General features: G+C 44.6%; 49 protein-coding genes, 2 tRNA genes and 2 rRNA genes (2 of these 53 cut by a window edge). 36 read left to right on the plus strand and 17 right to left on the minus strand.

Going from position 1 to position 57,671, the window contains the following annotated elements:
- Positions 1-809, minus strand: partial view of an L-aspartate oxidase gene (gene nadB / locus ACYX4N_RS08320; protein WP_476056229.1) — the beginning only. 877 nt of this gene lie to the left of the window's left edge; the window shows 809 of its 1,686 coding nt (coding positions 1-809); it begins with the start codon at positions 807-809; its stop codon lies beyond the left edge, outside the window.
- 197 nt (positions 810-1,006) lie between these two features.
- On the opposite strand from nadB, the gene rpoE reads away from it, so the two are divergent.
- The 10 genes from rpoE (at position 1,007) to ACYX4N_RS08370 (ending at position 10,402) form a co-directional block, all read left to right on the plus strand.
- On the plus strand, positions 1,007-1,585 hold the full coding sequence (gene rpoE / locus ACYX4N_RS08325; RefSeq protein ID WP_012518957.1) for an RNA polymerase sigma factor RpoE: 579 nt from the start codon (positions 1,007-1,009) through the stop codon (positions 1,583-1,585).
- Positions 1,586-1,684: 99 nt separating this feature from the next.
- The gene (locus ACYX4N_RS08330) at positions 1,685-2,266 is read left to right on the plus strand and encodes a sigma-E factor negative regulatory protein (protein WP_474855521.1); all 582 of its coding nucleotides are present in this window, start codon (positions 1,685-1,687) and stop codon (positions 2,264-2,266) included.
- 124 nt (positions 2,267-2,390) lie between these two features.
- Positions 2,391-3,560 carry a MucB/RseB C-terminal domain-containing protein gene (locus tag ACYX4N_RS08335; protein WP_476056230.1) on the plus strand — a complete coding sequence of 390 codons (1,170 nt, stop codon included), beginning with the start codon at positions 2,391-2,393 and terminating at the stop codon, positions 3,558-3,560.
- Positions 3,561-3,606: 46 nt separating this feature from the next.
- On the plus strand, positions 3,607-4,044 hold the full coding sequence (locus tag ACYX4N_RS08340) for a SoxR reducing system RseC family protein (protein ID WP_474805809.1): 438 nt from the start codon (positions 3,607-3,609) through the stop codon (positions 4,042-4,044).
- Positions 4,045-4,347: 303 nt separating this feature from the next.
- Positions 4,348-6,144 carry a translation elongation factor 4 gene (gene lepA / locus ACYX4N_RS08345; protein ID WP_179984001.1) on the plus strand — a complete coding sequence of 599 codons (1,797 nt, stop codon included), beginning with the start codon at positions 4,348-4,350 and terminating at the stop codon, positions 6,142-6,144.
- The gene (gene lepB / locus ACYX4N_RS08350) at positions 6,144-7,046 is read left to right on the plus strand and encodes a signal peptidase I (protein WP_179984000.1); all 903 of its coding nucleotides are present in this window, start codon (positions 6,144-6,146) and stop codon (positions 7,044-7,046) included. The genes lepA and lepB overlap by 1 nt, the downstream gene beginning before the upstream one ends.
- Positions 7,046-7,732: a ribonuclease III gene (gene rnc / locus ACYX4N_RS08355; protein ID WP_474805810.1), complete on the plus strand. Its 687-nt coding sequence runs from the start codon at positions 7,046-7,048 to the stop codon at positions 7,730-7,732. Before lepB ends, rnc begins: the two co-directional genes overlap by 1 nt.
- Positions 7,733-7,760: 28 nt before the next feature.
- The gene (gene era, locus ACYX4N_RS08360) at positions 7,761-8,672 is read left to right on the plus strand and encodes a GTPase Era (RefSeq protein ID WP_269917495.1); all 912 of its coding nucleotides are present in this window, start codon (positions 7,761-7,763) and stop codon (positions 8,670-8,672) included.
- Positions 8,673-8,841: 169 nt separating this feature from the next.
- Complete coding sequence (gene pdxH, locus ACYX4N_RS08365) at positions 8,842-9,480, plus strand: pyridoxamine 5'-phosphate oxidase (protein ID WP_476056231.1); 639 nt, start codon at positions 8,842-8,844, stop codon at positions 9,478-9,480.
- A gap of 94 nt (positions 9,481-9,574) precedes the next feature.
- Entirely contained in the window at positions 9,575-10,402 is an 828-nt protein-coding gene (locus ACYX4N_RS08370) for a TatD family hydrolase (protein ID WP_476056232.1), read from the plus strand.
- Positions 10,403-10,439: 37 nt separating this feature from the next.
- Here ACYX4N_RS08370 and ACYX4N_RS08375 read toward each other — a convergent pair whose 3' ends face one another.
- Positions 10,440-11,021 (minus strand): hypothetical protein, encoded by a 582-nt coding sequence (locus ACYX4N_RS08375; protein WP_476056233.1) that lies wholly within the window; start codon positions 11,019-11,021, stop codon positions 10,440-10,442.
- Positions 11,022-11,273: 252 nt separating this feature from the next.
- Here ACYX4N_RS08375 and serB point away from each other — a divergent pair, with 252 nt between their 5' ends.
- A complete protein-coding gene (gene serB / locus ACYX4N_RS08380; RefSeq protein WP_476056234.1) occupies positions 11,274-12,257 on the plus strand; it encodes a phosphoserine phosphatase SerB in 984 nt (327 codons plus the stop codon).
- Positions 12,258-12,469: 212 nt separating this feature from the next.
- Here serB and ACYX4N_RS08385 read toward each other — a convergent pair whose 3' ends face one another.
- On the minus strand, positions 12,470-14,995 hold the full coding sequence (locus ACYX4N_RS08385; protein WP_476056235.1) for a PilZ domain-containing protein: 2,526 nt from the start codon (positions 14,993-14,995) through the stop codon (positions 12,470-12,472).
- 189 nt (positions 14,996-15,184) lie between these two features.
- Between ACYX4N_RS08385 and radA the strand changes: the two genes are divergently transcribed.
- Positions 15,185-16,552, plus strand: coding sequence for a DNA repair protein RadA (radA, locus tag ACYX4N_RS08390; RefSeq protein ID WP_476056236.1), 1,368 nt, complete (start codon positions 15,185-15,187; stop codon positions 16,550-16,552).
- A gap of 124 nt (positions 16,553-16,676) precedes the next feature.
- On the opposite strand, the gene ACYX4N_RS08395 is transcribed toward radA, so the two are convergent.
- Complete coding sequence (locus tag ACYX4N_RS08395) at positions 16,677-17,084, minus strand: PilZ domain-containing protein (protein WP_476056237.1); 408 nt, start codon at positions 17,082-17,084, stop codon at positions 16,677-16,679.
- Positions 17,085-17,236: 152 nt separating this feature from the next.
- The gene (gene ettA, locus ACYX4N_RS08400) at positions 17,237-18,904 is read right to left on the minus strand and encodes an energy-dependent translational throttle protein EttA (protein ID WP_179983992.1); all 1,668 of its coding nucleotides are present in this window, start codon (positions 18,902-18,904) and stop codon (positions 17,237-17,239) included.
- A 292-nt stretch (positions 18,905-19,196) separates the two neighbouring features.
- Here ettA and lpxD point away from each other — a divergent pair, with 292 nt between their 5' ends.
- The 10 genes from lpxD to ACYX4N_RS08450 all read left to right on the plus strand — a co-directional run bounded on the left by lpxD (position 19,197) and on the right by ACYX4N_RS08450 (position 27,924).
- Positions 19,197-20,225 (plus strand): UDP-3-O-(3-hydroxymyristoyl)glucosamine N-acyltransferase, encoded by a 1,029-nt coding sequence (lpxD, locus tag ACYX4N_RS08405; protein WP_476056238.1) that lies wholly within the window; start codon positions 19,197-19,199, stop codon positions 20,223-20,225.
- Between the two features lie 154 nt (positions 20,226-20,379).
- Complete coding sequence (glyA, locus tag ACYX4N_RS08410) at positions 20,380-21,636, plus strand: serine hydroxymethyltransferase (protein WP_476056239.1); 1,257 nt, start codon at positions 20,380-20,382, stop codon at positions 21,634-21,636.
- Positions 21,637-21,734: 98 nt separating this feature from the next.
- A complete protein-coding gene (gene nrdR / locus ACYX4N_RS08415) occupies positions 21,735-22,184 on the plus strand; it encodes a transcriptional regulator NrdR (protein ID WP_012517538.1) in 450 nt (149 codons plus the stop codon).
- 50 nt (positions 22,185-22,234) lie between these two features.
- Entirely contained in the window at positions 22,235-23,374 is a 1,140-nt protein-coding gene (gene ribD, locus ACYX4N_RS08420; RefSeq protein WP_476056240.1) for a bifunctional diaminohydroxyphosphoribosylaminopyrimidine deaminase/5-amino-6-(5-phosphoribosylamino)uracil reductase RibD, read from the plus strand.
- 20 nt (positions 23,375-23,394) lie between these two features.
- Positions 23,395-24,057, plus strand: a complete 663-nt coding sequence (locus ACYX4N_RS08425; protein ID WP_476056241.1) for a riboflavin synthase — start codon at positions 23,395-23,397, stop codon at positions 24,055-24,057.
- A gap of 20 nt (positions 24,058-24,077) precedes the next feature.
- The gene (ribBA, locus tag ACYX4N_RS08430; RefSeq protein WP_474833105.1) at positions 24,078-25,178 is read left to right on the plus strand and encodes a bifunctional 3,4-dihydroxy-2-butanone-4-phosphate synthase/GTP cyclohydrolase II; all 1,101 of its coding nucleotides are present in this window, start codon (positions 24,078-24,080) and stop codon (positions 25,176-25,178) included.
- Between the two features lie 284 nt (positions 25,179-25,462).
- Positions 25,463-25,936: a 6,7-dimethyl-8-ribityllumazine synthase gene (gene ribH / locus ACYX4N_RS08435; RefSeq protein WP_025255832.1), complete on the plus strand. Its 474-nt coding sequence runs from the start codon at positions 25,463-25,465 to the stop codon at positions 25,934-25,936.
- 12 nt (positions 25,937-25,948) lie between these two features.
- Positions 25,949-26,371: a transcription antitermination factor NusB gene (nusB, locus tag ACYX4N_RS08440; RefSeq protein WP_014979773.1), complete on the plus strand. Its 423-nt coding sequence runs from the start codon at positions 25,949-25,951 to the stop codon at positions 26,369-26,371.
- Between the two features lie 48 nt (positions 26,372-26,419).
- Positions 26,420-27,385 carry a thiamine-phosphate kinase gene (thiL, locus tag ACYX4N_RS08445; protein WP_474805829.1) on the plus strand — a complete coding sequence of 322 codons (966 nt, stop codon included), beginning with the start codon at positions 26,420-26,422 and terminating at the stop codon, positions 27,383-27,385.
- 38 nt (positions 27,386-27,423) lie between these two features.
- Positions 27,424-27,924: a phosphatidylglycerophosphatase A family protein gene (locus tag ACYX4N_RS08450; protein WP_269917340.1), complete on the plus strand. Its 501-nt coding sequence runs from the start codon at positions 27,424-27,426 to the stop codon at positions 27,922-27,924.
- Positions 27,925-28,114: 190 nt separating this feature from the next.
- Here the strand turns inward: ACYX4N_RS08450 and dxs are convergent, their stop codons facing one another.
- The 3 genes from dxs to xseB are packed head-to-tail and all read right to left on the minus strand — an operon-like array spanning position 28,115 to position 31,193.
- Positions 28,115-29,998: a 1-deoxy-D-xylulose-5-phosphate synthase gene (gene dxs / locus ACYX4N_RS08455; protein WP_476056242.1), complete on the minus strand. Its 1,884-nt coding sequence runs from the start codon at positions 29,996-29,998 to the stop codon at positions 28,115-28,117.
- Positions 29,999-30,030: 32 nt separating this feature from the next.
- Positions 30,031-30,921 (minus strand): farnesyl diphosphate synthase, encoded by an 891-nt coding sequence (locus ACYX4N_RS08460; RefSeq protein WP_476056243.1) that lies wholly within the window; start codon positions 30,919-30,921, stop codon positions 30,031-30,033.
- A gap of 29 nt (positions 30,922-30,950) precedes the next feature.
- The gene (xseB, locus tag ACYX4N_RS08465; RefSeq protein ID WP_136782332.1) at positions 30,951-31,193 is read right to left on the minus strand and encodes an exodeoxyribonuclease VII small subunit; all 243 of its coding nucleotides are present in this window, start codon (positions 31,191-31,193) and stop codon (positions 30,951-30,953) included.
- 400 nt (positions 31,194-31,593) lie between these two features.
- Here xseB and pomA point away from each other — a divergent pair, with 400 nt between their 5' ends.
- Positions 31,594-32,355, plus strand: a complete 762-nt coding sequence (gene pomA, locus ACYX4N_RS08470; protein ID WP_012518934.1) for a flagellar motor protein PomA — start codon at positions 31,594-31,596, stop codon at positions 32,353-32,355.
- A complete protein-coding gene (locus ACYX4N_RS08475) occupies positions 32,355-33,284 on the plus strand; it encodes a flagellar motor protein MotB (RefSeq protein ID WP_118493432.1) in 930 nt (309 codons plus the stop codon). The genes pomA and ACYX4N_RS08475 overlap by 1 nt, the downstream gene beginning before the upstream one ends.
- A gap of 127 nt (positions 33,285-33,411) precedes the next feature.
- Here ACYX4N_RS08475 and ACYX4N_RS08480 read toward each other — a convergent pair whose 3' ends face one another.
- From ACYX4N_RS08480 to ACYX4N_RS08500, 5 genes are read right to left on the minus strand one after another with little or no spacing between them, the layout of a single operon-like run.
- A complete protein-coding gene (locus ACYX4N_RS08480; protein ID WP_476056244.1) occupies positions 33,412-34,668 on the minus strand; it encodes a class I SAM-dependent methyltransferase in 1,257 nt (418 codons plus the stop codon).
- A 2-nt stretch (positions 34,669-34,670) separates the two neighbouring features.
- Complete coding sequence (locus ACYX4N_RS08485; RefSeq protein WP_476056245.1) at positions 34,671-35,414, minus strand: DUF1365 domain-containing protein; 744 nt, start codon at positions 35,412-35,414, stop codon at positions 34,671-34,673.
- Positions 35,411-36,676, minus strand: coding sequence for an NAD(P)/FAD-dependent oxidoreductase (locus tag ACYX4N_RS08490; protein WP_476056246.1), 1,266 nt, complete (start codon positions 36,674-36,676; stop codon positions 35,411-35,413). The genes ACYX4N_RS08485 and ACYX4N_RS08490 overlap by 4 nt, the downstream gene beginning before the upstream one ends.
- Before the next feature lie 11 nt (positions 36,677-36,687).
- Entirely contained in the window at positions 36,688-37,407 is a 720-nt protein-coding gene (locus ACYX4N_RS08495) for an SDR family NAD(P)-dependent oxidoreductase (protein WP_476056247.1), read from the minus strand.
- The gene (locus ACYX4N_RS08500; RefSeq protein WP_476056248.1) at positions 37,404-37,847 is read right to left on the minus strand and encodes a nuclear transport factor 2 family protein; all 444 of its coding nucleotides are present in this window, start codon (positions 37,845-37,847) and stop codon (positions 37,404-37,406) included. Before ACYX4N_RS08500 ends, ACYX4N_RS08495 begins: the two co-directional genes overlap by 4 nt.
- A 258-nt stretch (positions 37,848-38,105) precedes the next feature.
- On the opposite strand from ACYX4N_RS08500, the gene ACYX4N_RS08505 reads away from it, so the two are divergent.
- The 3 genes from ACYX4N_RS08505 to ACYX4N_RS08515 all read left to right on the plus strand — a co-directional run bounded on the left by ACYX4N_RS08505 (position 38,106) and on the right by ACYX4N_RS08515 (position 40,147).
- Positions 38,106-38,681, plus strand: a complete 576-nt coding sequence (locus tag ACYX4N_RS08505; protein WP_474805845.1) for an LON peptidase substrate-binding domain-containing protein — start codon at positions 38,106-38,108, stop codon at positions 38,679-38,681.
- Positions 38,682-38,799: 118 nt separating this feature from the next.
- Entirely contained in the window at positions 38,800-39,411 is a 612-nt protein-coding gene (locus ACYX4N_RS08510) for a sigma-70 family RNA polymerase sigma factor (RefSeq protein WP_179983974.1), read from the plus strand.
- Positions 39,404-40,147 (plus strand): ChrR family anti-sigma-E factor, encoded by a 744-nt coding sequence (locus ACYX4N_RS08515; RefSeq protein WP_476056249.1) that lies wholly within the window; start codon positions 39,404-39,406, stop codon positions 40,145-40,147. The genes ACYX4N_RS08510 and ACYX4N_RS08515 overlap by 8 nt, the downstream gene beginning before the upstream one ends.
- Before the next feature lie 127 nt (positions 40,148-40,274).
- On the opposite strand, the gene ACYX4N_RS08520 is transcribed toward ACYX4N_RS08515, so the two are convergent.
- Positions 40,275-41,039 carry an outer membrane protein assembly factor BamD gene (locus ACYX4N_RS08520; protein ID WP_461851800.1) on the minus strand — a complete coding sequence of 255 codons (765 nt, stop codon included), beginning with the start codon at positions 41,037-41,039 and terminating at the stop codon, positions 40,275-40,277.
- A gap of 185 nt (positions 41,040-41,224) precedes the next feature.
- Here ACYX4N_RS08520 and rluD point away from each other — a divergent pair, with 185 nt between their 5' ends.
- From rluD to dld, 4 genes are all read left to right on the plus strand, one after another.
- Complete coding sequence (rluD, locus tag ACYX4N_RS08525) at positions 41,225-42,208, plus strand: 23S rRNA pseudouridine(1911/1915/1917) synthase RluD (RefSeq protein WP_334059725.1); 984 nt, start codon at positions 41,225-41,227, stop codon at positions 42,206-42,208.
- A gap of 16 nt (positions 42,209-42,224) precedes the next feature.
- A complete protein-coding gene (gene pgeF, locus ACYX4N_RS08530; protein ID WP_476056250.1) occupies positions 42,225-42,980 on the plus strand; it encodes a peptidoglycan editing factor PgeF in 756 nt (251 codons plus the stop codon).
- A gap of 250 nt (positions 42,981-43,230) precedes the next feature.
- The gene (clpB, locus tag ACYX4N_RS08535) at positions 43,231-45,807 is read left to right on the plus strand and encodes an ATP-dependent chaperone ClpB (protein ID WP_476056251.1); all 2,577 of its coding nucleotides are present in this window, start codon (positions 43,231-43,233) and stop codon (positions 45,805-45,807) included.
- A 123-nt stretch (positions 45,808-45,930) separates the two neighbouring features.
- Positions 45,931-47,634: a D-lactate dehydrogenase gene (gene dld, locus ACYX4N_RS08540; RefSeq protein ID WP_476056252.1), complete on the plus strand. Its 1,704-nt coding sequence runs from the start codon at positions 45,931-45,933 to the stop codon at positions 47,632-47,634.
- An 18-nt stretch (positions 47,635-47,652) separates the two neighbouring features.
- On the opposite strand, the gene prsT is transcribed toward dld, so the two are convergent.
- The 3 genes from prsT to xdp1 (ACYX4N_RS08555) form a co-directional block, all read right to left on the minus strand.
- Complete coding sequence (prsT, locus tag ACYX4N_RS08545; protein WP_476056253.1) at positions 47,653-50,466, minus strand: XrtA/PEP-CTERM system TPR-repeat protein PrsT; 2,814 nt, start codon at positions 50,464-50,466, stop codon at positions 47,653-47,655.
- Positions 50,467-50,571: 105 nt separating this feature from the next.
- Positions 50,572-51,471 carry an exosortase-dependent surface protein XDP1 gene (gene xdp1 / locus ACYX4N_RS08550; protein WP_474805857.1) on the minus strand — a complete coding sequence of 300 codons (900 nt, stop codon included), beginning with the start codon at positions 51,469-51,471 and terminating at the stop codon, positions 50,572-50,574.
- A 166-nt stretch (positions 51,472-51,637) separates the two neighbouring features.
- The gene (gene xdp1, locus ACYX4N_RS08555) at positions 51,638-52,573 is read right to left on the minus strand and encodes an exosortase-dependent surface protein XDP1 (RefSeq protein WP_474805859.1); all 936 of its coding nucleotides are present in this window, start codon (positions 52,571-52,573) and stop codon (positions 51,638-51,640) included.
- Positions 52,574-52,960: 387 nt separating this feature from the next.
- On the opposite strand from xdp1 (ACYX4N_RS08555), the gene pssA reads away from it, so the two are divergent.
- The 5 genes from pssA to ACYX4N_RS08580 form a co-directional block, all read left to right on the plus strand.
- A complete protein-coding gene (gene pssA, locus ACYX4N_RS08560) occupies positions 52,961-53,761 on the plus strand; it encodes a CDP-diacylglycerol--serine O-phosphatidyltransferase (protein ID WP_474805861.1) in 801 nt (266 codons plus the stop codon).
- Between the two features lie 484 nt (positions 53,762-54,245).
- Positions 54,246-55,778 (plus strand): 16S ribosomal RNA (locus ACYX4N_RS08565).
- Positions 55,779-55,856: 78 nt separating this feature from the next.
- Positions 55,857-55,932 (plus strand) — tRNA-Ala (locus ACYX4N_RS08570).
- Between the two features lie 39 nt (positions 55,933-55,971).
- Positions 55,972-56,048, plus strand: a tRNA-Ile gene (locus tag ACYX4N_RS08575).
- Positions 56,049-56,481: 433 nt separating this feature from the next.
- Positions 56,482-57,671, plus strand: a 23S ribosomal RNA gene (locus ACYX4N_RS08580); it runs 1,686 nt beyond the window's last position.
- The 16S and 23S rRNA genes sit together here with 2 tRNA genes alongside, the layout of an rRNA operon.

Genomic DNA, 57,671 nt, shown 5'->3' on the forward strand with positions numbered 1-57,671 from the left:
CCGCGCAGCGCTTCAGTAATTAAGAAATTACGAGCCTGCGGGTGGAATAAGCAGGTAGGGTGGAATTGGTTAAATTCCATATTCGCTACACGGCAGCCTGCGCGCCATGCCATGGCGATCCCGTCACCACTTGATACATCAGGGTTAGAGGTATATTGATAAACTTTGCTGCCACCACCAGTGGCCAAGGCCACGAAAGGCGCGCGTATCACTTCCACGTGTTCTTGTTGTCTATTCCAAACGTAGGCACCTACAACACTGTTTTTCTTCTCTTTTGAAGGGATAAGGTCAATAGCATTGTAACGCTCGAATACATGGATATTCGGATGTGTCGATACTGCGTCATTCAATGTAATTTGAAGTGCTTCACCTGTGGCGTCAGCGGCATGAAGAATTCGGCGATGACTGTGCCCACCTTCTCGGGTAAGGTGAAAGCGTTCCTCGCCAGACTCGCTTTTTTCTGTATCGAAGGGTACGCCATAGCCTATAAGCCATTCAAGAGATGCTTTTGCTCGCTCCGCAGTAAACCTAACGGCTGGCTCTTCACAAAGCCCTGCGCCTGCTGCTAACGTATCGGTTACGTGAGCGTCTATGGAGTCTTGTTCATCGAATACGGCTGCAATACCACCTTGTGCATAGCGGGTGGAGCCTTCATTGCGATCACTTTTACTAAGTACAATAACCTGACAATGGTCGGCAAGCTTTAGCGCCAAGCTTAATCCAGCCGCGCCACTCCCAATAATCAATACGTCACAACGGTGTTCTATTGCATTTGAAGTGGAAGTTAGTGAAGACGATACAGATTTCATGTATTTTTATATCAATTCAAACGAGCAAAGGTTCGGCAAGTCTAAAGGATGAGTAGCAAAACACAATCATTCTTGCCTGCTGACCTAAGCATTTTTTAAAAAATTTAATGCTTTTACAGAACTTTTGTAAAAAGAGCGCGTCTATACACATGCTTGTTAGAGCTATTGTGTAGTTGAAGTAGGGAGTAATGGCTCGAATGAGCGAGCAGATAACCGACCAACAACTGGTCGAAAAAGTACAGCGTGGCGATAAAAATGCATTTAACTTATTGGTAACTCGTTACCAGCATAAAGTGATGCATCTCGTTTCTCGCTATGTAAAAAATACCGGTGACGTTGCTGATGTAACGCAAGAGGCGTTCATTAAAGCATACCGTGCCTTACCTAATTTTCGTGGCGACAGTGCATTTTATACTTGGCTTTATCGCATTGCGGTTAATAGTGCCAAGAACTATCTTGTATCTCAAGGTCGCAAGCCGCCTGCAAGCGATGTCGATGCTGACGAAGCAGATTTTTACGAAGGTAGTGATGCATTAAAAGAGCAATCTACACCCGAGCGAAGCCTGTTATCCGAGGAAATTGAAGAAACTCTGTTTAAGGTAGTTGAGAAGCTGCCGGACGATTTGCGCATGGCGATTACGTTGCGTGAAATTGAAGGGTTGAGCTACGAAGAAATCGCGAACGTAATGTCGTGTCCTGTTGGTACGGTAAGATCCCGTATTTTTAGGGCTCGAGAGGCGATTGATAAAGTTATTCAACCGTTGTTAGAAAATTAAAAAGAAATAAAATCAAAAAAAGATGAACTTTCTTTTTTCCACGATGACTAACAGCTGTGTTAGGGTAGTTAACGATCACTTTGATCTGGAAATGAATATATGACGCAACAGCAAGAAAAATTGTCCGCATTCATGGATGGTGAGATAGAAGGCAATGAAATCATCGACGCTATCAAGCAAGATGAAGCACTTCAAGCCAAATGGCAACGTTACCACGTGTATCGCGGTGCAATGCGAAAAGAGGCAAGCGTAGCCCCTCAGTTGGACATCACAGCCAGTGTAGCAGCTGCGCTTGAAAATGAACCGGCGATTGTCGCACCTAAACGCTCGCGTTGGCAGTCAATTCCACTAATTGGCAGTGTCGTTCCTTTTGCGAAGCAGTCAGGTCAGTTTGCAGTGGCTGCGTCTGTGGCAGTGGCAGTTATTTTTGGTGTTCAATATACCAACCAGGAAGCGCCAACCGAGCCATTTATGACAGCACCAACAATTGCACCCCAAGGCGGATTGTCTCCAGTGAGTTTGGAGCAAACCCGAACCTTACCGCGCAATGATATGAACGAAATGCTTGAGAAAAAGCGCAAAATAAATGCGCTAATTGCTGACCATGAGCAGCAAATAAAACTCAAGCAAGCGCAAGAAGAAGAGAGTGAAAACGAAACAAGTGGACCAGAGCGACCATAGATTTTTGTTGAGCTAGTCAAAATGAGGTGAAATGTGCCTTCGCTCTTAAGTGCGATGAAGATGCATTTCATATTTTAATCATACCAGCATATACTGCTGGTATGTTTGTTTTAAGGCGGGAATAATGCGCTGTAGTTCTATCCTTGCATTTTTTTTCATTTCGGGCGGGGCTATCAATCCCACGTTTTCTCATGCAACGGCACCCAGCGAAGTGGCGAGTTCTTCTGGTGCAAGAGTTCAAGCGAATAGCGATATTGATGCTAAATCAGGGGATAACGCTGGTAATGGCACAAACGCTCCAAAAGAGGAAGGTGCTGGAAAGGGAAATGGCTTTCAAATACAAGCTGAAGAAAGTCGTAACGAGGAAAACACGTCAGCTTCACCCACGCCTCAGCTTCAGTCGGCAAGTCAGTGGCTGGCTGAACTTAAAAATATTATTACCAATGCCAATTTCCAGGTGTCTTTTGTACAGACTGTTGCAGGAAAGGAAACGGTTCCTTACCTGTGGCGTCATGGGATAATGGAGGATGGTTCTGAACTAGAGCAATTAAACCTTCAAAATGGGCCTGGTCGCGAGCTTATTCGCGTTAATGACGTAGTGAGCGTATTTGAACCCGACGTTCAACCTTACAGCCTGCGGTCAAAGCATATAAATGGTCCAATACCTAGTGCATTGCTCTACCATCCAGAACAACTCAGTTCAGCCTATGAGTTTGTCGCTGTTGGAAGAGCGCGGGTGGCAGGGCGTTCAGCACAGCAAGTTCGTATTGTCAGCCGAGATAACACACGGTTTGGCTATCAACTATGGCTCGATGAGTCCTCTGGTATGTTGCTGAAACTTAATATGCTTGATTTGCAAGGGGCGTTATTAGAGCAAATTCAAGTTACCGCCTTTGCCATATCGCCTGAACCTGCGGAATATTTCTCGCGAATTAACTCAGCATCATTACCAGCGCCTATGGCTTTGAGTAATACCCCAAGCCGAGCACACAAATGGGATGTCACATATTTGCCCTCGGGCATGCGAGAAATAAAGCAAGATACAAGACGCCTAGCCTTAACAGGGCAGGTCGTAGAATATAAACTCTTTTCGGATGGCCTAGTGGACGTATCTGTTTATGTTCAGCCAGCCGAAGATGCGCTCGGCGAAACCCTTGCGTTACGAAACGAAGTCAGCACTTTTTTAACGCTGACCGACGGGAAAGCCCAAGTAACGGTAGTAGGGGAAATTCCACTACAGACTGCTAATGCTATTGCTACGTCTTTACGACCTGTTGCCAATGCAGGGCAATAGAGAGCTAGGGTTTAGCAATGCTTTAACACGGTAATAAAGAGCAAATATGATTAAAGAAACCGCCACTGTGGTTGCCGTTGATGGAGATACGGTAACAGTTGAAGCGGCAATTAAGTCCACCTGTAATGCATGCCAGGCACAAAGTGATTGTGGTACCGGTGTCATTTCTCGTGCTATTGCACCTAAGACTCAGCAATTAACGCTACGTACGCCTATGCCAGTACGGGTCGGTCAGCAGGTGACTGTGGGCATACCCGAAGCGGGTATTTTAAGTGCGTCGGCTTTCTTATATTTGTTACCGCTTATTGTTTTTATTGGCGCGTATTCAGTTTTTATATCACTGCTTAGCTCCACAAGTTTTAGCCATGAATTATGGGCACTGGGTCCAAGCGCTTTGGCGACTTTCCTGACTTACAAGCTCATTGCTTACAAGTTACAGCGAGTTGAGCGCACGAAATATCAACCCGTTTTATTAGGCCAGTAAGGCCTAAACTGAGCGAAGCACCTGCTTATAAGTAGGTTTAGCTCTTTTTATTTGCTCATATACGCTGTAGAGCCCCAAATTAGCAGTGCTTTACATGCTTCAAATTTCAAGGCAGGCGGGTAAAGCCACGCCAAGTTGCCACTTTTATACGCTTTGCGTGCATGGGTATTAAAATTTCCGCCATGCCAATTCGCTTTTCGTGCCAGAAATGGGTAAAATCCGCTCGCGCTGCGTATAAGCCTGAACCCAAGGCAAGCAGCATATTTTGTTTAATGAATTTTTCTGCAGGTAATTTCCAGCATTATGCAACAATCGCACATTCGTAACTTCAGTATTATCGCCCACATTGACCACGGTAAGTCTACGCTGTCAGACCGTCTAATTCAGCACTGTGGAGGGCTAACCGATCGCGAAATGGCCGAGCAGGTTCTCGACTCAATGGACTTGGAAAAAGAGCGCGGTATTACCATTAAAGCGCAAAGCGTGACACTGAACTATGAAGCGCGCGACGGTGAAACCTATCAGCTAAACTTCATTGATACGCCAGGACACGTTGATTTCACTTACGAGGTGTCTCGTTCATTGGCAGCCTGTGAAGGTGCACTACTTGTTGTCGATGCCGGTCAGGGCGTTGAAGCACAGACGCTAGCAAACTGCTACACCGCTATCGAGATGGATATGGAAGTGGTGCCAGTGCTAAATAAAATCGACTTGCCGCAGGCTGAGCCAGACCGTGTTGCAGAAGAAATTGAAGACATTGTCGGTATTGATGCACTTGACGCTGTGCGCTGCTCAGCGAAAACAGGTATTGGTATTGAAGACGTACTTGAAGTCATCGTAAATAAAATTCCACCACCAGAAGGTGACCGTGAAGCGCCACTTAAAGCACTGATCATCGATTCGTGGTTTGACAATTACCAAGGTGTTGTTTCATTGGTAAGAATCGTGGAAGGTCAGCTTAGCAAGAAAGACAAAATCCAGATAATGTCTAACGGACAAACTCACCAGGTGGATAAAATTGGTGTGTTTACGCCTAAGCCTTTAGACACGGGTACCTTAAGAGCTGGTGAAGTAGGTTTTATCATAGCTGGTATTAAAGACATTCAAGGCGCACCAGTAGGTGATACCATTACTTTGGCTCGCGAGCCAGCTGAAGCTATGCTGCCAGGCTTTAAAAAGGTTAAACCTCAGGTTTATGCCGGTATTTTCCCGATAAGCTCAGATGACTACGAAGACTTCCGCGATGCCCTTGCTAAACTAAGTCTGAACGACGCTTCACTATTCTATGAGCCAGAAAGCTCAGCAGCGCTTGGCTTTGGTTTTAGAATTGGTTTCCTTGGCATGCTGCACATGGAAATTATCCAAGAGCGTTTAGAGCGCGAATATGATCTTGGTCTTATCACTACAGCACCTACAGTAATTTACGAAGTTGAAACAACCAAGGGCGAAACCCTTACCGTAGATAGCCCAGCTAAACTGCCACCAGTGAATGATATCGCTGAAATTCGTGAGCCTATGGTTGAAGCAAACATTCTTGTTCCTCAAGAATACTTAGGTAACGTAATTACGCTTTGCGTTGAAAAGCGTGGCATGCAAACCAACATGACATACCACGGTAAACAAGTGGCGGTAACGTACGAGTTGCCAATGGCAGAAGTAGTGCTTGATTTCTTTGACCGTTTGAAATCTACCAGCCGTGGCTTTGCGTCGCTTGATTACAACTTCAAGCGATTCCAAAGCTCAGATATGGTACGCGTAGATATTCTGATTAATGGCGAGCGTGTGGATGCATTAGCGGTAATCACTCACAGAGAAAACTCTCAGGGACGTGGTCGTGAATTGGTAGAGAAGCTTCGCGAGCTTATCCCACGCCAGATGTTCGATATCGCTATCCAGGCGGCTATCGGTAACCATATTGTTGCAAGAAGTACGGTGAAGCAGCTGCGCAAAAACGTAATCGCGAAATGTTACGGTGGTGACGTAAGCCGTAAGAAGAAGCTACTTCAAAAGCAAAAAGAAGGTAAAAAGCGAATGAAGCAAGTGGGTAATGTTGAATTACCACAAGATGCGTTCCTTGCAGTACTTAAGGTGGGCAAATAATGGCAAATTATTTCTCCTTAATTTTGGTGGCACTCACCTTAATAACAGGACTAGTCTGGCTAGTGGATAGCCTAGTGTTTGCGCCAAAGCGAAAAGCGCGTTTACAGGCTGCAGCGACTGCAGAGGGTGCGGGCTATGGAGAAGACCCTCAGCTGCCGTACTTGGTCGACACTTCACAACAGATATTCCCTGTTATAGCTTTCGTTTTGGTATTGCGCTCCTTTTTATATGAGCCGTTCCAGATTCCATCAGGTTCAATGATGCCCACGTTATTGGTGGGTGACTTCATTTTAGTTGAGAAGTTTGCGTACGGCGTAAAAGACCCTGTTTTCAGAAGCAAGTTAATTGAAACGGGTGTGCCAGAGCGCGGCGATGTGGTGGTTTTTAAATACCCTGAAGAACCGTCAATAGATTACATCAAGCGCGTAATCGGTTTACCGGGCGATACCGTGGTTTATCAAAATAAGCAGGTTTACATCAAACCTAAGTGTGAATCTGGTAGCAATTGTCCAAAGTTAAAAGCAGTGCCCTTAACGTTCCAAGAGCGCGGTGAGTTTGTACAAGACATGGCGCAACTTATGCGTTACACCGAAGATTTAGGCACAGTAGAGCATGATATTCTACGCCACCCCGTTCGCGAAATTTCACCGGTTAATTTCTACACTCAACCGGGAACCCGAAGTAACGAGTGGATAGTGCCAGAAGGTCAGTATTTCGTATTGGGCGATAACCGTGATAATAGCCGCGATAGCCGTTTCTGGGGGTTTGTTCCAGATGCAAACTTGGTTGGAAAAGCCGTTGCAATTTGGATTTCCTTTGAGTTTGAGCGCAGCCCTTCAGACTTTCTTCCTACGTGGGTTCCAACAGGTATTCGATTTGAGCGTGCAGGTGGCATTCATTAATGCAGGGTATTGATAAATATCGTCGTCTTTACAAGGCGATAGGCTACACATTTACCAATGAGGCGTTATTAGAACAAGCGCTTACTCACCGCAGTGCAGCCAAACAACACAATGAACGCTTAGAGTTTCTGGGCGACGCTATTTTAGGCATGATTGTGGGGGAAACACTGTTTAAGCGTTTTCCAACAGTACCTGAAGGCAAGCTTACCCGTATGCGCTCCACATTAGTTAAAGGCGAGACCTTGGCTGAACTCGCTAAAGAAGCCAGCGTGGGTGAATTACTCAACTTAGGGCCAGGTGAGCTTAAAAGTGGCGGTCATCGCAGAAGCTCGATTTTAGCTGACGCAGTTGAAGCTATCTTAGGGGCTATCTATCTCGATTCAGGTATGGATGAAGTGCGTGGCGTTATCGACCGTTTGTGGGAGACTCGCATAAACAAGCTCGACCCTAACGCCCACCCTAAAGACAGTAAAACACGTCTTCAGGAATTCCTGCAAGGTCGCAAGCAGCCATTGCCAACGTACGAGGTGCTGTCTATTTCCGGTAAAGACCATGCGCAAACTTTCGAAGTAAGCTGCAAAGTAGAAAGTCTACCAAAGGCAGTCGTGGCGTCTGGCAATAGCCGTCGTAAAGCAGAACAAGAAGCTGCTCGTTTAACATTGGAGAAGCTTGATGACAACGCATGATGAGTCAAATTTGCCCGAAATGCCAGAGATGCCAGATATACAAACTCGCTGTGGCTTAGTAGCCATAGTCGGGCGCCCTAACGTGGGCAAGTCAACGCTACTTAACCGTTTGCTGGGTCAAAAAGTAAGTATTACCTCACGTAAGCCTCAGACCACCCGTCACCGTATTCTAGGTATAGATACTGATGGCGACTATCAGGCGATTTACGTTGATACACCAGGGCTTCACCAAGACGAAAAACGCGCGATTAATCGCTACATGAACCGCGCCGCGTCTAGCTCATTAGCTGAAGTTGGCCTTGTGCTGTTTGTCGTGGAAGGTGATCGCTTTAATGCTGAAGATGAAATGGTATTAAGCAAAGTTAAGCAGGCAAACCTTCCTTGCTACCTCATCGTAAACAAAATGGATAAGGTTGAAGATAAAGAAAACTTTATGGTTCACCTACAAAAACTTGGTGAGAAACACCCATTTGAGCACATGATCCCTATCAGCGCTAAACAGGGTAAAATGGTAGACGATATTAGAGACTTAGTGGCTAAGTCGTTACCTAAGAGTGAATTTTTCTTCCCAGAAGACTATATCACTGACCGTTCAAGTCGCTTTATGGCTGCTGAAATCATCCGTGAAAAATTAATGCGCTTCACTGGCGATGAGTTGCCTTACTCTACTACGGTAGAAATTGAGCAGTTCAAAATGGCAGACAATGGTGTTTATCGTATTAGTGGCTTAATTTTGGTTGAGCGCGAAACGCAAAAACGCATGATCATCGGTAAAGGCGGTAAGCATTTGAAAACCATTGGCGAGCAAGCGCGTAAAGATATGGAAAACTTGTTCGACAATAAGGTGTTTTTGGAGCTTTGGGTTAAAGTGAAACAAGGCTGGGCAGACGATGAGCGTGCTTTGCGTTCACTAGGCTACGGTGACGACAGCAACTTTTAGCGTAATTCTTTGTTAGCATTAGTACGTTGAGCCTTGTTCTAATGCTAACTAGCGCTACATTCTTGAGTGCTTTTGGTGAACGTGAAGCCAGAAGCATACGCGTAAAGGTCTGCACAACCAACTACAATCAGCATTGGCACGTATAGTCATTTCTTTTCAGGAGCGGTATATGGCAATTTCAGATATGCGCAGACAGTACTCGAAAGGCAGTTTAAGCGAGACTGATATTACTTCAAGCCCATTTATTTTGTTCGATAAATGGCTGAAAGACGCTATTGATGCTGGTATACCCGATCCTACGGCGATGACGGTTGCCACCGTTGACGCTAATGGGCAACCCTCTCAACGTATCGTTTTGTTAAAAGATGTCAGTGAAAATGGCTTTGTATTTTTCACAAATCTTGGCAGTCGAAAAGCGCAAGAACTCTCGGTTAACCCCAAAGTATCTTGTCACTTCCCATGGTTCTTTATGGAGCGCCAAGTTCGCGTGTGTGGCAGCGTTGAAAAGCTTTCTGTTTCAGAAAATGCAGCCTATTTCTTCTCTCGCCCTAAAGACAGTCAATTGGCGGCCTATGCGTCTAAACAAAGCAAGCCAATTGGCAGTAGAGAGCTTTTGCTTACCCAATTCAAGCAGCTAAAAGATAAGTTTGCGAACAAAGAACTACCTGTGCCGGACTTTTGGGGAGGCTTTCGTATTGTGCCTCATCAAATTGAATTTTGGCAGGGCGGAGAAGATAGGCTTCACGACCGTTTTGAGTATAACAAAACCGAAGATGGCGCATGGGCAACACAACGGTTAATGCCTTAAAAGCTTATATTGAATGCATAGGGTAACTAGTCTTTTACAATGGCTAGACATTTTAAGCACTTAGTATTTGATTGAGCGTAAAGCGAGCAACACCATGATTGATAGTCATTGCCACCTCGACTTACTTGCATCAAAAGTAGATCTTCATACTGAGCTGGCAAGTGCCAAAGCTGGAGGCTTCACTCGCATAATGGCACCAAGTATTAACCCACGTTCTTGGGAAGCAATTCAAGCGCTTAGTGAGCAGCACAGCAAACTTTTGCCTATTGATACCGCGCTAGGTCTTCATCCTTATTTTTTGACCGATAGCAATCAAGATAATACAGGTTCTACCACTGACGTACCTGAGCAGGCAATTGATGAAAATCTCGAACAGCTTGAAGCGGCTGCTGCCATTCTACACCCTTCGGTAAAAGCGGTGGGGGAAACCGGTATTGATGGGCACATTGATGTGTCATTGACGCTTCAAAAGAAAGTGCTACACGCCCATTTGAAACTCGCTGATACAAAAGCGCTCCCTGTAATTTTGCATCACCGAAAAAGCCATCATTTGCTACTTGAAGCCTTAAAGCATGCTAAGTATCAAGGTGTTGGGGTAGTGCATGCTTTTTCGGGTAGTGTGGAGGCGGCCAAAGCCTATATTGAGCGAGGCTTTTACTTAGGAATAGGTGGCACGATAACCTATGAAAGAGCGCAAAAAACGCGAGATACCCTTAAGTACCTGCTAGAGCACCACTTCGATAAAATACTGCTAGAGACTGATGCCCCAGATATGCCCATGTACGGCAGACAGGGAACCCCTAATAAACCACAGTATCTATCTGATGTGGTTGATGTAATACACAAGCTTTTCGCTATATCGCCTAAACAAACAATATCCATTACAACACAAAACTATTTTCGCTTGTTTAAAGCAGAATAGAATTGCGATCTCGTGTAAAAGTATCGTGGATACCTGCTTACGTATCTTTGTTCTTTCTCATAGATTCGATGGCTTGTATAAACCAAGGGCGAGATTTATAAAACGCCCGCGTCAGGTAAATGCCTAACATTAAAGCCAAAAACACTAAAATACACGCAATTAACGCCAATTGATAACGCAGGGCAAGGGGACTTTCTAATATTGTCTGCGTATCCATATGAATGTTTACATAGCCTAATACATTATCATTGTTGTCGGTGATCACCCCGACATAGGTGAGCGGCGTCACACCTTGAGACTGGCTCATCGACACAACGCTTTCAATTTGAGGTAAAGGCGCAATGTACCTTCCGTCTTTATCAAACACTGATAGAGCAAGAATATGTGGCTCGTTAACTAAAACGGTGGCAACACTTTCAATGTAGTTTCGTTGGGCAAGGGTACTCGATAGTGAAGAGTCAGAACCTTCTTCGCTTACTTGATTGGCTGCTTGCTCAGCTTCAAATGCGGGGCGAAGTAGTTTAGCGTACTGCCTTGCGATGCTCTCCCCAGAAAAACGAGTTTGCACCGTTAGCCAATCACTTTGGTATTGCTGCAGCAAAAGTATCAATACAATCACCAGCGCAAACACCGTACTTACAATCAGCGTATGAAATAGTCTTTTTAACGCCGTGTAAAGTGAGTGCGAATTGCTTTTTGATTGTGAAGGGGCTTTGCTCAGCACGTTTAACAATGCGTAATTCCATAATTGCTATGATTTGCCTAACAGTAGGGGAAATCTAAATAATTTTAAAGGGGATATTTTATTAGTTAGCCTAATTGGTTAGCATTAGCGCATCATTTGCCAATTACCACAGTCTCTGTGTGCGTTATGAAAGACATATTCACCATCGAAATCAATAATGACGATATTCATCTAGCTTCATACCTGGCAAACATTGTCAGCGCTGAGCACAATACGCAAGCGTATTCCCATACGCTAACTGTAGTCGGACAAGCTATAACCCCATATTTATTAAGAGGCGTACTAGATAAACTCAAAAACGTATTTTCGCCAGTAAGTGCTGCGTTTCATCATTTGCATCAGCAAATGGGAGATGATGCTATCGAAATAAGAGGGCAGGTAATTAACGCAAAGCCTGAGCAAATAAAGTCTTTACTTGGTGATGTCAGTGATGCTTACAACCTTGATGTTGGACTGCAAACCTCGCGGCCGTCTTTGTCTGAACCCGGACTGCTGGTTATGGATATGGACAGCACGGTTATTGCCATAGAATGTATTGATGAAATAGCAAAACTGGCTGGTGTGGGTGAACAGGTTGCCGAAGTGACCGCAAGAGCAATGCGTGGAGAAATTGCCTTTAACGATAGCTTAACGCATAGAGTGGCGTGTTTAGAAGGGGTACCCATTGACCACCTTAATCAAATACGCGACAGCATTCCTATTATGCCTGGCATTCAGACACTGCTTAGTCATTTAAAAAGACACAACTGGAAGCTAGCTATTGCATCGGGTGGCTTTACTTTCTTTGCTGACCATTTAAAAGCAAGGCTGGGACTGGACTATGCGATATCCAACACGCTTTCGGTTAAAGACGGGCACTTATCAGGAAAAGTGGAAGGCGAAATTATTAATGCTGATGTGAAAGCTCGCACGGTAAAAGCGCTGTCTGAAAAGTGGCAAATACCATCGAGCCAAACCGTCGCCATGGGCGATGGGGCGAACGACTTGGTGATGATGGCTGAATCAGCCTTAGGCGTTGCATGTCACGGCAAACCTTTAGTGAATGAGAAAGCGGACGTTGCCGTACGCGTTGGTAGTCTGCACAGCCTTCTTTATTTCTTAGATAAATAGACGCTAAGGGAATTTGAAAGGGAACAGCCATTCCTGCATTCCCACGCTTTGCTAGGAAACTTGCCAGCGCCTTTGGAGTGGACAATTATCTGTGCGGACTGGTATACAAGCGCCAGTTGTTAAAATAATTGGCGCTTAAACAAACTTGAGATTTGTGCTTAGTTTTTTCTAAGCGCAGACCTGAATATGTACGTTAAAATACTGCGTCTTACTTAAGCGTTGGTAACCATGGCTCTAGGTTGTACTGCACTTTTTAGCGTTTTATTCGCCGTAATGTCTTGCATAGTAAAGCCGTATCTTATGAGAACCTCATCGGTGACATCGACAAGATGGGAACAGGCAGCAATACTCCACATTTTCTTTTCTAACTCACGAGCTCTGTGCATAGCGTACATGGTGACGTAGTTAATTTCTGTTTGCAGCATGGTTAAGTCAGGCTTGCCAGTTGTGGTTAGCATAACGTGTATAGCGACAAACTGACCACGCACCATGGCTTCTCTGATAAATGCACGGCGTTGTTCATTGCTTTCAAACTTATGTGAGTAACGAGGAATGATCGCCATTCGCGGCTCTTTTTGAGACGCATCGAAAGATATGAATAGCTCTTGTCGTAAGGGCATATTCTCAAGCTTAACTGCTTTGATACCACTTTGTACGAAAGGAGAGTCTTGCTTTCTATCTCTAAACAAAAACTCTAAATTTACTTTACCGCGCTCTGCGTATTGCGTGGTAAGGGTAGTGATGCGTTCGTCTTGTTTTCCAACAATACACGCCTGCGGAGTATAGCGAACACCTTCTTTACTCATCAGGAAAGATAAGGAGGTCGCGTTTCTTGCATTTATACAACGCAGAGCTTGCCCTATTCCCTCTACTTCTTCTTCATCGTTATCGACTTTAAGGTTGGCCTTGTTCTTTTTGATTAATTCTTCAAAAAAGTTGCGAGCACTTTTGCCCTCGTCGCCAGTTGCTGTCTTCAGGTGGAGGATATTCTTCTCGACATTATGATAAATAATTTCATACTGAAGGTGCATTACGTCGAAGTTGTTCGCTATTTCCTGAAGCCGAGGAAAGGCAATTTCTACTCTTCCCTCCAAACTACCTTTATAATCTTTTGCCAGCTCAATACGAAGACCTAATCCGTGAACTGAGATGTCTTCGCTGATGCCTCTATGGACCGTCGATTCGCCATTAAACCTTGCTTCAATTTGTGTCCTTAGCTGGTAACGGCTTTCAATGCGCTGCTCTTCGTACTTAAAACGGACAATATGAATGTTAGATGCTGCACGATTCCTTGGGTGGCCAAAGATCCTTAAATGCGCAAGGTTGTCGCGATTAAACTTAAGTTCGTTGTACGTCTCTTGCCCTGTTACTGAGGTCACGTCTGTAACATGAGCGAGATAACGCAGGTTTTTAAGTTTTGACATTAAACGAGCAGAAGGCGGTGTATTAAGCTTTTTAACTTTATTGCCAACGGAGTCTGGGATAGAAAGCGGAATATGCGCTTGTTCTGGGACCATGTCTGTCAGGGTTATTTTAAAAACTCGCCAACTCGCTTTTCTTGAGCCAAAACCCAAAAATACACGGGATAAGACCTCTTTTTGCAGTAACTCTTCATAAGAGGCTGAGTAAAAATAAACTTTATCTGTGTGCAAATGGGTAAAGCTGAAGACAAATATTTCACGAACTTCGTCAGATTTGTTTAGTAACCGAGTAAGTCTTTCTTGCGATAACAAGAAATTAAGACGACAGTTTTCTTCTTCGTCTTGCCAATACTGTACCGTTTCTCGGTTTACTTCATTTACCATCGCATAGCGTGGCACCAAAGTTTCGTTGACGACGTCGATAAAAACGGGAAGCGTAGGGCTACGAGGTGAAAAATACTGTTCACAGGTCTTACTGGTTATCGCTTCGATGGTGTTTGTCATATTTACTTTATAGCGGCGTTTATTGCCGTGTATAAAGCTTTCTAGGAACTTATCGAATGCTGGGCTTGGATGAGTCTTATCGCGCTGTAAAGCTAAATAGTTAACATCATTTTTCGTAATGATTTTTACTAGTTTGTAAGCAATGCCATTTTTCTTATCCATGGCAAACTCGTTTTCTAGCCCTCTGAAGTAAATGAAGAGCGTTTCGCCTTTTTTGAAAAAGGCGTCTTTAGACAATTTTATCTGAAGGCCTTCAAGAGAAATATCTACGCTTAAGCCTCGCACAGAGCGGTTCTCAGTGTTAAATATTTCTACGGCAACCGCGAAGTTCATGCGCTCTGTATTGCGCTGCCTATAGTCGAGAAGGTTTACAGTGGGAACTTTAAATTGTTCTAAAACTGCAGAACGTTTTTTAACTTCGGGGTTTTCTTTATCTGCGCGCTCTTGAGCAAGCTCTTTTTCTCGCATTAGGCGGAAGTTATTCTCAGTATTTTGAACGGCCTCGTACACACCGTAAGTGTATCGACCAAATACGCGCAGTTGTTCTTCAAACTTATCAACAGCCACGTCATCCATGTAGTGGCTTCTACCTTCGTGCACATACTTTTTGCACTTTCCGTCAACATGGCCGCGCAAATCTATGGTACGCATGCAAGGTTTAGCTAAACGCTTTACTTCCATTTTAATTAGAAAGCGTTTTTCTTTTGGAACGTCAGAAGCAGTTTGAAGCAATACCTGGTTAAATTCAGGCTCATTAACCATAGGCTTTAGCTGTTCAATAATGTCAGCATATTGCTTTAAATCTTGACTCATGAATGCGCAACTTTGTTGTTTAGTATCATTATTTTAGTTGTTATCGGCAAATCAGCAAAACTCATTAACGTGTAAGTTTGTTTTATATTTTGGGTGTTTTTCTGAACAAAAACTGACCTTAGGATTGTGCTTAATTCGCTGTTATTAAGTGTTAGAATACTCTTTTTAAGCAATGGATAAAACTGGAATATGGCAAAACGTAAAACTGCTTATGTGTGTTCTGACTGCGGGGCCGAGTTTCCTCGATGGCAAGGGCAGTGTTCGGAGTGTAAAGCGTGGAACACGATAAGTGAGTTTGTGGTTGCAAGTGCTAAAAGTGTCGCGCGCCAAACTACATCAGGGTATGCAGGGCAAACCGCCGCCAAAATCGAAACCTTGAACGCAATAGATTTGGAATCGCTTCCACGTTTTTCTTCAACGTTTAAAGAGCTGGATAGAGTGCTAGGTGGTGGCATTGTCCCTGGTGCAGCTATGCTAATCGGTGGGTCGCCAGGTGCAGGTAAAAGTACGCTTTTACTCCAAGTGATGTGTCTGATGGCAAAAAGCGAAACTGCACTTTATGTGACAGGGGAAGAGTCTCTTCAGCAGGTTGCAATGCGTGCCAAGCGTTTAAACCTTCCTGACGATAAATTGATGATGTTAGCCGAAACTAACGTGGAAACCATCTGTGATTTAGCGCTTACGAAAAAGCCTAAAATTATGGTTATTGACTCTATTCAGGTCATGCATGTGTCAGATGTTCAATCTGCGCCGGGCAGCGTATCCCAAGTAAGGGAAAGCGCGGCGTATTTAACGCGCTTTGCCAAACAAAATCACATTGCCATGTTTATTGTTGGCCACGTAACGAAAGACGGTAACTTAGCTGGCCCAAAAGTACTTGAGCACTGTATCGATAGCTCAATGATGCTGGAAGGGGAAAGTGATGGTCGTTACCGTACTTTGCGCAGCCACAAAAACCGCTTTGGTGCAGTAAACGAGTTGGGTGTATTTGCCATGACAGAAAAAGGTTTGAAAGAGGTAAGTAATCCTTCAGCTATTTTCTTAAGTCGTGGTGAAAATGAAACGCCAGGGTCGAGTGTTATGGTCATTTGGGAGGGCACCCGACCGTTACTTGTTGAAATACAAGCGTTAGTGGATTATTCGCAGATGTCTAACCCAAGACGGATAGCTGTAGGCCTAGATCAAAATCGTTTGTCCATGCTGTTAGCAGTACTTCACCGTCATGGTAATGTACAAATGAACGACCAAGACGTATTTGTGAACGTAGTAGGCGGTGTACGCGTCTCTGAAACCAGTGCAGACTTAGCTCTATTACTGGCGATGATTTCCAGCTTTAGAAACCGTTCATTACCGCGAGACTTGATTGTGTTTGGTGAAGTGGGGCTAGCCGGTGAAATTCGTCCGGTTCCCAATGGAACAGAGCGCATTATTGAAGCAGCAAAACATGGCTTTAAACGAGCTATTGTGCCTAAAGCCAACGCGCCGAAACAAGCTATTAATGGCATGAAAGTCGTGCCCGTGGCTCGACTTTCTGAAGCATTAGATGCCTTGGAATAAAGCGAAAGGCATTAATGTTAAAGCTGTCGGAAAGGCGCAAGAAGACGAGTGAAGTACGTCTTTTTGCGCAGTTTAAAGGAGGCGGGCTTTACTGAAGCCAGGCAAAGACTTGTAGTATTTTTTTCTAATTTGGGGCTTGATAAACCGCATTTACCAGCGCATTAAGATCTTTCTCTTCAATACTAGCATCATCGCTGTTTAGTAAGATTAAACGGCGAAGAGCGCTTATACTTTCCACATCCATACGCTCTACTTTACACCCCAAAGAAACAAGCTCCTGCCTGCTGTCAGCGTGGCGATATAACTGCGAGATTGAAAGGGTAATAACAGGGCTGTCTTCATTTGCTTGGAAGGTAGCAACATAAGGTTCATGGCTGTCGAAAGGTAGGTTTGATAATGCGGTTTCCGTTGCTTGGAGTTTTATGCCCTGCAGAGACACGTCGCCAACTACCACATCAATACTGTTGTCATTATGTGCCAGCTTGCCGTTTACATTAAGTGATACCCGTTGGAATTGGCGTTTGTCTGTCATTACTCATATACCTAATGTTTGTCTATGCCCTCAGTATTGGCTAATTAGCGCTCGTTCGCAACGAAAAGCCGCCAAATAAAGAAGCCGCTATCGTTGATAGCGGCTTTTAGTGTCAATTCAGAGTTATAACAAACTACATATCTGATTTTGTGTTATTTAGACATGCGCTTATATTTGAGGCGATGGGGTTCAACCACATCTTGCCCAAACTCCTGCTTCAACCAGCTTTCGTAGTCAGAGTAGTTACCTTCGAAGAAGTTGATATTACCCTCGTCGCGGTAATCCATGATGTGCGTTGCCACGCGGTCTAGGAACCAACGGTCGTGCGAGATAACCATGGCGCAGCCAGGGAATTCCAGCAACGCGTTTTCCAGGGCTCGAAGGGTTTCAACGTCTAGGTCGTTGGTTGGCTCATCCAATAGCAACACGTTGCCGCCTGCTTTAAGCAGTTTAGCAAGGTGTACACGGTTTCGCTCACCACCTGACAGGTCTTTGATGAACTTCTGCTGATCGGTGCCTTTGAAGTTAAAGCGGCTGCAATAGGCGCGGCTGTTAATTTCAAAGTTACCAATGCGAATAATGTCTTGTTCGTCAGAAATTTCTTTCCACACAGTGTTTTCTTCGTTCATGTGGTCGCGGAACTGTTCTACCGCAGCAATCTGAACGGTATCACCTAAATCTATGTTGCCTGAATCAGGTTGCTCAGCGCCAGTAAGCATTCTGAACAAGGTTGATTTACCTGCACCGTTAGGACCAACGATACCTACAATGGCCCCCTTTGGTACTTTAAACGTTAAGTCATCGATAAGTACGCGATCGCCATAAGACTTTTTCAGATTACTTACTTCAATAACTTTGTCGCCTAAGCGTTCACCTGGTGGAATGAAAAGCTCGTTAGTTTCGTTACGCTTTTGGTAATCGCTGGTAGATAGTTCTTCGAAACGGGCCATACGGGCTTTACTTTTAGCATGACGACCTTTCGGGTTTGAGCGCACCCACTCAAGTTCCTGTTTCATGCTCTTCATACGCGCCGTTTCGGTACGCTCTTCTTGCTCTAGTCGGTTTTCTTTTTGCTCCAACCACGAAGAGTAGTTTCCTTCCCATGGAATACCTTCACCTCGGTCAAGCTCTAAAATCCAACCCGCAACGTTATCAAGGAAATATCTATCGTGGGTAATAGCTACCACAGTACCTTCATAATCGTGAAGGAAGCGCTCTAGCCACGCCACTGATTCTGCGTCCAAGTGGTTAGTTGGTTCGTCAAGAAGCAACATTTCAGGTTTTTCTAAAAGTAAGCGGCAAAGGGCAACGCGGCGACGCTCACCACCAGACAGTTTGCTAACGTCCGCATCCCAAGCTGGTAGGCGAAGGGCATCTGCAGCGCGCTCTAGGGCATTTTCTAAGTTGTGGCCATCTTTCGCTTGAATGATAGCTTCTAGCTCACCTTGCTCTTTAGCTAGGGCGTCGAAATCAGCGTCTGCTTCTGCATAAGCGGCATAGACTTCGTCTAGGCGCGTGAGTGCGTGCTTAACATCCGCTACAGCTTCTTCGATATTGCCACGAACATCTTTGGTTTCGTCAAGCTGAGGTTCCTGTGGAAGGTAGCCCACCTTTAAACCTGGTTGAGGACGTGCTTCACCTTCGATGTCGGTATCTACGCCGGCCATAATGCGAAGCAAGGTAGATTTACCTGCACCGTTTAGACCTAGCACACCAATTTTGGCGCCTGGGAAAAAGCTAAGTGAGATATTTTTTAGAATGTGTCTATTAGGTGGGACGATTTTTCCCACGCGATGCATACTGTAAACGTATTGCGCCATGCTCTATCCTCGCTGAATAAGCGGTGAAAAATAAAAAAGTGATTGTGGTCTATTCTACTCGTAACAGGGTAGTTTGTGCCAGTTACTTACGCTTAGGTCTTTGCGGTTGGCGATATTTTAATCACTCATGCCAAAAAGATCGATTTATGCATCGGTTGGCGAGTCGAATTAAGGTAAACTTGCTTTTTATAAGCATGAGTAAACATGGGCTTTAGGGTGAGCTAGCAAGAAGCGATAAAGAACCCAAAGCGATAGACTCAATACTATTCATATTTCTGAACAGGCAATTAAGATGACCGCTATGAATAAACGCATATATAGTCTGGATGAGCTCGCCAAGCATGTAGGTGGGGAAGTGCAGGGTGATGGCAATATCACTATTTCTGCGGTTGGCACACTCTCTGGTGCAGCATCGCATCAAATTTCGTTTCTGACCAACCCAAAATATAAACCACAGTTGAAAGATACAAATGCAGGTGCAGTTATTCTGCACGAGAGCCTTAAAGGTGACAGCCCAGTGCCTGCTTTAGTTGTAGCAAACCCTCATGCAGCCTTTGCGCTCATCGCTCAATTATTCGATACCACGCCAGCGGTTGCTACAGGCATTGCTGAGTCAGCGGTTATTGCGCCGTCTGCACGTATCGGCAGTGATGTATCGCTAGGACACAACGTTATTATTGAAGATAATGTGGTGCTGGGCGATAGAGTCACGGTTGGCGCTAATACCGTTATCCGTAGAGGCACGCATATTGGTGAAGGCTGTACTATCCATCCAAATGTGACCATTTATCACGACGTGGTTATTGGCAAGCGCGTGACTATTCATAGTCAAACTGTAATTGGAGCAGCAGGCTTTGGTTACGCAAACGATAAAGGTGTATGGATCCCTATTCCGCAAACTGGCTCAGTTCGTATTGGTGACGACAGTCAAATTGGTGCGAGCAGCAGTATTGACCGCGGCGCTATGGAAGATACGATTTTAGGCTCCAACGTTATAATTGATAACCAAGTACAAATTGGCCACAACTGTATTATCGGTGATCATTCATGTATTTGCGGCGCTACAGGTATCGCCGGCAGCTGTCATATTGGCAAACACGTTATTATCGGCGGTGGAGTTGGCATCAACGGTCACATTAGCATTTGTGATAATGTTCAGGTGACTGGTTATACCATGATTGTACAAGATATCACTGAATCAGGCGTTTATTCTTCAGGCCAGCCAGCACAAACCAACCGTGATTGGCGCAAAAATACGGTTCGCCTTGCCAAAATTGGTAGTTTATTTGACCGTGTTAAAGCCCTTGAAAAACAGGTCTGATCTCGCGCTGGCGCAGGTATTACGTTAAACCTGCGCCATTTATATTAATTTGGTCATAAAGCGGTATACAAGTAACCGAAAATGACTAGAATATGGCTCGAATTTGAGCAATCAGTGCGTAACGCCATATAAAAACCGCAGTTAAGGAGCCCCCATGTTTTCTCGCGAAATGAATATAGCCGACTTCGATCCTGAATTAGCCGATGCAATGTCTAAAGAGGTTGAGCGTCAAGAACATCACATTGAGCTAATTGCCTCTGAGAACTACTGTAGTCCACGTGTAATGGAAGCACAGGGTTCGCAGCTTACTAACAAATACGCTGAAGGCTATCCAGGCAAGCGTTACTACGGTGGTTGTGAGCACGTAGACGTTGTTGAACAACTAGCTATCGACCGTGCAAAAGCGCTATTTGGTGCAGACTACGCAAATGTTCAGCCACACGCTGGTTCACAAGCAAACTCAGCTGTTTTCATGGCATTACTTGACGCGGGCGATACGGTACTAGGTATGAGCCTTTCTGAAGGTGGTCACCTTACTCACGGTTCGCACGTAAACTTCTCTGGTAAAACCTACAACGCTGTACAGTACGGTCTAAACAAAGAAACGGGCGAAATTGATTATGCTCAAGTGGAAGCGCTAGCTAAAGAGCACAAGCCGAAAATGATTATCGGTGGTTTCTCTGCGTATTCAGGTGTTGTTGATTGGGCTAAATTCCGCGAAATCGCAGATAGCGTGGGCGCATACTTGCTTGTAGATATGGCGCACGTAGCAGGTCTAGTAGCAGCTGGCGTTTATCCAAATCCGCTTCCTCATGCTCATGTGGTAACTACGACTACTCACAAAACCCTAGCGGGTCCGCGTAGTGGTTTGATCCTATCGTCATGTGGCGACGAAGCGATTTACAAAAAGCTTAATAGCTCGGTATTCCCAGGTAACCAGGGTGGCCCACTTTGCCACGTAATTGCAGCTAAAGCTGTTGCCTTTAAAGAAGCGCTACAACCAGAGTTTAAAGTGTATCAGCAGCAGGTTGTTGCAAACGCGAAAGCGATGGTTGCTGTAATGCAAGAGCGCGGTTATAACATCGTTTCTGGCGGTACTGACAACCACTTGTTCCTTCTTGATCTCATCGACAAGGACATTACGGGTAAAGATGCAGACGCGGCGCTAGGCGCAGCAAACATCACGGTAAACAAAAACTCAGTGCCAAATGATCCGCGTTCACCTTTTGTAACCAGCGGCCTTCGTATCGGTAGCCCAGCAATTACTCGCCGAGGTTTCAAAGAAGAACAAGCTAAGCAAGTAGCAACATGGATTTGCGACATTCTAGATAACATGGGCGATGAGTCAGTTATTAAGCGTGTTCAAGACGAAGTGGTTGCTCTTTGCGCACAATTCCCTGTTTATAAATAAATAGGTTTGTGTTTTATTGCGTACTTTGGTACTAATGCTGGACTAACTAGTCTAGGTTCAATTTAAATACCTAAGTACGCAATATTTAAGGAATATTCATGTTTTGCCCGTTTTGTTCAGAACAAGAAACAAAAGTTATTGATTCTCGTTTGGTTGCAGAAGGGCAGCAAGTGCGTAGACGCCGTGAATGTATGGTGTGTCACGAGCGCTTTACGACCTTTGAAAGTGCTGAGCTCGTCATGCCCCGCGTGATAAAGCGCGATGGTTCACGTGAACCATTTAATGAAGATAAACTTCGTGCAGGCTTGCAACGCGCACTTGAAAAGCGCCCTGTTAGCACTGAAAAAGTTGAACAGTGCATCCTTTCACTGAAGTCACAGTTGCGTGCAACGGGTGAGCGTGAGGTGAGTAGCGAGTTGCTCGGCAACCTCATAATGAAAGCCCTAAAAGAACTCGACAAAGTTGCCTATGTCAGGTTCGCCTCCGTTTATCGTTCCTTCGAAGACATTCGTGAATTTGGAGAAGAAATAGCGCGATTAGGGGACTAGGTCGGGCACACCCAAAACCTCAGGCACTTAGGGCTACAACAGGAATCCAAGTGAACCACGATACGGTTAAAAATGATTATTTTTGGATGGCAAAAGCCATTCAACTTGCCCAACAAGGGCGCTATACCACTTCTCCTAATCCTCGCGTTGGTTGCGTAATTGTTGACGAAAACAATCAGCTAATAGGTCAGGGATATCATATCCAAGCTGGCACTCCTCACGCCGAAGTACACGCATTAAGACAAGCATCTAACGCACGAGCGCAAGGCGCAAAAGGCGCGACAGCTTACGTTACCCTTGAGCCATGCAGTCATTTTGGACGCACACCGCCTTGTGCGGTGGCTTTAGTTGAAGCAAAAGTGGCGCGAGTGGTTATTGCCATGACCGACCCTAACCCAAATGTATGCGGTAACGGTATCAGCATCTTACAAGAGGCGGGTATTGAGGTGGTCAGCGATGTGATGGCTGCAGAAGCTGCAGCATTAAACCCCGGATTCATCAAACGCATGCTTACTGGCAAGCCTTTCGTTCGCGTGAAATTAGGCATTAGCCTGGACGGGAAAATAGCCCTTCAAAACGGTGTAAGTCAGTGGATTACTGGACCCGAGGCAAGGCGAGATGTGCAGCGCTATCGCGCGCAAAGCTGTGTAGTGTTAACGGGCTCCGGGACGGTAAAAGCGGATAATCCTAGCCTGTTGGTGCGAGAACAAGAGGCACAGTTCACTGATTATCCTCTAGAACACATACGACAGCCTGCTCGAGTTGTCGTTGATGGCAAAAGCAAGCTCAGTCGAGACTACGTGTTGTTTAACGACGGCAATATTACCTTAACGGCTACTTCCCATTCCCATCCTGATACGGCAACACAGCACTACCTAGTGGTAGATGAAAAAGACGGTAAACTCAACTTACATACACTAATGTCGGCATTAGGCGATAAGCAATATAATGAAGTGTGGGTGGAAGCGGGCCCAGGCTTAGCCGGAGCATTGTTGCAAGAGGGGCTGGTGGATGAGCTAATTTGCTACCAAGCGCCTAAGCTTTTAGGTGAAAAGGGAATAAGTATGGTTAATTTGCCAGCGTTTACGTCATTAAATGAATGTATTTCGCTTTCGCTTATTGAAAATCGTCAGGTGGGGAACGATATTAAGCTTATCTTTCGCCCTGATGTTAGCAACACTCGTGGTTAACGCGATTAAAGAGGAACTTTATGTTTACTGGAATTATTCAAGCGCTCGGTACTATTAAAAAGCTTGATAACCGTGGCAACGATATTCGCCTAACCGTTGCGTCACCTACGCTTGATATGTCTGATGTCGCACTTGGCGACAGTATTGCGACCAATGGTGTTTGTTTAACAGTGACTGATATGGGCCCCGATTATTACTGCGCGGATGTATCGGCAGAAACCATCAAATTGACCGGGTTTGCACATTACAGTGCAGGCTCAACCGTTAACCTTGAAAAAGCGATGCGCCCTAGCGACCGTTTAGGCGGTCATATCGTGTCAGGTCACGTGGACGGCGTGGGCGAGGTTACGCAAATTATCAAACACTCAGACTATGTCGAGTTCTGGGTAAAAGCACCTGAAGCACTAGCGAAATACATTGCGCACAAAGGCAGTATCACCGTCGATGGCATCAGCTTAACCGTTAACGAAGTCAACGGCGCAGAATTTATGCTTTGGATTATTCCTCATACGTTACAAGAAACAATTATGGGAAGCTATAAGGTGGGCACAGCGGTAAACCTAGAGGTTGATGTTATTGCGCGCTATTTAGAGCGATTAATGCTAGGCGATAAAGCCTCAGAGCCTACAACTAAAGGCATCGACATGGCATTTCTTGCCGAGAATGGATTTTTAAGAAAATAACCCTACAAGAAGCACACAACATGGCATTTAACACTACACAAGAAATAATTGAAGACATTCGCCAAGGTAAAATGGTTATCTTGATGGATGATGAAGATAGGGAAAACGAAGGTGATTTAATCATGGCGGCTGAGCATGTCACGCCAGAAGCCATTAACTTTATGGTTACCCACGCCCGCGGCTTGGTGTGTTTGCCGATGACCCAAGAGCGCTGCCGCACGCTAAATCTTCCTTTGATGGTTGATAAAAACGAAGCGCAATTTTCTACCAACTTCACTGTGTCTATTGAAGCTGCAACTGGCGTTACCACTGGTATCTCAGCGGCCGACCGTGCGACAACAATCAAAGCTGCTGTAGCGAAAGACGCGAAAGCGACAGATATTGTGCAGCCTGGTCATATTTTCCCATTAATTGCGAAAGACGGCGGCGTACTGAATCGCGCAGGTCACACCGAAGCAGGTGTAGACTTGCCGCGTTTAGCAGGATTAGAGCCAGCTGGGGTTATTGTAGAAATTCTTAATGAAGACGGCACTATGGCACGCCGCCCAGAGCTAGAGAAGTTTGCGGCAAAGCACAACCTTAAAATTGGCACCATTGCTGATTTAATTGAATATCGCAACTTAAACGAAACGACTATTCAAAAAGTAGCGCAGTGTAACATGCCGACAGAGTACGGCGATTTCGAGCTGCACACGTTTAAAGACAGCATCGACAACCAACTTCATTTCGCACTCAAAAAAGGCGAAATTAAAGAAGATGAGCCGACACTTGTACGTGTACACCTTCACAATACGTTTAGTGATCTTCTAGGCTCTACCCGCGGGATTCATCGCTCGATGACGCTTGCAGATGGCATGCGCAAAATTTCAGAAGACGGTGGCGTATTGGTGCTATTAGGTAAAGAAGAGCATATTGAAAGTCAGGTACGCCGCTTTGCCGCAGAAGATAGAGGCGAACGACCAGCTGGCGCTGACTGGCAGGGGTCGTCACGCACTATTGGTGTGGGCAGTCAAATTCTAGCGTCAATGGGCGTACACAAAATGCGACTTCTTAGTAAGCCAATTAAATATCATGCACTTTCAGGTTACGGCCTTGAAGTAGTTGAGTACGTGCACGACTAGTACTTGGTACAAGTTCTTTGTTGAATCCCTTGGCGCACACAAATAGCGCTATTGACGTGAGGGTTTGATGAACTAGAGTGGGACAGCAGGCTCGGTTGTGAACCCTCCACCGCATGGATGCGGTGGCGGAGCGTACAGGGATGTATTTACCGCGTGTTCACAACCGAGCCAGCTGGCCCAATCCACTCACGTCAAAAATACGAATGTAAGTTAAAGAAACAATCGATTTAGTTTGGGCGCAGTTGTGGTATACTTCGCGCCGTTTTTTCTCGAGGAATGAATCCATGCAGGTAATTGAAGGTAATATCAGAGCAACCGGTAAGAAGTTTGCTATCGTTGTATCACGCTTTAATAGCTTTGTTGTTGAAAGCTTACTAGAAGGTGCGTTAGACACGCTAGAGCGTCACGGTGAAGTAAGCGATGACGATATCACGGTAGTACGTGTACCTGGTGCTTACGAGTTACCTGTTATTGCTAAGAAATTAGCTGAGAAGAAGTCATTTGACGCCATCATCGCTCTTGGTGCAGTTATTCGTGGCGGCACGCCACACTTTGATTTCGTAGCAGGCGAGAGCAACAAAGGTCTTGCGCAAGTATCACTTGAATACGGCGTACCTGTATCATTTGGCGTAATTACAACAGATTCAATTGAACAAGCTATCGAGCGTTCGGGAACCAAAGCGGGCAATAAGGGTGCAGAAGCTGCACTTGGCGCGCTAGAAATGGTTAACGTTATCGATGCTGTTGAAAAGCTTTAAGGTAAACATTAAGTGAAAGTTTCAGCTCGTCGTAAAGCCCGTGAACTCGCCCTTCAAGGTGTGTATTCATGGCAAATGAGTCACAACGATATTCAGCAGGTTGAACTGGCGCTAGCCACCAGTAACGACATGCAAAAGGTAGACATGGCGTATTTCCAAGCCCTGCTTCGCGGTGTTGCACACAACGCAAGCAACCTTGATGCAACCATTAAACCTTACCTTGGCCGTTTGCCAGAAGAGTTAGACGCTATCGAAAAAGCTATCTTGCGCATTGCGACGCTGGAACTCACTGAGCGCATCGACGTACCTTACCGTGTAATTATTAATGAAGCGATTGAGCTTGCTAAGGCATTTGGCGCTGAAGAAAGCCATAAGTTCATTAATGGTGCACTGGATAAAGCAGTGCGCACGTTGCGCAAAGACGAGCGCGACTAACCTTACCGTGGCGGCATGGATTGCCGCTAAAAGGGTTTAAAAATTACCGTGAAAGAATTTGATCTTATCGGCCGCTATTTTTCAAACAGTGGCCACAAACGCAAAGACGTTGTTATTGGTATTGGTGATGACTGTGCTGTAACAACGGTTCCTGAAAACCAACAACTTGCCGTTACTACAGATACCCTTGTCGCAGGCGTGCACTTTTTAAAAGATGCACCGGCCAAGTCTGTAGCCTACAAAACCGTTGCTGTTAATTTAAGTGACCTTGCCGCTATGGGGGCTGAGCCCGCATGGATCAGCTTGTCTTTGTCACTGCCTGAAGTAGATGAAGCCTGGTTAGATGACTTTGTATCTGGATTGTACGAGCTTACTCAGTACTATTCTGTCCAGCTTATCGGTGGCGATACAGTAAAAGGCCCTATGGCGTTTACTATTACTGCACAAGGTTTTATTCCGCCGGGTTCCGAACTAACGCGCAGCGGCGCGAAGCCGGGCGATTGGCTTTACGTTACTGGAACACTAGGTGATGCAGGAGCGGGCTTAGATATTCTGCAAAAAAATCTCAGCGTAAGTGGTGAAGCGAAAGACGTTTTGGTTAATCGCCATTACTTCCCAACACCTCGTGTTGCTGTGGGTACGGCGATTCGTCGTATTGCAACGTCTTGCATTGATATCTCTGATGGCTTGATTTCAGATTTAGGGCACATTTTAAAAGCGTCTAATTGCGGTGCGAATGTTCATGTAGATCGTTTACCACTATCACGAGCACTAACTAGTGCAGTCACACCTGAGCAAGCCATTGAATATGCACTATCCGCTGGCGATGACTACGAACTTATTTTTACTGTAAGTGAAGAGCAGCGCGGAAGCCTAGAAACTTCGTTGGCAAGTACGAATGTAAAAGCCACGTGTATTGGCCAATTAACCGGGCATAGCGGTTCACTTTCGTTGCTAAAAGATAACGAAAAGTATACGCCAGCTAATGCTTCTGGCTACGAGCACGCCTTTTAGGCAAACCACATCATACAATAGTAAATAAAGGAAGAAGCATGCAGGCGGAATATCGCGCTAGAGTGAGTATGAAAAATCCAGTTCATTTTCTCGCACTCGGTTTTGGTAGCGGGCTTGTTCCTTTTATGCCAGGTACATTTGGCTCTCTTGCTGCACTACCGCTGCTTGTAGCGTGCAGCCAGATCTCTGTGGTTTCCTTCATCGCGCTTACGCTGATATTTTCAGTGGTAGGTATCTATCTATGTGGCAAGACTGCAGATGATATGCAGGTACACGATCACGGCTCTATTGTGTGGGATGAAATAGCGGGCATGTTTATCACCTTTCTATTTGTACCTATCTCAGCGTCATCTTTACTCGTGGGCTTTGTTCTGTTCAGACTTTTCGACATCTTAAAGCCTTGGCCAATAGGTATTATCGACAAGCGCTTACACGGCGGTACAGGCATTATGCTGGATGATATTCTTGCTGGTGCCATGGCGTGTGGCTGTTTACATTTATTAATGGTGTTCTGGCCAGCAGCTCTGGCGTTGTTCTAGCTAAAAGTAAAGACTCAGGGCCGCTCTCATAGATTGGCGACTGAGAACGATTAGGCAATGAAAACTTAGGCAATAAAGTGTCAGGCAATAGCGAAAATACATAACGAAAAAGCCCGCAGTTTGCGGGCTTTTTGATCTCTGGCTTAAATGAAAAACATAGTAATCGCTCTTACTAAGGTAGTTTTATAGCTTATTGGCCAGCTGTAAAACTATTTGCTGCAGCAATAATACCTTCAGCATCTAAGCCGTGCTCTTTATACATTTCCTGTTGTGTACCTTGCAGGATGAAACTATCAGGCAGACCTAACATTTTAACTGCCTTAAGAACACCATTTTGCTGCAAGTGTTCAAGCACCGCACTGCCAGCTCCACCCATAATACAGCCGTCTTCTAACGTGATAAGGGCGCTGTGTTCACTGGCTGCCTTTAAGACTGCCTCGCCGTCTAACGGCTTAATGAAACGCATGTCGATGACGGTGGCATCAATAGCTTCTGCAGCTTCAAGCGCGTAGGGCAGTAAGCAGCCGAAATTCAAAATAGCAACGCTTTCAGATTTATCTTTAGAGGTTTCTCGACAAGTACGTGATTTACCTATTTTAAGTTCAGTCATGGCTTCGTCAGGCGTGACGCCCATGCCCGCGCCACGAGGGTAGCGGACTGCTGCTGGCTTTTGTAGCTTGTGACCAGTATAGAGCATTTGACGACATTCATTTTCGTCTGAAGGTGCCATGACGACCATATTTGGAATGCAGCGAAGGAAAGCAATATCAAACGCGCCTTGGTGAGTAGGGCCATCAGCGCCCACAATGCCCGCTCTGTCTATAGCAAATAATACCGGCAAGTCTTGAATTGCCACATCGTGGATAAGCTGATCGTAAGCGCGCTGAAGGAACGATGAATAAATCGCAACAACCGCGTTCATACCGTCTTTGGCAAGACCGGCGCCAAAGGTCACAGCATGTTGCTCGGCAATGGCAACATCGAAGTATTGTTCGGGAAAACGCTGAGAAAACTCAACCATGCCAGAACCTTCACGCATTGCAGGTGTTACAGCCATTAGTTTTGGGTCTTGGGCGGCCATATCACATAGCCATTTTCCAAAAATAGCAGAGTAGGTTGGGGCAGAGGGCTTCGATTTTGGCAGAGCATTATCTGCCGGATTAAATTTTGGCACCGCGTGAAATTTAATAGGGTCTTCTTCAGCAACGGCGTAGCCCTTACCTTTCTTTGTCACAACATGTAAAAGCTGAGGACCTTCAAAGTTACGCATATTGCGAAGGGTATCGACTACAGCGTTCACATCGTGACCATCGATAGGACCAATATAATTAAAGCCCAACTCTTCAAAGATAGTACCGGGCACAACCATACCTTTAAGGTGCTCTTCTGCGCGGCTAGCGAACTCTTTAATAGGTGGTACGTTGCTTAGTAGCTTTTTGCCGCCATCCCGTATTGAGTTGAAAAAGTTACCCGTTAGCAAACGGGCTAGGTGGCTGTTTAACGCCCCTACGTTTTCAGATATAGACATTTCGTTGTCATTAAGTACAACCACCATGTCTTTTTTGATATCACCTGCATGGTTAAGGGCTTCAAACGCCATACCTGCGGTCATTGCGCCGTCGCCAATAACAGCCACCACTTTGCGGTCTTCACCTTCTTTTTCTGCCGCTACGGCCATACCCAGCGCAGCGCTAATCGATGTGGAAGAATGACCCACAGCAAAGGTGTCATAGTCGCTCTCAGGCGGCCAAGGAAATGGGTGTAGGCCATTCTTTTGACGAATGGTACTCATGCGCTCTGCTCGGCCCGTCAGGATTTTATGAGGGTAGGCTTGGTGCCCTACGTCCCACAACAAACGGTCAAACGGTGTGTTGTATACATAATGTAACGCGACAGTAAGCTCTACCGTGCCTAAACCGGAAGCGAAGTGACCACTGGTTTGGCTTACGCTATTAAGTAAGTACTCACGCAACTCATCGGCGAGCTCGCGTAATTTATCCTGGGGCAGCTGCCTCAATTTTTCAGGTGTTTGCGCAAGCGCAAGCGTTGGGTAATGTTGGAGATCTAAACTCATGTACTTATTATCTTTTTCAACATGGCGCGTGGCTAATGGTCACGTTTCACCAAAAGCTCGCTAAACGCAATTAAACTGTCGATATTGTAGGGTAAACGCGTCAATGCTTGAAGTGCATTATTGTGAAGCATTTCTAATTCTTGTTTAGCGCCAGCCATTCCGAGCTTGGCGGGAAACGTGTTTTTACCCAATGCTTCGTCTGACCCTGCCGGTTTACCTAATTTCTCGCTGCTGCCTTCAACGTCTAAAATGTCGTCTTGAACTTGAAAAGCTAGCCCGATATCGGCGGCATAAGCCATTAAGTCAGTTTTAGTTTGTGGCAATAAGCCTTCACTGACAATAGCGACCATTTCAACACAGGCCTTCAGCAAAGCCCCAGTTTTTAGTTTGTGAAGCTGTTTCAGTTCTTCTATCGAGATGGCTTTACCTGTACTGGCAAGGTCAATAGCCTGGCCACCACACATGCCTACGTAGCCAGCACTTTTTGCGAGTACAGACAATAACTGACCACGCTTCGTTTCGGCGTACGCACTTAGTGGCGCATCGGCTAAAACCGTGAATGCGAGGGCTTGCAGCGCGTCGCCAGCTAAAATAGCCGTAGCTTCATCAAAGGCAATATGACACGTTGGCATTCCGCGACGTAAATCATCATCGTCCATGGCTGGTAAATCATCATGAACTAACGAGTAGGCGTGCACGCACTCAATAGCCATGCTTATAGCCATCTGATCTTTTTTGGGCACGTCTAACGTGTTTCCTACAACCTGCACTAGTAGTGGGCGCATGCGCTTGCCACCTGCAAGCAATGCGTGACGCATTGCATCTTTAAGGCGCGGTGCGTAATCGGGTAAATCATCAATTAAGGTAAGAAGGGATGCATCAGTTTGCTGTTTCACTTGCTGATGCAAAGCAGAAAAATTCATAGGTCGCCTGTAAGTTAAAAATGAACGTTTTACGGCTGTTCACTTTCAGGAAGAGTCTGAAGCGTTTCTTCGCCTTGTTCACTAAGCAATATTTTTACTTTTTGCTCGGCGTTTTCAAGTGATTGCTGGCCTTGACGAGATAACGCTATGCCTCGTTCAAATTTTTCCAGTGCTTTATTAAGAGGCAGATCACCGTTTTCCATTTCGTTAACGATAGCTTCTAGTTCTGATAAAGTTTCTTCAAAAGACGCTGATGCTTTTTCTGTCGTCATAAAAACACTCAATACATTGGCCAAAATACGTGTACCGCGCACATTAACTGAGGGCCGCACAAGGGTCAAATGGTTTGTCCGTATATCGCCTATATCACAGTAATATAGCTTTTTTTTCATGCAGCTGACCACGTTGAATAGGAAGATATTGTGCTATATTCGAAATAAGTGGCTACATTACTTTAAATAGAAGGGTGCATGCGTGTTCTGATAGGTAGGCGAACGCTGTAAGCAAGGACGATGTATAGCAAACCTTTGAACAGGTTTTTTTAAAGTCACACTTAATAAAAAACAAATAAATATGATATTTTTCAATAATGTCGTTTTAGTATTTTTATCCTTTGCCGATAGAATATTTGTACATTAACAGCACTGACTGCGCATAAATGGGGAAGAGTGAGTGGATTTAGCAACCGTCATAGGTATGTTGGGCGCCATTGGTTTCATAGTTATGGCTATGATTCTAGGCGGCAGCTTAGGCATGTTCATCGACGTCCAATCAATATTGATCGTGTTTGGTGGGACTTTATTTGTTGTCTTGTCACAATTTACTTTAGGTCAGTTCTTCGGTGCAGGTAAGATTGCTGGCAAAGCCTTCATGTTTAAAATTGAATCGCCAGAAGAGCTCATTGAGAAAATTGTAGAGATGGCGGATGCCGCGCGAAAAGGCGGCTTTTTGGCTTTAGAGGAAGCGGAAATCTCGAACGAATTTATGCAGAAAGGCGTGGATATGCTAGTTGATGGCCACGATATTGAAGTGGTCAGAGAGACACTTGCTAAAGATATTTCTATGACGTCAGAACGACATGATTTTGGCGCCTCGTTTTTTAAAGGTATGGGCGATATTGCACCCGCCATGGGTATGATCGGTACCTTGATTGGTTTGGTTGCCATGCTATCAAACATGGATGACCCAAAAGCTATTGGCCCTGCAATGGCGGTAGCACTACTTACCACCCTTTATGGCGCTTTTTTCGCTAACGTCATCTGTTTGCCAATAGCATTCAAACTTTCAGTGCGAGCAGGGGAAGAAAAGCTCAATCAAAGCCTTGTTCTTGACGGTATTGTCGGTATCGCTGACGGTCAAAACCCTCGAGTTATTGAAGGCGTACTGAAAAACTACCTTGCTGCAAGTAAGCGTGGAAGCGCAGAGGAAGAGTAATGGCCGAAGAAGAATGCCCAAAATGCCCCCCCGAGGGGCTTCCAGCTTGGATGGGAACCTTCGCAGACTTAATGTCACTGCTTATGTGCTTCTTTGTACTTTTGCTTTCATTCTCCGAAATGGACGTACTCAAATTTAAGCAAATAGCGGGCTCAATGAAGTTTGCATTCGGTGTGCAAAACAAAATTGAAGTAAAAGACATTCCTAAAGGGACCAGTGTTATTGCTATGGAGTTTCGACCTGGTAAGCCTGATCCCACGCCAATTGAATCTATTCAGCAGCAAACCAACGAAATGACTCAGCAAATGCTAGAATTTCAAGCGGGAAATGAGGATTCAGCCGGCGGCAGGCAAAAGCAGCGTGGCGAACAACGGGGCGGTCAGTCTCAACAGACGGCTACTGAGTCATCTTCATCCGCTGAGCAAAGCACTGACCAATCTCAAATGGCTGAATTGATGAAAAAAGTGGCCCAACAATTAGAAAAGCAAATTTTAGATGGGTCGGTTGAGATGGAGTCGCTGGGGCAGCAGCTTACTATTCGTATTCGCGAGAATGGTTCGTTCTCAGCAGGGTCTGCTTTCTTGCAGCCACAATTTCAGCCCGTATTAAGAAAAATTGGTGTGCTTTTAGCGGATGTACCTGGAGAGATTGAGATTTCGGGTCATAGCGATGGTCAACATATTGCAAACGAATTATATCGCTCAAACTGGGATTTATCATCACAACGGGCAGTAGCGGTGGCCGAAGCTATGCGGACAGCGCCTGGGTTTGATGAAAGCCGTATGTCTGTGGTTGGCAAAGCTGATACTAATCCTATCGTTGAAAATGCCACGACCGCGAGTGATAGAGCTAAGAATCGCCGAGTGGAAATTAATATTAACCAAGGTAAACCAATGATATCCAAACCCATATCAGTGGTAGACGATTAAGCGGTACTCTTTTGAATTACAATATCCACTAAAAAGCGGTGCCATATGGCACCGCTTTTTGGTTTAAAATTGCTTGCTGGGTACTCATACCAATCCGCATAGATAATTACCTACCCAGCAACGACAATCAAACTCTGGCTAGTTCTTCTCTGTACTGAGGTTTAGATATAACAAGTTGTACAGTGCTAATGGTTCTTTCTAGAAAGCCACCTTCGCAATATTTGAGGTAATAGGTCCACATACGCATAAAGCGCTCGTCGTAACCATCACTCAATAATTCATCTTTAGCCGAGATAAATGCTTCATACCAATGGTTTAGCGTTTTTGCATAGTCCACACCAATGTCATGTAAGTCACGGATCATCATGTTCGTGTACTTTTTAAGATGGGCATTTAGCTGGTATTGCGATGGTAAAAAACCACCCGGAAAAATGTATTTCTGTATGAAGTCTACGCTGTTTGAATAGCTATCATAACGTCTATCGTCAATGGTTATCGACTGAAGCAACATAAGACCGTCGTCTTTTAAAAGAGAAGCACATTTTTCAAAGAAGTTACCTAAATACTGTTTGCCAACCGCTTCAATCATTTCAATGGATACTAGTTTGTCGTATTTACCTTCAAGCAAGCGATAATCTTTTTTAAGTAAGGTAATTTTACTTTCCAATCCTTCCCGTTCAATCCAATCTTTCGCCCATGCGTGCTGCTCTTCTGAAATAGTCGTGGTGGTGACACTGCAGCCGTAGTGTTTCGCAGCATAAACTGCAAGGCCTCCCCAGCCAGTGCCTATTTCTAAAAGGTGATCTGCTTCAGAAAGTTGTAATTTGTCACAAATAGCTTTTAGTTTGTAGTTCTGCGCGTCGTTTAGCGTTGCATTCGGGTCAGGGTATATAGCTGATGAATACATCATTGTTGGGTCAAGAAAGCGTGTATAAAGCTTATTACCCAAATCATAATGTGCTTCAATGTTCTTTTTAGCTTGGTCTTTTGTGTTTCGACGCGCAAAATGCTGAATTTTATTAATGGGCATGGTTAGCCACTTAAACTTATTTTCCCACTCATCAAGGGTGGGTAAGTTCCGTGCGAAAATCCTTACTACGGCTGTTACATCGTCACTGTCCCACAACCCGTCCATGTACGCCTCGCCAGCGCCCACACTGCCGCCAAGTAACAACTGTCGATAGGCTTGCACATTTTTGATATTTACCGTAGCGCGCAAGTCACTTTCGTCTGTGCCGAAACGCGCCACGACATCGCCGTTTTCTTGAATAGTTAAGCGACCAAATGGAAGCTGATTTAAACACTTCAAAAATAGTGTTCTACAAGTTTTATCTACAAAAGAGACCTCTGAGGTGGTCAGTAGTACAGATTCACCGAAAGACATTGTTATTGTTCCTGACTCTTTTCTGGGTGTGTATATAGTGGCGTTCGTTTCAGCAATAGCTTAAGCGCGTGCCAATAAATTCCGGCCACGGTTTTTATCGTCATACTGGGTATACGTTTAAGTGCGGCAGATAGATTCGCATTATCTAAAGTAAATTTAGTCAAATTAATCCCAGCGCTAAATTCTTTGTCTTCTCTTACGCAATCCATCGCTAAAGAAAGTCTAGACGAAGGCTGAGAAATCGACCATTTATAGGTCATATCCATAGGATTAAAAGGCGACACATGAAAAGCCTTAGGTGTATCGGCTTGGCTGTTTAGGTTTACCAGATAGTGATGGCGCTCATTCCAAGGAGTATTGCTAACCTCAGCAAGCATATGAGTATATTTACCCTCAGCGTTGCGAAGGTAATAAAAGTTAACTGGGCTGAAATACAGACCCCACATGCGTAATTGACCTAGCATAAAAACGTCGCCGCTTAGCGCTTTACCATCATTTAATTCGGTCATTCTTTGCAACACGGCTTGGTTCAAAGAAATGGAAGGGTCACCTAGATAGTCTTCTCGCTTGAATCGAACTCGTGCTTTAGTGTGCGCGCTAAAATACTTCAGCGTATCCGATAGCACGTTCAGTTCCTCACTTTCGAGTTTTAACCAAAACAGATAAATGTCGTAGTCAAACTTGTGTTGGGTAGGCTTGAAACGTTGATGGTATACCTTGCCTTTATATATCGCGCTTTCTGTCACAGTGTTTCACCAAAACGAGCACAAACGTCTAGTGCACTGGTAACGCCATCTTCATGAAAACCGTTGTACCAGTAGGCCCCACAAAAATGTAAATTATCTACGCCGCAAATCTCACTTCTACGTGACTGCGCTTTCACCATGCTGGCACTGTACTGAGGGTGAGCGTATTGATAGCTTCGCAAAATACTCTTTTCATTAATTTCAGGGGTATTATTGAGCGTTACACAATAAGTATTTTCTGCTTCTAATCGCTGGAGAATGTTCATATTGTAGGTGACAGAAGCAGGGCGGGCTTCCTCGCTTGCATCCTCTTTTAAGCTGTAGTTCCAACTAGCCCAAGCCAATTTCCTTTTAGGTAATTGGTCTGTGTCTTTGTGCATGACTACATCATTTTCCGCATAAGGAATATTGCCAAGAATATCTTTGTGCAGTGAAGTAGGGGAATGAATCATTTTTAGCGCTTGGTCACTGTGACACGCAAACACGACATGATCGAACGTCGCAACTGCACCAGATGAATCAGTAACTTCCCACTTATCATCGCGTTTGGCCACAGAAACTACAGCCGTAGATAATTTAATTTTAGACTCAAATGGTGCAACCAATGGCGGTATATACTGGCTAGAGCCACCTTTAATCGTGTACCACTGTGGTCGGTCGGTAATATTGAGCAGGCCGTGATTATTAAAAAACTGCAGGAAAAAAGTTAACGGAAACTTTCGCGTCTGTTCAAGGCTACTAGACCAAATAGCGGCGCACATAGGTAGTATATAGTAGCGCGCGAAATCGTCGCTTAGTTCTAACTCTTTAATAATATCTTCAAGCGTCAACGAGGACGTGTCACGCTTTTCAGCCACCATAGCTTTACACGCCTTATTAAAAGTCAAAATGTCTTTAACGATGCGCCAAAATTTAGGGCGAAGAATGTTGCGTCGCTGTGCAAATAAACTGTTTAAATTATTACCATTGTATTCAAGGTTTGCTTTTTCACTCATAACAGAGAAGCTCATCTCTGTTGGTTGGTAATCAACGTTTAGCTGAGTAATAAGCTTGATAAAGTTAGGGTAGGTCCAGTCATTGAAAACGATAAAGCCGGTATCAATGTGATGAGTCTGACCGTTATCAACGATTTTCTTTGTTGCCGTATGACCACCAATGTAGTCATTCGCTTCATAAACTGTGATGTCGTTCTGTCGGTTTAGAAGGTGTGCGCAGGTTAACCCTGAAATACCTGTGCCTATGATGGCAATCTTATTATTCATTTTTACTTCTCTTATTGTTTTTCTCGCATGGCCAAGGATAGGCGTCTTTGAATTGGCGTAGGCAATATATGCATAAAGCGTAGGATAAACCCAAAGAAACGAGGGAAGAAAACGGTTTGCTTATTACTTTCTATTCCTTTAAGCATGGCTTCAGCGGCTTCTTCAGCGCTAATTTTCATTGGCATTTCAAAGTCGTTTTTGTCAGTCAAAGGTGTTTCAACGAAGCCTGGTGAGACTGCCTGTACTTTCACGCCTTTATGGTGAAGATCGACTTCTAAGGACTTTGTGAAGTAGTGAAGGGCAGCTTTACTAGAGCCGTAGGCCTGAGTGCGTGTGAAAGGTAATAGACGGGCCATACTGTCGACTATGACCAACTTGTCGCCATCTTTCAATCTCGGGAGTAGCGCGTTAACACAGTGAACTACGCCAAAGAAATTAGGCTCGAAAACGCGGCGGAACATGTCTGGCTCGAAATCTTCAAGGTCTACATATTCACAAGTACCAGCATTGAGTACAGCAATATCAAACTTAACATTTGCTAATGCTCGCTTTGTATCTTCTAGATCTGACACATCAAACTGACAACCGCTAATATTGCTATATTTGCTAAGTTCATCAAGGGCTTCTTTGTTTCTTCCACAAGCAATGACACTATACCCATTATCGGCACACTTAATTGCTAATGCTTTACCTATTCCAGATGTTGCGCCAGTAATTAAGATACTCTTCATTTTGCCAGCTTCCCTTTTATCTTTTTGATTATAAAACCTAAGATAGGTACGTGTTCGTAAACCATTTCGCCCAAATCATAATAATCTTTGTGGTAGATGATGATGTCACCGTCAACACCAAGTTGTGTTGTACCGTCTAGCGTGATCTTTTTCGCATTGTTTTTCAGTACGAGGATCATCGTCCAATTTACAACGTGAGTCACCTTGGATTGACTATGGGCGGCTTGTTGAGAACAGTAGAGGATGTCTGCTATATCAAACTTGCACGTTTCGGCTTGTGTAAGAAGGTTAGAAAAATAACTTTTAACTTCGTCTATCCCGCTGTGCATAGTGATGGGGTCTATAAATTTAATATTACTGGCATAGATGTCTTCCAAGTCATCTGGGGATATCTGACATATATCTGTGTAAATTTTACAAAAGCGCTCGATGACATCCATACAACTTCCTTTACATTAAAATCTTGAGTACTGATAAATCATTCAGTTATGATTTTCTCTGAACCTTACAAAAATTTTTTTAATTATTGACTGCAAGTCTCTGATCTAAAATCTGTTAGTAATTTTATACAAAATCTAAATTACATTAATTGCTGAACTTAAGATCATGTTTCTCCGTTTATCCGTGAAAAATTTTCCCATTCGATCCTATTTGTACTCAGTCGCGTAAGTATTTCCGTGTTTTCGGAAGTGTTGAGTATGAGTGTAGAACGTTTTCCCTTATTTCCTTTATCTGCGCACCTTTTGCCTGAAGGCAGAATGGCATTGCGTATTTTTGAACCTAGATATGTGCGTATGGTTAAGCAGGCATGCGCCGAAAATAAAGGCTTTGTGATGTGTATGCTAAACGCAAACGGAGACAAAGGCTCAAACGAACACATCCATAAAATAGGGACATACGCACAGGTTGTCGACTTTGATATGCTCGACGATGGTTTGCTTGGCATAAAGGTTGCTGGTTCTCATTTAGTTGAGGTAAGTAGCATTGAAGTTGAAAAAGATGGCCTTCGCACTGGAAGTTGTAAGGTGTTAGAACCTTGGAAATGCGATTTGGCCCCTCAACAAATAGCGCCTATGGACGAGCGGCTTAAAGAAATATTTGGAAATTACGAAGAACTGGCGTCGTTGTATGAATCACCGAAATTTAATTGTCCCAACTGGGTATTAAATCGATGGTTAGAGTTATTGCCAGTCGATGGCTCGCAAAAGCAGCATTTTTTAGCGCAAAGAGAATGTACTAGTTTGCTAAATTATCTCTCTGCACTAATCGCTTAATATTGAGAGTTGAAATTGACATTACAAATTCGTAATCCAACATTTGCGTTTTTCGCAATCGTTTTAAGTCAGAACGTCGTAGAATGATACAACCAAAACGGAAAAGCGGACGAATCTTATGTTAGTTGGAATTCCTTTGGAACAAAGTAACAGCACAATCAAACCTAAAGAATGTGCTACTGAAATGTCTGATTACCTTGTGGCGGTTGCTGACGCCAGATGCAAACGATCCTTTGCTAGAGTATTTAACTATTTCGCACCTCGCTTGCGCTCATATGCTTTGAAACAAATGGGAAATGAGGCGTTAGCGATGGAGCTTGTTCAAGACACCATGTCAAACGTTTGGCAAAAAGCACATCTTTTTAATGCCGAGAAAGGGTCTCCATCGACATGGATTTTTACAATTGCGCGTAATATACGTTTTGATATGTTACGTAAGCTACAGAACCGAAAAGAAGACGTGTGTTCTGATGATTTGTGGCCAGTGCTTTGCGAGCAAACGGCAGACGCGAATGAAGCGCCGCTTGACGAGCAGGTCACGTTAGAGCAAATTGGTCATTTATTTGAATCACTGCCGGTAAAACAAAAAGCGGTGGTAGAGGCTATCTATATTGATGGCAAATCTCAGCAGGAAGTCGCCGACGAACTTTCCATTCCATTAGGTACAGTAAAGTCTCGTACGCGTTTGGCGCTTCAACGATTAAAGGTCATGTTAAACGATAATGATTAGGTTTCATCCCAGTGCCCAACAACTGAAAGATTTCGTTGAGGGCACGCTGTCACCTGCTATATCTTTGATGGTTTCGGCACATTGCGATATGTGTCCGAAGTGCCAACGATTTGTTGAGATTGAGACAGAAAGCTTAGCTGCACAAATGATGTCAGCTGTAAGTGAGAATGTTTTCGCGACTTCTGATGCCTCGCTTCAGTTTGGCGATATGTTTTCACAAATTACACAACTCCCACAATCCTCTGGCGAAAGCATTGAGGCCGCTGGTGTTTCTGAATATCGTGAAACTTTTAAAAAGCCTCGGGCACCATCTAAATCAGAAAACTTAAGTTCTATTGAATTGGATGGCAGAACGTTTACTTTACCTCGAACCCTTCACCGGTATATTGACAAGACTGGAAACTGGTCAAGTTTAGTCGGTAAGCTATGGCAGGCCCCGGTTGATTTAGGTAATCAGGGCGTAGCTAATTTTATCTTTATGGGCGGTGGTGGAAGTGTGCCAGAGCATACTCATCGAGGCACTGAATACACCCTAGTTATTGATGGTGAATTTAGCGATGGACTTAGCCGTTATGATACCGGCGACTTTATTTTCATGGATGGTGAAAAGACCCATACGCCCAAGGCTGAAGGAAAAGACGGTTGCTTAGTATTTAGCATTGTAGATCAGCCACTACACTTTACTTCAGGTTTAGCGAGACTATTAAATCCATTTAGCCATCTTTTCTTCCGCTAAAGTTTAAAACTATTGCTTTTCAGCTACTGTGCTTACAACCGCTAAATAACAAAAAACGCACTTAAGTGCGTTTTTTCGTTTTAACTATTAATGTTCTATAGTCGTTCGCGTCTCAAACTCTCTTCGACTAGCTAATAAACTCGCTGTCCGGATAGTTAAGTCTAAGTGTCTTCATTGCGTTATCACGAAGCTCTGTAAGACCAAGCTGCTCGTAGCTTGAAACCATAATTTCCAAGGCCTGTTGGACCTGCGTAGTGTTCGGGAAGTGCTCAATAACATAGCGACCACGGTTGGCAGCAGCAACATACGCCTCCCGTCTCATATAAAAGCGTGCAATAGCAATTTCATAACGCGCTAGGCGGTCTTTAATATGAACCATACGCTGCTTCGCGTCAGCCGCATACTTGCTGTCTGGATACTGCTGGATAAGTCTGCGAAAGTCTTCAAACGCTGCGCGCGATTTTGATGGGTCTCTATCCGTACGATCGATGTTCATTAACTCTTGGAATAGGTTGCTGTCTGATTCCATATTAGTTAAGCCACGCATGTAATACGCGTAGTCAACATCAGAGTGATTAGGATTAAGACGGATAAATCTGTCGATAGTGGCAAGTGTTTCTTCGTTCTTACCCGACTTATAGTAGCTGTAAATAAGATCTAGCTGTACTTGGTGAGACAGTGGACCAAACGGGTAACGGGAATCTAGCGCACTTAACGTTTGAGCAGCAGCGCTAAAGTTACCAACTTCCATGCTCTGCTTTGCTCTGTCGTACAGTTGCTGTGCACCCATGTTAGCTAAAACGGCTTTCTCTTCTTTATCTGAAGAACTACATCCTGCGACAGATACCATAGCACCCAATAAAACGGGAGCCAGTAGACGAAATGATTTCATAATAATTCTATTTTCCTGCTAAACAGTTTAATACTTCGCTGTCTAAGCTCATGTGTTAAACAACAACACTTTAATTGCATTCTAACGTACTAACGACGAGAAAAACCATACAAAAACGTAAACAAGGCAGTGTACAGCGTGAATACTTGTTATAATACCCTTTTTTAGACGTAATCAATGGTGTTATGACACAGTCGCCGAACACAATACAACTAGAAGCTTCAACGGAAGCTGCGCATTTTGGTTTACGCTTAGATCAGGTTTTGGCTGATTTGTTCCCTGAATATTCTCGTTCTAAGTTAAAAACTTGGATTCAGGACGGAAATGTTGCGGTAAATGGTGAAGTGATCACCGTCCCAAGACACAAAATGCAAATGGATGAACTCATTACTGTACAAGCTGAAATGGACGTGCAGGTAACAAGTGTTGCGCAAGACATTGCGCTAGATATTGTTTATGAAGATGAGCACATCTTGGTAATAAATAAACCTGCTGATTTGGTCGTGCATCCTGGCGCGGGAAATCCAAGCGGTACAGTGCTTAATGCATTGCTAAATCACTATCCCGAAATTGACAAAGTTCCACGTGCAGGCATTGTCCACCGTCTTGACAAAGACACTACGGGCTTAATGGTAGTAGCAAAAACAATACCTGCGCAAACGCACCTTGTTGACCAGCTACAGCGCCGCGAGATGAGCCGTGAATATGAAGCTATTGCTCTGGGTACTATGGTTGCGGGTGGTATTGTAGATGAACCTATCGGTAGGCATGCCACAAAGCGCACGCATATGGCAGTTCGCGAAATGGGTAAACCAGCAGTAACGCATTATCGCGTTATTGAAAAATTCCGCGCTTATACTCATTTGCGTTTAAAGCTTGAAACTGGTCGTACGCACCAAATACGCGTGCATATGGCGCATATAAAGCATCCGCTGTTAGGCGATCAGGTGTACGGCGGGCGTCCGCGTTTACCTAAAGGTGCGTCTGAGGAATTTATTGCTGCGCTTCGCGGATTCCAGCGCCAAGCGTTACATGCCGCTCAGCTATCGCTATTCCATCCTGAGACCGAAGAGTGGATGACCTGGAAGGCACCTCTGCCACAAGACATGCAGGACTTGCTTAAAGCCGTGAAAAAGGACACCGCGGACAATCCTCAGGATATGCTTTAAGCATGGAGTAGGGCTTATGACGTGGTCAGCTGCAAATTCACCTCTTTCATCCACGCTGGATTTGGTTACGCCTGCGTGGTCATGCCCCTCTAATATTGTCGCTTATACAACGACAAGGTTGGGGGGCGGTAGTATGGGAGATTTTGCAGGCTTAAATGTTGGTGCGCACGTGGGAGATGATCTTTTACTAGTTAAAGCCAATAGAAGCCTGATTCCACACAGCGAAAAGATAACGTGGCTAGAGCAAATACACAGCAATCGCGTGGTGTCATTGCCGAGTGCAGATACCACAGCCGATGCGTCGTATTCTTCTTCAACATCACACTTTTGTGCGGTAATGACTGCTGACTGTGTGCCCATCTTGTTGTGTGATGAAAGTGGTGAACAAGTAGCTGCAGTGCATGCCGGCTGGAAAGGGCTTGAGACTAATATTATCAGAAATGCTGTTGGGCAATTTAACTGCGATGCAAATAAAATTATGTCTTGGATAGGCCCCGCAATCAGCGGCGCTTGCTATGAAGTAGATGCACAGTTGGCAAGTAAATTTAGCCACATAGATGGCGCTATTGCCAATAGTACTAATAAAGGGAAGTACTTATTAGATTTACCTCTAGTAGCACAGATGCAATTGCAGCAAGCTGGCGTTGAAAATGTTACGCAGAGTAACTTGTGTACTTACACTGACAAGCGACGCTTCTATTCGCATCGGAGAGCGACTCATCAAAACAAACGCACAACAGGGCGCTTGGTCAGTGTAATAGGTATGCTTTAGATATCTAATCCTATGGGCATTAGTCCTTAATCCCTTCATTTATTTGCGCTAAATCAAAGTTTCTACAGTATTTGTTATCTTTTTGGCTAACTTTTCAATCTCATACTTGAATCACAATTGCGCAGCCTACATAACTAGAACATAAGCAATACCATTCCTCATAGAGCATTGCCCACTCAGCGAGAGTTAAAATGTTCGTAATTGCGGTGTGTTACCGCAGGTATAGTTGTTCACTTATTAGGTTGAGATTATGAGACTAGATAGATTTACCAGTAAATTTCAGCTCGCGATATCCGATGCTCAATCACTCGCATTGGGGCGAGATCATCAATACATTGAACCTGTCCACTTAATGACCGCCATGCTGAATCAGCAAGGTGGTTCAGTACGCCCGTTGCTTGATCAAGCTAACATTAATGTTAACGCACTTCGTTCTGCTTTGAGTCAGGCTATTGAACGTTTACCTAGAATTGAAGGCATTGGTGGTGATGTTCAATTAAGCAAAGACAGTGGCATTTTACTTAACCTTTGCGACAAGATTGCTCAGCAACGAAAAGACGAATATATAACGTCGGAGATCTTCGTGTTAGCAGCCCTTGAAGATAAAGGGCGATTGGGTGAGATCCTGAAAAGTTTGAATATCACCAAAGACGCTATTGAAAGCGCGATAGATGATATGCGTGGCGGACAGAAGGTGACAGACCCTAACGCTGAAGATGTGCGCCAGGCCCTTGAAAAGTACACCACAGACTTAACTGAGCGAGCGGAACAAGGCAAGCTCGACCCGGTAATTGGACGTGATGACGAAATTCGCCGTACCGTTCAAGTTCTGCAGCGCAGAACAAAAAACAACCCCGTGCTTATTGGTGAGCCTGGTGTAGGTAAAACGGCGATTGTAGAAGGGTTAGCGCAGCGCATTATTAACGGTGAAGTGCCTGAAGGATTGAAGAACAAGCGCGTTCTTGCCCTAGATATGGGCGCGTTAGTGGCTGGGGCTAAATACCGCGGTGAGTTTGAAGAACGTTTAAAGGCCGTTCTCAACGAGCTAGCTAAAGAAGAAGGCCGCGTCATTTTATTCGTTGACGAACTGCACACCATGGTAGGTGCAGGGAAGGGCGATGGCGCAATGGACGCAGGGAATATGCTAAAACCGGCGCTGGCACGCGGTGAACTTCACTGTGTGGGGGCAACCACGCTAGACGAATATCGTCAGTACATTGAAAAAGACGCTGCGCTTGAGCGCCGTTTTCAGAAAGTATTGGTTGAAGAGCCAAGCGTAGAGGACACTATTGCTATTCTTCGAGGCTTAAAAGAGCGTTATGAACTCCATCACTCCGTAGATATTACTGACCCAGCTATTGTCGCAGCGGCAAGTTTGTCGCATCGTTATATTAGTGACCGTCAATTGCCCGATAAAGCCATCGACCTTATTGATGAAGCGGCCTCTAGCATTCGTTTGCAAATAGACTCTAAGCCAGAGGATATGGACCGTTTGGAGCGCAGGATTATCCAGCTTAAGTTGGAAGAGCAAGCGCTTGCTAAAGAAACCGACGACGCCAGCCATAAGCGCCTCGAAATGATTGAACTTGAGCGCGAGCAAGCAGAAACCAAGTATGCAGAGCTTGAAAAAGTATGGCTAGATGAAAAAGATGCCATGCAGGGTACCCAAACCATCAAAGGGGAACTTGAACAAGCAAAGCTAGATTTAGAAATTGCCCGTCGAGCATCTGATTTGAATCGTATGTCGGAACTTCAGTACGGCCGTATTCCAGAGCTTGAAGCCAAGCTCGAACAGGCGGCTGAAAATGAAACCCGTGAGACCACGCTTCTTAAAAATAAAGTAACGGATATTGAAATTGCAGATGTGCTCTCGCGATGGACAGGTATTCCTGTAGCGAGAATGCTTGAAGGCGAGCGCGAGAAGCTGTTGCGTATGGAAGATGTTCTTCATAAACGTGTAGTAGGGCAAGAAGAAGCCGTTGAAGCAGTATCAAATGCTATTCGCCGTTCACGTGCTGGCCTTGCTGATCCAAACAGGCCTATTGGCTCATTCTTGTTTCTAGGTCCAACGGGCGTAGGTAAAACTGAGTTATGTAAAGCTTTGGCTGGCTTCATGTTCGACACTGAAGATGCCATGGTGCGTATCGATATGTCTGAGTTTATGGAAAAACACTCGGTTGCTCGTTTAGTCGGTGCGCCTCCTGGCTACGTTGGCTATGAGGAAGGTGGCTACTTAACCGAAGCGGTGCGTCGCAAGCCTTACTCGGTCATTTTATTGGACGAGGTTGAAAAGGCACACCCTGATGTATTCAACATTTTACTTCAGGTGCTGGATGACGGCAGGCTGACTGATGGACAAGGACGCACGGTAGATTTTAAAAATACCGTGGTGATCATGACGTCTAATTTAGGTTCGGACATCATCCAAGACAAACACAATGAAAGTCAGTATGACGATATGAAAGCGTCGGTGATGAGCGTAGTAGGGCAGCACTTCAGACCCGAGTTCATCAACCGTGTGGATGATATTGTGGTATTCCATCCATTAGGCAAAGAGCAAATTAAGTCTATTGCTAAAATTCAGCTTGCCTCGCTTCGCGCTAGGCTCGCAGAAAAAGGATATAAGCTTACTCTGTCTGCCGCGGCTATGGATAAATTGGCGGACGCGGGTTTCGACCCAGTGTTTGGCGCACGTCCGCTTAAGCGAGCAATTCAAGTGCAGGTGGAAAACCCACTCGCCCAGCAATTACTAGCGGGAGAGTTATTACCCGAATCAACCATTCGCATTGATGCTGACGAAAGCGGACTATTTGTAGTAAGCGGTTAATCAGCAAACCAAATCTTTAATTCAAAGGCACTAGAAACAGTGCCTTTTTTATTGCCTTGGCACTGTCTTTTCCTTTAGTTTACTCTGCTAAAGTAATTTCAGCGTGAGTGTTAGGAGTCATACATGGAAACAGCCCCAATTATTAACGCATTTAAACGCGTACTCGGGGAAAGCAACCTTGCCGTTGGAAAACGCCAAACTGAGCACTATCGAAAAGGGTGGCGCTCGGGTGAAGGTGAGGCATTGGCCGTACTGTTTCCACATACGCTAATGCAATATTGGGAAGTGCTTAAGATTTGCGTTGAATACAACTGCATCATCATTATGCAGGCTGCAAAAACCGGTTTGACCGAAGGTTCTACCCCGAGCGGAAATGATTACGATAGACCTGTGGTGGTAATTAACACCTTAGCCATGGATGATATCGTTTTAATAAACGATGGTAACCAAGTGTTGAGTTTTCCTGGGGCAACCTTGTTTAAGCTTGAAAAAATGCTAAAGCCCCTTGGCCGCGCGCCACATTCGGTGATTGGATCGTCCTGTTTGGGTGCATCTATCGTTGGTGGTGTAGCTAATAATTCTGGCGGCGCATTGGTTAAACGAGGCCCCGCTTATACGGAGTTGTCGCTATTTGCACAAATAGATGCTAACGGTGATTTAAAGCTGGTTAATCATTTAGGGATAGACTTGGGTGAAACACCTGAAGAAATTATCGGTAATCTCGCATCAGGCAATTTTTCAAAATCACTCCCAGAAACGATAAAAAAAGCGTCAGCCAGTGACTATGAAGAAATCGTTCGAGATGTAAATGCTAGTACGCCTAGTCGCTTCAATGCCGACCCATCAAGACTATATGAAGCCAGCGGTTGCGCGGGTAAAATTGCCGTTTTTGCCGTGCGATTAGATACATTCGAAGTGCCTGAAAAAGAACAAACGTTTTATATCGGTACAAACGATGCTGCTGTACTTACCCGTATTCGCAGAGACATTCTGTCGACGTATGAAAACATTCCTGAAGTAGGTGAATACCTGCATAGAGATATGTTTGATATTGCAGATGTGTACGGCAAAGATACCATATTAAGTATTGAGCGTTTAGGAACTGATTCACTACCTAAAATGTTTGCACTAAAAGGGCGGGTGGATGCTGTGCTTAACAAACTGCCTTTTATGCCTCGCTATTTAAGCGACAGAGTTATGCAGTTTGGGAGTAAGTTTTTCTCTGACCAGATCCCCGCAAGTTTAAGAGCCTATCGTGACAAGTACGAGCACCACCTTATTCTTAAGATGAGCGATGGTGGCATTGAAGAGGCAAAGACTCTTTTAGCCAAACTGTTTACTAAAGAGAAGCTAGATGGTGACTACATTACCTGCAATGAAGAGGAGGCGTCTAAAGCCTTTTTAATTCGCTTCGCAGCGGCAGGTGCTGCGGTGCGCTATCAAATGATGCATCATAAACAAGTAGGGGATATTTTAGCGTTAGATATTGCGTTGCGCCGCAATGACCAGTTTTGGGTAGAAGAATTGCCTGAACACATAGCCAAACATGTTGAAAAGCCACTTTATTACGGACATTTCTTCTGTCATGTTTTTCATCAAGATTACATACTAAAGAAGGGCAGCGACGCTCACAAAGTCAAAGCAGACATGTTGGCACTATTAGATAGCCGCGGTGCTAAATATCCTGCCGAGCATAATGTTGGGCATTTGTATAAAGCAGAGAGTACTCTACAGCAGTTTTACAGAGAGCTAGACCCTACCAATACCTTTAACCCAGGCATTGGTAAGATGGAGAAGCACAAACGCAACTGTTCGTGCTGTCTTTGAATCTATGCGTAGAGAGCCTTACAGGCTCTCTAATAATGCTCTAGCCTGCGGACGTCTAAAGAAAGGTCGCTCTACATTTACTGCATACTCTAGCTCTTTTTTCGCTTCCTCAATTCTATTGAGTTTTGCAAGCGTGTAGCCAAGGTGATAGCGGATGTTAGGGTCGTTAGCGTCTCTTGCGAAAGCGTCTCTAAGCATTTTAAGACTACCCTCATAATCTCCCTGTAGCGCTTTAATGTGTCCAAAGGTGTCTAGTATTTTAGAAGAATTAGGCTGCAGCTCATAAGCCTGTCGCGCATAGTTTTTAGCGGTGATCAGTGATTTTTCAATATGCATAATAGCTAAGCGGTTGAAGGCTTCGGCTGGATTAAGTAGGTTGGGCTCTTCAATAAGCTCTTTATAGAGCGCTGTTGATTCGTCGAATTCTTGAATAAAGAAAAGGTACTGAGCCAGCAGATTTTTCGCCAGCAGGTTGCTATCATTTTCACTCACTAGTTTTCGCGCGGTTTTCAAAAAAACATCAACAAACTGTTCGTTTAATGCGTAGTTATAGAGCGCAATAAACGCCTGTGCAAAGGAAGCGTCGACTTCTAGCGCTTGTTGGAAAGCGTTAATCGCGCTTTCGTTATTACCTTTATTCGCAGCTAATCTTCCCTTCAGAAAGTGATAGACCGGATTCTCTCGCTGATTTGCTGGAATGGTCGCTAATAGCGACTGTGCTTTATCGTTTTTCTGTAAATCTAACAATAAGCTGGTATAGCGCAAAGTTACAAAAGTACTCGAGTTGGCTATTTCGTAAGCGCGAGCCATGGCACCTAGGGCGCTTTCGCTGTTTCCTAAATTGCGAGCTTGGTCAGCATAAGCGATAAGCTTTCCAGCATCGTCGTTAATAAAGTTTCTTACAATGCTTAGCGTTTTTTCCGCATCAGCTCGCTGATTATTTGATAGCTGAAGCGCAGCTTTACGAAGAAGGTAGTCAGCATTGTCGAAATCATCTTTTATAAGCAAATCTAAATGATACAGAGCGTTCTTAATGTCGCCTTTTTGCTGGTATAAAGATGAAATACGCTCTCTAGCACCGATACTCGAAGGATTGAGCGTTAATATATCAAGGTAAATTTGCTTCGCGTCTTCTACGTTGCCCGCTTTGGTTAAATTAAACGCCTTAAGCATTAATGTTTCGTTATGCTGAGGGGACAAAGCAAGTAGCTCTTCTACAAGTTGGTTAGATTTGTCAACATTCCCTAAACGACTCTCTGTAGCTGCTAAATTGAATTTTGCTGGAAAGAGGGTAGGGTTTTGCGCTAGCGCTTTCTCGATGTTGTCTTTAGCTTCCTCCAATTGACCTTGTCTAATCAAAATGCCGGCTTTTAGGTTGTACACTTCAGCTTCGTCAGGATAAAGTTCACTTAGTAAATTTGCACCCTTCAGCGCATTATCGAATTGCTGCGCTTGTAAATTCATTAATGAATAGGTGAATAGAAAACCTGCGTTGTCTTTGTAGGTCGGCAAATTCTTTTCAAGAATTGATAGCGCTTCGTCCTGCTTACCTCTGGCAGCCATCAATTTGATTTTAAACAGCTGGAGTTTGTTCTCATTCGGGTACTTATATTCAAGGTTTTGCAATAAGCGTTCAGCTTTAAACGCTTTGTTTTGGCGAATAAATAAATCACCTAGAAGAAGTGCCGAGTCAGGGTCTTCCATCAACGCATCTTGATGGCGTTCAAGCAGGGCGAGCGCTTGCTTATCTTGCTGTGTCGCCATATAGACCTGGCTTAGCATCAATACTGCCTGTAGGTCATCAGGCTCCTGTTGCAAATAGCCATTAAAGTCTTTTGCGGCCGTTTCCATGTTGTTATTAAAGAAGTTTGTTAAACCGCTTATGTAGAGCAACATGGGTTGAGAAGTTATGAGCTCAGGATCAAGCTGTGCCATAAAATCATTAAGCTCTTTTAGCTTTTCGTTATCAATAGCTTGTTGGTTGTCTCTGCTTTGCAACCAGCTGTTGAGTAAGATGGCCAAAGGATCATTAGGCGTGTCTTCAATGATCTCATCTACGAATAGCTTTGCAGTATCGTAGTCTTTCGCTTCTAAATACAAGTCCACTAGATTACGCAAGGCAATAGGGTCGTCGCGGTTAAACGTCAGGGCTTTTTGTAAATGTGCGGTTGCGGCGTCTTTATCGCCTTGTCGGTATGCGAGCTGGCCTTTCAAACGCCATGTTATTGCGTTTTCAGGCTCTAATGACATAGCTTTATTGATAAGAGAACTTGCTTTAGATAAGTCTTCATTTTGAAGGGCGATGGAAGCTAACCCATTTATAGCAGGTACGAAGTTGGGCGTGCGGGAAACGATGGTGTTGTAGTCACGTAAGGCGCATTGCTCTTCTTCTAACCTAATACACGCGGTTGCACGAATCATTAACCATTCACGCTCTGCATCACCCGATAGCTTGTTTAAATCAGAAAACTCTACAATCTCCTGGTATCTGTTTAAGAAAAGCCAAGTGTTGCCCAGCGGCTCTGCCAGAAGGTTAATATCGGCACCCATTTCCAGCGCTTCTACAAACTCCATTTCGGCTGCAGTTAAATAGCCGTTAATAAGCAGTATCTCGCCCATTAGTATTTTAGCAGCTAGGTTTTCTGGGTCTTTTTGTAAACTGTTTTTAAGGTGAATATAGGCTTCATCGTATTCGTTTTCGTTAAAGGCAGTTAAGGCCTTTTCATAGTCTTCTGAGGTAGTTGCGAAACTGTTGAATACGATTAAAGAAGAGGCAACTGCAGAGACAATAGCGCGTTGTACAAAACGCTTTTTATTATTAAAAAAATCCATATAAACCTTCGAAATTTAGCCTAGCTACAGGCTTAAAAATAGCATAAAAAAAGGTGGCCTAAGCCACCTTTTAAAGATACGTGTTTTCTAAGCGTTTTTAAACAATTAAACGCGACGCTTACGTCTATAAAGAACAAGACCTAAACCTAAACTCATAAGTGCAAGGGCGCCTGGTTCGCTAACCTGCGTAGGTGGGGGCGGTGTAGTATCATTACTTGCTAGTTCAATACCTAAAGAACTAAGCTTAAACCCGAAGTTGTTTGAAGAAGTACTGTCGTCGAAAAAAGTATTATATGCACCGACAAGCCAATACTGAGCAGAGGTCAAGTTGGTGAACTCTGATACAAAAGAATCACCAACTTTAGTATTGCTTACGCCATAGTGACCTACCGCGGAAGAAATAGTTGTCTCAGCTACGTCGGCCCAAGTAAAGTCTTGATCACTGGAAAATAACGAAACATCATCTAAACCTACAACAGTGACTTCTTTTTCGCTATCTGGATTGCTGCCGAAATTACTCACCCAAGAAAACGATGCGTCTGTAAGCGTCACATCGGTGCTGAACGAAAGTAATACCATATCGAAGTCCGCAATGCCTTTTTCTGCATTATAGTTATCAATAGAGTGCTTATCGCCCTTGTACCTATTGCGTTCATTTAGGTATATATCATTGTTTATTAAACCAAAGCCTTCACCGTAATCTTTCAAACTCCCCTGATTAACAACTAGATCATCATTTTCGGCTTGATAGTACTTACCATTATAATAACCGCCACTCCAAGTGTCGTAATTACCATTATAGTACCCAGTATCTGCCCAAGAAGTAACTCCGACATAAACGGTAGTGTCATCGATCGTTATTGAGGTCCCGCTAGAGCTATCTGGAGAAAGGGTATAACTAATACCGTCTGTGGCTAATGAATATTCGTTGAGGCTACTGTCGGTTGCATGTGCAGAAAAGGCAGACACTACTGACATAACTATTATTAATTTTCTTAACTTCATACATACGACTCTGATACTAGGAAATAATTATATTATTTTCTTTCATGCATAATTCGAGCCAAATTTTATGTTGTTGTTTTAACGATAATATTTTTTAACAAGGTAGGGTGCAGTAAAAAAAACTGACAGGTTGTACCACCTGTCAGTGATCTAAAGTCTAATTTCCTTAAATGGCCTTTTTGCGGCGCCACATGACGAATAAAGAGCAAGCCATTAGTAGGCCGATAGTACCTGGCTCCGACACTTCCGTAGTATCAGGGGTACCTGTCGTTTCGGTAATTGAGAAACCAACATTAGCAAGTTTGAAAGCGTCGTTACCAATGTACCCACCAATATTACCAAATGCGGTGTTGTATGCCCCTACGAGCCAATATTGCGCTGACTCAGTGAACGCAAAATCGGCGCGGTGCTCTACATAGTCACAGTTCTCAATATCGAAAGATGCAGAAGTAAGCGCATCTGCAACAATATCACTCCATGTATTTACACCAGAGGTCAAAGTAGAGGTGTCATTTAAGGCAGCTACTGAAACTTGACTATCATTACTGCTATATAACCATGAAAAGCTCGCGCCGGTTAGTGTTACTGCAGAGTCAAATGAAAGCAGTACAAAGTCATAATCACGCTCAACATTGGTCACTCCACTTTTATAAGCAGCCTTACTACCTTCATAATAGTAGTTTAGGTTGTCGATAGCATGGTCAGAACTACCTTTGTAGTAAGCTTCGTCATTATTGGTAACTCCATAAGCCCAAGTATTTGAGATTTTTTGTAAGCTAGCGGCAACCACTGTTTCGCCGGTCGCATTATTAGTATCTGAAAATGCAGACAAAGAAATGTTTACGCCATCAATCTCCACAGGAGAGTTATCAGGGTTAACACTATTGTAAACACCATCGTCGACTAGATCATAGGTATACTCACCAAGCGGAGAGTTACACTGCTTACTCTGGGTGTTGCTGCTACCCGATGAGCCGCAGTAGGAGTAATCATGCTTTTTATAAGAGGTGGCAAATGCTGAATTAGCGCTCAGCGTCGATACCAGCGCCATTGAAAGTAATAGCAAGGTCTTGGAAGAAAAGGTTTTGTCTAGTAATCGCATAATCACTTTCCTATATAAAAAGCGCATAGCGCTTCAAGTACAAACCTTTCAAGCGTTGTACTATTTATGTACACACACTTTTTCGGAAAGTACTTAGTTTCAACATGGAGTTGTATGATATATAAACGGTGACCTGTTTAAGGTATGTGACCGTATACCTAGTTATTACTGATTGGCGAGGTAAGTAAGGAAGCAGGTTCTAAATTATTAGCCTTTGTGCGTTGTCCTTATTTGATAAAGTGGACTCATCTAAATGTATTGCAAAGCTTTTTGAATATGCCATCGCCGAAATTTATGTATGGAAGCTGGCTGTATCTTTACTTTGCTATGCCTTCTTGCATATCTATGAAATAATTAACTCAATTACATGTAGAAGTACGAGGACATATGTCTGAACAAAAACGTAAAGGGATATACTTACTTCCCAATTTATTAACAACAGCAGGTTTGTTTTCTGGTTTCTTTGCTGTTGTGTCGTCAATGAACGGTCGTTTTGAAGCAGCCGCTGTCGCAATTTTTGTGGCAATGATATTTGATGGGCTGGATGGACGAGTAGCTAGAATGACAAATACGCAAAGTGATTTCGGCGCAGAGTATGACTCTATGGCCGATATGGTCTCTTTTGGTATGGCACCTGCACTTGTTGCTTATAATTGGGGCTTAACCGAATTAGGTAAGTTGGGCTGGTTAGCGGCATTTGTCTATGTAGCTGGTGCAGCATTGCGTCTAGCTCGCTTCAATACTCAGGTTGGAATCGCTGATAAGCGCTTCTTCCAAGGTCTTGCTAGTCCAGCAGCAGCGGCAGTTGTATCCGGTCTTGTATGGGTGGGTGTCGAGTATAATGCAGTAGGGACTGACTACGGGTTGATTGTGGCCGCAGTAACTGGTTTAGCTGGCTTACTTATGGTGAGTAACTTTAAGTATAATTCTTTCAAAGAAGTTAACTGGCATGGCAAGGTTCCATTTGTTGGCCTTCTATTAGTGCTTTTAATATTCGTTGTTGTTGCAACTGAGCCAGCGCTTGTACTGTTTTTAGTATTTGCTTTGTATGCACTGGCAGGGCCTATCAATACTTTCCGCACGGTAGAGAAAGTGACTTTGGATGACGTGGTAGGCGATCACGAAGAAGACGCGGACTTCAATGCTGATAAAAAGAATCAAAGCGAAAGTGAAGACGTTACTAAATAGTAAGTAGGCAATTCTTTACGCTATGAAAAGAGGGAAAATTTCTTTTAGTGTTATTAAACAGAGCGTTTTCCGATAAATCTGCCTGCAAAATGAACGAATAGAGTGAAAAGCGACCGAATGGTCGCTTTTTTTGTATTTATTTAAAATAAGTGTTGACGTGAGCGCTCATTTCCCTAAAATGCGCATCCGCTTCGGGGGAAAAGCAAAACAGCAAGCCTCCTGAAGTAAGTCTCTACTATCTTTATAGGCCAGTAAAGACGGGAGTTTAGAAGAAACGCTTCAGAAAATAAATTTTCAAAAAGTGTTGACAACGAAAGCTTCCAGCGTATAATGCGCACCTCACTCGAACAGGGTGAGTCACCAAGAAGCAGCGGCTTCTAGTGAATAGCAGCGAAGCTGCTACGTTCTTTAACAATTTAGACAAGACAATCTGTGTGGGCACTCGTTAAGAGTGTCACAACGACGATTCATATTTCGATATATTTAATTGAAGAGTTTGATCATGGCTCAGATTGAACGCTGGCGGCAGGCCTAACACATGCAAGTCGAACGGTAACAGGAAGTGCTTGCACTTCGCTGACGAGTGGCGGACGGGTGAGTAATGCTTGGGAACTTGCCTTTGCGAGGGGGATAACAGTTGGAAACGACTGCTAATACCGCATAATGTCTACGGACCAAACGGGGCTTAGGCTCCGGCGCAAAGAGAGGCCCAAGTGAGATTAGCTAGTTGGTAAGGTAAAGGCTTACCAAGGCAACGATCTCTAGCTGTTCTGAGAGGAAGATCAGCCACACTGGGACTGAGACACGGCCCAGACTCCTACGGGAGGCAGCAGTGGGGAATATTGCACAATGGGGGGAACCCTGATGCAGCCATGCCGCGTGTGTGAAGAAGGCCTTCGGGTTGTAAAGCACTTTCAGTTGTGAGGAAAAGTTAGTAGTTAATACCTGCTAGCCGTGACGTTAACAACAGAAGAAGCACCGGCTAACTCCGTGCCAGCAGCCGCGGTAATACGGAGGGTGCGAGCGTTAATCGGAATTACTGGGCGTAAAGCGCACGCAGGCGGTTTGTTAAGCTAGATGTGAAAGCCCCGGGCTCAACCTGGGATGGTCATTTAGAACTGGCAGACTAGAGTCTTGGAGAGGGGAGTGGAATTCCAGGTGTAGCGGTGAAATGCGTAGATATCTGGAGGAACATCAGTGGCGAAGGCGACTCCCTGGCCAAAGACTGACGCTCATGTGCGAAAGTGTGGGTAGCGAACAGGATTAGATACCCTGGTAGTCCACACCGTAAACGCTGTCTACTAGCTGTTTGTGACTTTAAGTCGTGAGTAGCGAAGCTAACGCGCTAAGTAGACCGCCTGGGGAGTACGGCCGCAAGGTTAAAACTCAAATGAATTGACGGGGGCCCGCACAAGCGGTGGAGCATGTGGTTTAATTCGATGCAACGCGAAGAACCTTACCTACACTTGACATGCAGAGAACTTTCTAGAGATAGATTGGTGCCTTCGGGAACTCTGACACAGGTGCTGCATGGCTGTCGTCAGCTCGTGTCGTGAGATGTTGGGTTAAGTCCCGCAACGAGCGCAACCCTTGTCCTTAGTTGCCAGCCTTAAGTTGGGCACTCTAAGGAGACTGCCGGTGACAAACCGGAGGAAGGTGGGGACGACGTCAAGTCATCATGGCCCTTACGTGTAGGGCTACACACGTGCTACAATGGCATTTACAGAGGGAAGCGAGACAGTGATGTGGAGCGGACCCCTTAAAGAATGTCGTAGTCCGGATTGGAGTCTGCAACTCGACTCCATGAAGTCGGAATCGCTAGTAATCGCAGGTCAGAATACTGCGGTGAATACGTTCCCGGGCCTTGTACACACCGCCCGTCACACCATGGGAGTGGGATGCAAAAGAAGTAGTTAGTCTAACCTTCGGGAGGACGATTACCACTTTGTGTTTCATGACTGGGGTGAAGTCGTAACAAGGTAACCCTAGGGGAACCTGGGGTTGGATCACCTCCTTACCATTACGTCGAAAGACGCACTTGATGCAGTGCCTACACAGATAGTCTTGTTTAAAATGAAGAACGACACAAGTTTATGGGGCTATAGCTCAGCTGGGAGAGCGCCTGATTTGCATTCAGGAGGTCAGCAGTTCGATCCTGCTTAGCTCCACCATCTACTTGACACTGAGCTTGCATAAGCGAAGTTTACTGAAGGCTTGTAGCTCAGCTGGTTAGAGCGCACCCCTGATAAGGGTGAGGTCGGCAGTTCAAGTCTGCCCAAGCCTACCATTCACCTGCACTTGCTTCGCAAGTGGTCGTGAAAAAGCCGCTTAACCGGAAGGGGACCTTCCTGACGGTTTTTCTACTCGCTAAAGTTGGCAGTAGTCAAAGGCTAAGGTGGAAACTAATTTTTGTGTCACGTTGGACCCGAAATCCTAATGAATATTTACTGTTTCAGTAAGCATTGATTAGGTTTTTTTACTCTAAAGATGAAAGTACTGCTTTTGCAGGAAGCATCGAATGTTCTTTAACAATTTGGAAAGCTGATATTAATAGTAATCAATCAAAATTGAGTAACTGAGAAATCGAAAGATGAACTTTTTACTCTACTTGACTGAATTGCTTGTTATCAATTTATTGATAGCAAGGCAATTCTTCCGATTAGCTTGTCATTCATGCGACATAACTTAGACAGAAGTCAAAAGGCTGTTTGGGGTTGTATGGTTAAGTGACGAAGCGTATACGGTGGATGCCTTGGCAGTTAGAGGCGATGAAGGACGTGTAAGTCTGCGAAAAGCTGTGGTGAGCCGACAAAATGCATTTGAGCCACAGATGTCCGAATGGGGAAACCCACCTGTTTACAGGTATCGTTACATGAATACATAGTGTAACGAGGCGAACGAGGGGAACTGAAACATCTAAGTACCCTTAGGAAAAGAAATCAATTGAGATTCCCCTAGTAGCGGCGAGCGAACGGGGAACAGCCCTTAAGCTGTATTGAATGTAGTGGAATCCTTTGGGAAGAGGAGCGATACAAGGTGATAGCCCTGTACACGACGCAATCTTTACAGTGAAATCGAGTAGGTCGGGACACGTGTTATCTTGACTGAATATGGGGGGACCATCCTCCAAGGCTAAATACTCCTAACTGACCGATAGTGAACCAGTACCGTGAGGGAAAGGCGAAAAGAACCCCTGTGAGGGGAGTGAAATAGAACCTGAAACCGTATACGTACAAGCAGTGGGAGCCCTTCGGGGTGACTGCGTACCTTTTGTATAATGGGTCAGCGACTTATATTTAGTAGCAAGGTTAAGCGAATAGCGGAGCCGTAGCGAAAGCGAGTGTTAACTGCGCGTTTAGTTGCTAGGTATAGACCCGAAACCCGGTGATCTAGCCATGAGCAGGTTGAAGGTTGAGTAACATCAACTGGAGGACCGAACCCACTGACGTTGAAAAGTCAGGGGATGACTTGTGGCTGGGGGTGAAAGGCCAATCAAACCGGGAGATAGCTGGTTCTCCCCGAAATCTATTTAGGTAGAGCCTCGGACGAATTCCATTGGGGGTAGAGCACTGTTAAGGCTAGGGGGTCATCCCGACTTACCAACCCTTTGCAAACTCCGAATACCAATGAGAACTATCCGGGAGACACACGGCGGGTGCTAACGTCCGTCGTGGAGAGGGAAACAACCCAGACCGCCAGCTAAGGTCCCAAAATATTGCTAAGTGGGAAACGATGTGGGAAGGCATAGACAGCTAGGAGGTTGGCTTAGAAGCAGCCACCCTTTAAAGAAAGCGTAATAGCTCACTAGTCGAGTCGGCCTGCGCGGAAGATGTAACGGGGCTAAGCAATATACCGAAGCTGCGGCAGCAAGTTTACTTGCTGGGTAGGGGAGCGTTGTGTAAGTGGATGA

Source organism: Alteromonas sp. ABH4_452 (genome assembly GCF_056311825.1).

Excerpts from the sequence above, each read along its gene's own strand:
- ACYX4N_RS08395 (WP_476056237.1), bottom strand. The coding sequence starts at position 17,084 with ATGACAGACAAACGCCAATTCCAACGGGTATCACTTAATGTAAACGGC.
- ACYX4N_RS08335 (WP_476056230.1), top strand. The coding sequence starts at position 2,391 with ATGCGCTGTAGTTCTATCCTTGCATTTTTTTTCATTTCGGGCGGGGCT.
- ACYX4N_RS08505 (WP_474805845.1), top strand. The coding sequence starts at position 38,106 with ATGAGTGTAGAACGTTTTCCCTTATTTCCTTTATCTGCGCACCTTTTG.
- nrdR (WP_012517538.1), top strand. The coding sequence starts at position 21,735 with ATGTTTTGCCCGTTTTGTTCAGAACAAGAAACAAAAGTTATTGATTCT.
- rpoE (WP_012518957.1), top strand. The coding sequence starts at position 1,007 with ATGAGCGAGCAGATAACCGACCAACAACTGGTCGAAAAAGTACAGCGT.
- ACYX4N_RS08510 (WP_179983974.1), top strand. The coding sequence starts at position 38,800 with ATGTTAGTTGGAATTCCTTTGGAACAAAGTAACAGCACAATCAAACCT.
- ACYX4N_RS08385 (WP_476056235.1), bottom strand. The coding sequence starts at position 14,995 with ATGAGTCAAGATTTAAAGCAATATGCTGACATTATTGAACAGCTAAAG.
- prsT (WP_476056253.1), bottom strand. The coding sequence starts at position 50,466 with ATGGATTTTTTTAATAATAAAAAGCGTTTTGTACAACGCGCTATTGTC.
- xdp1 (WP_474805857.1), bottom strand. The coding sequence starts at position 51,471 with ATGAAGTTAAGAAAATTAATAATAGTTATGTCAGTAGTGTCTGCCTTT.
- era (WP_269917495.1), top strand. The coding sequence starts at position 7,761 with ATGCCAGATATACAAACTCGCTGTGGCTTAGTAGCCATAGTCGGGCGC.
- ACYX4N_RS08490 (WP_476056246.1), bottom strand. The coding sequence starts at position 36,676 with ATGAATAATAAGATTGCCATCATAGGCACAGGTATTTCAGGGTTAACC.
- pdxH (WP_476056231.1), top strand. The coding sequence starts at position 8,842 with ATGGCAATTTCAGATATGCGCAGACAGTACTCGAAAGGCAGTTTAAGC.
- ACYX4N_RS08480 (WP_476056244.1), bottom strand. The coding sequence starts at position 34,668 with ATGTCTTTCGGTGAATCTGTACTACTGACCACCTCAGAGGTCTCTTTT.
- ACYX4N_RS08340 (WP_474805809.1), top strand. The coding sequence starts at position 3,607 with ATGATTAAAGAAACCGCCACTGTGGTTGCCGTTGATGGAGATACGGTA.
- ACYX4N_RS08495 (WP_476056247.1), bottom strand. The coding sequence starts at position 37,407 with ATGAAGAGTATCTTAATTACTGGCGCAACATCTGGAATAGGTAAAGCA.
- ACYX4N_RS08330 (WP_474855521.1), top strand. The coding sequence starts at position 1,685 with ATGACGCAACAGCAAGAAAAATTGTCCGCATTCATGGATGGTGAGATA.
- lpxD (WP_476056238.1), top strand. The coding sequence starts at position 19,197 with ATGACCGCTATGAATAAACGCATATATAGTCTGGATGAGCTCGCCAAG.
- glyA (WP_476056239.1), top strand. The coding sequence starts at position 20,380 with ATGTTTTCTCGCGAAATGAATATAGCCGACTTCGATCCTGAATTAGCC.
- pssA (WP_474805861.1), top strand. The coding sequence starts at position 52,961 with ATGTCTGAACAAAAACGTAAAGGGATATACTTACTTCCCAATTTATTA.
- dxs (WP_476056242.1), bottom strand. The coding sequence starts at position 29,998 with ATGAGTTTAGATCTCCAACATTACCCAACGCTTGCGCTTGCGCAAACA.
- radA (WP_476056236.1), top strand. The coding sequence starts at position 15,185 with ATGGCAAAACGTAAAACTGCTTATGTGTGTTCTGACTGCGGGGCCGAG.
- rluD (WP_334059725.1), top strand. The coding sequence starts at position 41,225 with ATGACACAGTCGCCGAACACAATACAACTAGAAGCTTCAACGGAAGCT.
- ribBA (WP_474833105.1), top strand. The coding sequence starts at position 24,078 with ATGGCATTTAACACTACACAAGAAATAATTGAAGACATTCGCCAAGGT.
- xdp1 (WP_474805859.1), bottom strand. The coding sequence starts at position 52,573 with ATGCGATTACTAGACAAAACCTTTTCTTCCAAGACCTTGCTATTACTT.
- ACYX4N_RS08520 (WP_461851800.1), bottom strand. The coding sequence starts at position 41,039 with ATGAAATCATTTCGTCTACTGGCTCCCGTTTTATTGGGTGCTATGGTA.
- ACYX4N_RS08475 (WP_118493432.1), top strand. The coding sequence starts at position 32,355 with ATGGCCGAAGAAGAATGCCCAAAATGCCCCCCCGAGGGGCTTCCAGCT.
- ACYX4N_RS08370 (WP_476056232.1), top strand. The coding sequence starts at position 9,575 with ATGATTGATAGTCATTGCCACCTCGACTTACTTGCATCAAAAGTAGAT.
- lepA (WP_179984001.1), top strand. The coding sequence starts at position 4,348 with ATGCAACAATCGCACATTCGTAACTTCAGTATTATCGCCCACATTGAC.
- xseB (WP_136782332.1), bottom strand. The coding sequence starts at position 31,193 with ATGACGACAGAAAAAGCATCAGCGTCTTTTGAAGAAACTTTATCAGAA.
- dld (WP_476056252.1), top strand. The coding sequence starts at position 45,931 with ATGGAAACAGCCCCAATTATTAACGCATTTAAACGCGTACTCGGGGAA.
- ACYX4N_RS08500 (WP_476056248.1), bottom strand. The coding sequence starts at position 37,847 with ATGGATGTCATCGAGCGCTTTTGTAAAATTTACACAGATATATGTCAG.
- rnc (WP_474805810.1), top strand. The coding sequence starts at position 7,046 with ATGCAGGGTATTGATAAATATCGTCGTCTTTACAAGGCGATAGGCTAC.
- serB (WP_476056234.1), top strand. The coding sequence starts at position 11,274 with ATGAAAGACATATTCACCATCGAAATCAATAATGACGATATTCATCTA.
- ACYX4N_RS08460 (WP_476056243.1), bottom strand. The coding sequence starts at position 30,921 with ATGAATTTTTCTGCTTTGCATCAGCAAGTGAAACAGCAAACTGATGCA.
- ACYX4N_RS08515 (WP_476056249.1), top strand. The coding sequence starts at position 39,404 with ATGATTAGGTTTCATCCCAGTGCCCAACAACTGAAAGATTTCGTTGAG.
- ettA (WP_179983992.1), bottom strand. The coding sequence starts at position 18,904 with ATGGCGCAATACGTTTACAGTATGCATCGCGTGGGAAAAATCGTCCCA.
- ribH (WP_025255832.1), top strand. The coding sequence starts at position 25,463 with ATGCAGGTAATTGAAGGTAATATCAGAGCAACCGGTAAGAAGTTTGCT.
- pgeF (WP_476056250.1), top strand. The coding sequence starts at position 42,225 with ATGACGTGGTCAGCTGCAAATTCACCTCTTTCATCCACGCTGGATTTG.
- lepB (WP_179984000.1), top strand. The coding sequence starts at position 6,144 with ATGGCAAATTATTTCTCCTTAATTTTGGTGGCACTCACCTTAATAACA.
- clpB (WP_476056251.1), top strand. The coding sequence starts at position 43,231 with ATGAGACTAGATAGATTTACCAGTAAATTTCAGCTCGCGATATCCGAT.
- ACYX4N_RS08450 (WP_269917340.1), top strand. The coding sequence starts at position 27,424 with ATGCAGGCGGAATATCGCGCTAGAGTGAGTATGAAAAATCCAGTTCAT.
- ACYX4N_RS08425 (WP_476056241.1), top strand. The coding sequence starts at position 23,395 with ATGTTTACTGGAATTATTCAAGCGCTCGGTACTATTAAAAAGCTTGAT.